Origin of the sequence: Pseudomonas sp. YH-1 (genome assembly GCF_051990045.1) — a bacterium.
Classification (GTDB): Bacteria; Pseudomonadota; Gammaproteobacteria; order Pseudomonadales; family Pseudomonadaceae; genus Pseudomonas; species Pseudomonas nicosulfuronedens.
Genome location: NZ_CP178184.1, coordinates 1148451 through 1203440 on the forward strand (window position 1 = coordinate 1148451; position 54990 = coordinate 1203440).

Sequence of the window (54990 nt, forward strand, 5' to 3'; positions counted from 1 at the left end):
GTGGGGCTCCTGGTCGAAAGGGTCGGCAGCGGGCGGAACAGGCGCTGTGCTATGTTCCGCGCATGCCCTTCCGCCTTCTTATCCCGACACTCGACCGCCGCCTGTGCCGCTGGGTTCCCTGCCTGGCCATCTGGGCGCTGAGCGGTTGTTCCACAGTGAGCTACTACAGCCAGTTGGCGGACGGCCAGTTGCGCCTGCTCGCCGCCCGCGAACCGGTGGCCGAAGTGGTCGCCGACCCGACCCGCGACCCCGCGTTGCGCCAGCGCCTGGAGCTGTCCCAGGAGGCGCGCGCCTTCGCCAGCGCCGAGCTGGGCCTGCCGGACAACCAGAGCTACCGTCTCTACGCCGACATCCATCGGCCCAACGTGGTGTGGAACGTCTTCGCCACGCCCGAGCTGTCGCTGCAGCCGCTGACCCATTGCTTCCCCATTGCCGGCTGCGTGGCCTACCGCGGCTATTACGGCGACAAGGGTGCGCAGGCCGAGGCGAGGCGTTTGAAGGAGCAGGGTCTGGATGTCTATGTCGGCGGCGTGGAGGCCTATTCGACCCTCGGCTGGTTCGACGACCCGATCCTCAGCAGCATGCTGCGCTGGGGCGACCAGCGCCTGGCCGAGACGATCTTCCATGAGCTGGCGCACCAGAAGTTCTACCTGCCGGGCGACACGGCGTTCAATGAATCCTACGCCTCCTTCGTCGAGGCCGAGGGCGGCCGCCGCTGGCGCGAGGCACGCCATCTGCCGGATGAATCGCCGCTGCTGGCCGAGCAACGCAAGCGCTTCACCCAGCTGGTACTCGATACCCGCGAGCGCCTGCAGGCGCTCTACGCCAGCCCGCGCAGCGAGACGGAAAAGCGCGCAGGCAAAGCCGCCGAATTCGAACGCCTGCGCCATGACTATGCTCAGATGCGTGATCAGGACTGGGGCGGCAAGGCGCCTTTCGACGCCTGGGTCAACGGCCCCCTGAACAACGCCAAGCTGCTGCCCTTCGGCCTCTATGACCAGTGGGTGCCGTCGTTCGCCGCGCTGTTTGCCCAGGTCGGCGGCAACTGGCCGGCGTTCTATGCGCGGGTGGAAAAGCTTGGAGCACTGCCGCCTGCTGAGCGCAAGGTCGCGCTGGAGAAGCTGAAGGCTGGGGAGTTCGTCAGCTTCCGCTGAAGTCTGCACCGCTGCAGGTTGAGCCTCACTCCGGCCTGTCCGGGCTGTGCAGTGGCAAATCCAGCTGCACACGGCGTCGCAGCCAGGGGCTGGGCCGGTAGCGCGCCTCGCCGTAGCAGACCTGCAGGCCCTGGAGGATGGTGAGGATGCGCGCAGCCCCGTAGTGCTCGCCGAAGGCCAGCGGGCCCAGGGGATAACCCAGTGCCAGTTGCACCGCGCGGTCCAGCGTTACCGGGCTGGCAATGCCACGCTGGGCGATCTCGCCGCCGAGGTTGACGATGCCCGCGACCACTCGCTGGCTGATGAAGCCAGGCGAATCGTTGATCACCTCCACCGGCACGCCGTCGCTGCCCAGCGCCTGGCGCGCCTGGGCTTCGAGCTTGGGGTCGAGCGCCGGCTGGCGCATCAGCACCCGTCGACGGTCCAGTTCGGTGAAGGTCTCCAGCGCCAGGCTGCGCTCCGGCGGCAGACCGAGGGCGTCGATGCGCGTGCTGGCGTCCACCCCCAGCGGCGTAACCAGGCAGATGGCGCGGGACGAGGGCGCTTCGCCGGTCTCCAGCACTACGCCGCCGAGAGTGAGGATCGCCGCCACACGGTGACGCAGTTCCGGATCCTGGCTGTCGAGCCAGTACGGGCGATTGAGCAGTACGGTTTCGTGCTGTTCCTCGGGCTCACGCATGGGCTGGCCGTCGCGATAGCGGTAGAAGCCCTCGCCGCTCTTGCGCCCCAGCAGGCCGCCGGCGACGCGTTGCGCGGCCAGCGGCGACGGGGTGTAGCGCGGGTCCTGGTAGAACTGCTGGTAGAGCGACTCCATCACCGCGTGGGATACGTCCAGACCCGTCAGGTCGAGCAGTTCGAACGGCCCCATGCGGAAGCCCACGCCGTCGCGCAGGATGCGGTCGATCTGTGCCGGGCTGGCGATGCCTTCGCCGAGGATGCGCAGCGCTTCGGTGCTGAAGGCACGGCCAGCGTGGTTGACGATGAAGCCGGGGCTGTCCGGCGATACCGCTGGGTAATGCCCGGCTTGCTCGGCCAGTCGGCTCAGGCGGCGCACGACCGACTCGCTGGTGCGCTGCCCGCGTACCACCTCGACAATGCGCATCAGCGTCACCGGGTTGAAGAAGTGGAAGCCGGCGACCCGCTCCGGGTGCAGGCAGCGCGCGGCGATGCGGGTCACCGAGAGCGACGAGGTATTGCTCGCCAGCACGGCGTCCGGCGCCACGCGTTTTTCCAGCTCGGCGAGCAGGGCCTGCTTGGCGCCGAGGTCTTCGATGATGGCTTCGATCAGCAGGTCGCAGTCGGCCAGTTCATCCAGGTTGTGGCTCGGCAGCAGGCGCTGCATCGTCGCATCGAGGGCGTCCGGGGCGAGCTTGCCCTTGGCCACCGCGCGCTCCAGCAGCTCGCGGTTGAAGGCCAGCGTCTGCTCCACGGTCTGCGGGTTGCTGTCGTACAACCGCACCGGCAACCCGGCACTGGCGAACAGTTGGGCGATGCCGCGGCCCATGGCCCCGGCGCCGATCACGCCGATACGGTGGAAGGACTCGGTCATGCTGCGGGTCTCGTCGTGCGCACCTGCTTCAACCATAGACGCTGTGCTCACGCGGTGGTCCTTTTGGCCAGTTCCAGGTCGCGCAATTGCCGGCGCAGCAGCTTGCCGACGCTGGTCTTGGGCAGCTCGTCGAGCACCTCGACGAAGCTCGGCACCTTGTAGCCGGTGAGGTGCTCGCGGCAGTGGGCGATGATCTGTGCCGGCGCCAGCGTCTCGTCCCTGAGGCTGACGAACAGCTTCACCGACTCGCCCTTGCGCTCGTCCGGCACGCCGATGGCCACGCACTCGCGCACGCCGGGGTGGCGCATCACCGCGTCTTCCACTTCGTTGGGGAACACGTTGAAGCCGGAGACCAGGATCATGTCCTTCTTGCGGTCGACGATCTTCAGCATGCCGTCGGCGTCCAGCTCGGCGATGTCGCCGGTCTTCAGCCAGCCGTCGGCAGTCAGCACCTGGGCGCTCTCCTCCGGCCGCTGCCAGTACCCCTGCATCACCTGCGGGCCACGCAGCCACAGCTCGCCGGGCTGGTCGGGGCCGGTGTCGTTGCCCTCCTCGTCCACCGTACGCAGCTCGGTGTCCACCAGCGCCTGTCCGACGTAGCCCTCACGGTACGGGCTCAGCAGCGTGCCGGTGGAAACCACGGGCGATGCCTCGGTGAGGCCGAAGCCCTCGCGCACCGGCGCACCGGTTAGTGCTTCCCAGCGGCGGCCCACTTCGCGGTTCAGCGGTGCGCCGCCGGAGGTCACCCACTTCAGGTGGCTGAAGTCGATGGCGGGGAAGTCCGGGTGGTTCATCAGGCCGACGAACAGGGTGTTGATCCCGCTCATCAGGGTGAAGGGATAGCGGCGCATGGCGCCGAGGATCTCGTCGAGGTTGCGGCCGTCGCGGATGAACACCGTGTGCAGGCCCATGCCCACCGAACTCAGCAGGTTCGTCGAGAACGCCATGATGTGGTACAGCGGCAGCGGCGCGATGCGCACGTCGGTGGCCGGCTCCAGCAAGCCGGGGCGCAGGAACAGCTCCAGGGTCTGCACGACGTTGGCGATCAGGCTGCGGTGACTGAGCATCGCGCCCTTGGACACCCCCGTGGTGCCGCCGGTGTACTGCAGCAGCGCGAGGCGATCCAGGCCCGGCTCGGCTTCCACCGGCGGTGCTTCGGCGCCCAGGCGCAGGGCCTGCTGGAAGCGCGTGCAGTCGGCCTCGACGCTGTCGAACTGCGGACGCTCGATGTCGTCGATCGAGGTCAGCAGCACCTGCCGGACTTCGCTGTGCGTCTGTACGCCGCGCAGCAATGGCAGCAGGCGGTCGAGCAGCAGCACGGCGCTGGCGCCGGAGTCGGCCAGTTGGTGGCGCAGCTCGCTGGCGGTGTACTGCGGGTTGGTATTCACCAGCACCACGCCGGCCTTCAACGCGCCGAAGGTGGCGATGGGGTACTGCAGGGAATTGGGCAGCATCAGCGCCAGGCGCTCGCCCGGTTGCAGGCCGGCGTGGTGGCGCAGGTAACGGGCGAAGGCGTCGGCCTGGCGCTCCAGCTCGGCGAAGCTCAGGTGGCTGTCGCCACAGGAGAACGCGAGGCGTTCGGGGAATGCGCGACAGGCATCGCGCAACAGGTCGTGGAGGTTCTGGTAGTCGTGACGGGTGATCTCGCGGGCCACGTGACCGGAGGGTTGAGCAGACATCGACTTCTCCGTTTCTTTTTCGAGCCTGACTTGGCTCTGGATTCGAATTGTTGTTCTGCACAGCGAAACATCGTGTCGAAATCGATGGTATGCGATAGGCTAGCCTGGCGCAACGAGCACACGCGGACCGCTGCGTGGCGACTGGGCTATCTGCTATCGTTCGCCCGCGCCGCGCGTGGCGCCGCAACAGCAATCCCCCGCCGAGGCCCCATGAGCGACGACGTCGAAGACAGCAGCAACCCCAAGGACCGCAAGTACGTCGAGGCGCTCGCCCGCGGACTGGACGTGCTGCGCGCCTTCACCCACGGCTCGGTGGTGCTCGGCAACCAGGAAATCTCGCGGATCACCGGCCTGCCCAAGGCGACGGTGTCGCGCATGACCTACACCCTCACCCAGCTCGGTTACCTCTGCTACTCGCAGCAGCATGAGAAGTACCAGCTGGATTCCGGCGTGCTGGCGCTGGGTTACGCCTACGTTTCCAACCTGCGCGTCCGCCAGCTGGCCAAGCCGTACATGGATGCCTTTGCCCGTCGCACCAACACCACGGTGGGCCTGACCTGCCGTGACTGGCTGTCGATGATCTACGTGGAAAACTGCCGTCCGCCGGAAGCCACTTCGCTGCGCATGGACGCCGGTGTGCGCCTGCCGCTGGCGACCACCGCTGCCGGCCGTGCCTACCTCGCCGCGACCCCGCAGCAGGAGCGCGAGCACCTGCTGTCGGCGCTGCAGGAGCGGCATGAGGGTGATTGGGCGGTGATGCGTGCTTCGCTGGATGCGTCCTTCGAGGAGTACTACGAGCACGGTTTCTGCCTGTCGCTGGGCGACTGGGACCGCAACGTGCGCGCTGCCGGTGTGCCGCTGCGCCTGGCCGACGGTGGGCTGATGGCGCTGACTTGCGGGGCGCCGTCGTTCCAGTTGAGCGAGGAGACGCTGCGTGGGTCGCTGGCCCATGAGCTGGAGATTCTGGCGCGGGATATCGAGAGCCTCGGGGCCTGATTTTCTCTGGGCTTTCGTAGGGGCTGGGCTTTTTATCTAGTTGTTTCTGCGCCGCATCTGTGTGCGCTGAGACTTCTTGTTTCGCCTCTCGGCGAGTCCCTTTTGTCAAACGCCACAAAAAGAACCAAAAGGTCTTGCCCCTCCATCCGGTTTTTCGCCTAGGCGAAAAATTCCCTCGTTGAAGCGAAGTTTCAGGGGCACGCCACGACGGGCCATCCCTGGCCCATCGTGGCTCTCGCGACATCCATGTCGCTCAACCCCTGAAACTCCGCTTCAACGAGGCCTCCTGAAAGGGGCCGTCCGGAGTGCGCGGCGGGATGTTGTAGGAGCGAGCTTGCTCGCGAACCGCCCAGCGCCCAAGTCGCAGGCAAATCTCTTCGCGAGCAAGCTCGCTCCTACAAGAGATGGCCTCCGTGTTATGCGACCTCCATCAGGCTCGCATAGGCCTTCAGGTGATGATCGTCGTCACCCAGCTGGTGGCTGAGCATCACCAGGCGCTTGGCGTGGTGTGCCAGCACGTATTCCCAGGTCATGCCGATGCCGCCGTGCAGCTGGATCGCCTGTTCCGCCACATAGCGCGCGGCGCGGGTGACGATGAACTTGGCGGCGGCCAGGGTTCGGCTGCGCTCGGCGCTGTCGGGCTGGTCGGCGACGCAGGCGGCGAGGATCGCCATGCTGGTGGCCTGTTCCAGCTCGCTGCGCATGTCCACCATGCGGTGTTGCAGCACCTGAAACTTGCCGATCGGGATGCCGAACTGCTTGCGCGTCTTCAGGTAGTCCAGGGTCAGCGCGCAGGCTTCCTGCAGGCTGCCGAGGGCTTCGGCGCACTGCGCGGCGATGGCGCGGCCTTGTTGGTAACGCAGGGCCGGAAGGGCTTCGCCCGGCACGCCAAGGGCTTCGCCAGGAGCTCCATCGAGGAACAGCTCGCAGGCGCGCTGGCCGTCCACCGTCGGGTACTCGCGGCGGCTGACGCCCGCTTGCTGCGGATCGATGAGGAACAGGCCGATGCCCTCCTCGTCCCGCGCATTGCCGCTTACGCGAGCCGAAACCAGGATCGCTGTGGCGCTCTGTCCGCCGATCACCACCGCCTTGCGTCCGCTCAGCTTCCAGCCGTCGCCGGCCTGTTCCGCGCGGGTCTGCACGTCGTGCAACTGGTAGTGGCTCTGCGGTTCTTCCAGTGCGACCGCCAGCTGCGCTTCGCCGCTGGCAATGCGTGGCAGCCAGTGGTCCTTCTGTGCATTGCTGCCCAGCTGGGCGATCAGCCCGCCGCCGTGCACCACCGATTGCAGGTACGGCTCCAGGCACAGGCCACGGCCCAGTTCGGTGAGTACCAGCATACTCTCGACACCGCCGCCGAAGCCGCCGTACGCCTCGGGCAGCGACACCGAAGTCAGCCCCAGTTCGCCGAGCTGGCGCCAGAAGTCAGCGCTGTAGCCCAGTTCGGAGCGGCTGAAGCCTTCGCGCTTGTCGAACGGGTAGGCGTCGCGCACCAGGCGTGCCGCGGTGTCCTGCAGCATTTGCTGCTCTTCGCTCAGTTTGAAGTCCATGGTCAGGCCCTCACAGCTCGAGAATCATCTTGGAGACGATGTTCTTCTGGATTTCGTTGGAGCCGCCGAAGATCGACAGCTTGCGCAGGTTGAAGTACTGGCTGGCAGGAGCCGCCGAGTAGTCCGCGTGCAGCGGCTCGGTGCCCAGCTCGAATTCGTCTTCGATGAAGGGCAGCGCGTAGGGGCCGAGGACCTTGCGCAACAGGTGGCTGATCGCCTGGCGGATTTCCGTGCCCTTCACCTTCAGGATCGAGCTTTCCGCGCCCGGCACGCCGCCTTCGCGGGCGGCGGCGAGGATGCGCAGGGTGCTCATCTCGATGGCCATCAGCTGCATTTCCACTTCCGCTACCTGGGCGCGGAACAGCGGGTCTTCGAGCATCGGCTTGCCGTCGCAAAGCTCACGACTGGCCACGCGCTTGAGGTGCGCGAGCACCGCCTTGGACGCGCCGATGCCGGCCAGGCCGGTGCGCTCGTAAGTGAGCAGGTACTTGGCGCAGGTCCAACCTTCGTTCTCGCGGCCCACCAGGTTCTCCACCGGTACGCGGACGTTGTCGAAGAACACCTCGTTGACTTCGTGCTCTCCGTCCAGGGTGATGATCGGGCGCACGGTGATGCCCGGCGTCTGCATATCGATCAGCAGGAAGCTGATGCCGCGCTGCTGCTGCGCCTCGGGGTCGGTGCGGACCAGGCAGAAGATCCAGTCGGCGTGCTGGCCGAGGGTGGTCCAGGTCTTCTGACCGTTCACCACGTAGTGATCGCCATCGCGCACGGCGCGGGTCTTCAGCGAAGCGAGGTCGGAACCGGCGCCCGGCTCGGAATAGCCCTGGCACCACCAGTCGGTGCCGTCGAGGATGCGCGGCAGGTAGTGTGCCTGCTGCTCGGGGGTGCCGAACTGGATGATCACCGGGGCGACCATGTTGACGCCGAACGGTACGGTGCGCGGCGCGCCGAAAGCGGCGCATTCCTCTTCGAAAATGTGCTTCTGCACGGCGTTCCAGCCGGTGCCGCCGAAGGCCTCGGGCCAATGCGTGGCGTACCAGCCCTGTTCGGTGAGCACGCGCTGCCAGCGCTGGTGGTCGCCCTTGTTCAGGTGTTTGCCCAGGCGCACCTTGGTGGCGATGTCCTTGGGCAGTCTGGTTTCCAGGAAATGGCGGACTTCGTCGCGGAACGCCAGCTCGTCGGGGGTGAAATGGATGTCCATGGCAGGTCCTCTACAGATCGGTGAAGCGGCGGCCTTCGGCCACCAGGCGTTCAAGCAGTGGTGCGGGTTGCCACCACGCGCCAAGGCGCTGGTGGAACTCGCGGATGCGTTCGAGCACGCGGGCAAGCCCCACGCTGTCGGCATAGAACAGCGGGCCACCACGCCAGGCGGGGAAGCCATAGCCGTTGAGGAAGATCACGTCGACATCGCTGGCGCGCTGGGCGATGCCTTCGTCGAGGATATTGGCGGCCTCGTTGATCAGCGCGTAGATGCAGCGCTCGACGATCTCTTCATCCTCTACCGGCGCGCGGGTGATGCCGCGCTCGGCGGCAGCCCGCTCCAGCATGGCCGGCAGCGCCGGGTTGTCCTGTGCGGTGCGGCCTTCGCCGTAGTGGTAGAAGCCAGTGCCGCTCTTCTGCCCGAGCATGCCGGCGGCGATCAGGTGGTCGAGCACGGTAGGCAGCGTCTGGCCGGGTTTCAGGTTTGGCCGCTGGCGCGAACGGATCGCGTGGCTGATGTCCAGGCCGGACATATCGCGCACCGCCAGCGGTCCCATGGCCATGCCGAAGGCGCGCAGCGCGCGGTCCACCTGCGCGGGTGTAGCGCCCTCCTCCAGCAGGAACTCGGCCTGACGGCCGTACTGGAAGATCATGCGGTTGCCGACGAAACCATCGCACACGCCGACCACCACCGAGACCTTCTTCAGGCGCTTGCCCAGCTGCATGGCGCTAGCGAGCACGGCGTCCGAGGTGGCCTTGCCGCGCACCACTTCGAGCAGGCGCATGACGTTGGCCGGGCTGAAGAAATGCAGGCCGACCACGTCCTGTGGGCGTTGGGTAAAGGCGGCGATTTCATCGAGGTCCAGTGAGGACGTATTGCTGGCGAGGATCGCGCCGGGTTTGCACACGGCGTCCAGCCGCTCGAAGACCTGGCGCTTCACGTCCAGGCTTTCGAACACCGCTTCGACCACCACGTCGGCATCGCCCAGCGCGGCGTAGTCGAGCACGCCGCTGATCAGGCCCATGCGCCGCTCCATCTCCTCGGCGCTCAGGCTGCCGCGCGCCATGCTGGCGGCGTAGGTGCTGCGGGCGCGGTCGAGGCCGCGTTGCAGGGCTTCGTCGCTCACCTCCAGCAGCTTGACCGGAATGCCGGCGTTGGCGAAGCACAGGACGATGCCGACACCCATGGTGCCGCCACCGATCACCGCGGCGCTACGTACCTCGCGCGGCTGCACGTCGGCCGCCAGGCCTTCGACCTTGGCTGCTTCGCGCTCGGCGAAGAAGGCATGGATTTGCGCGGCGCGTTGCGGCGACTCCATGCACTGCATGAACAACTCGCGCTCGCGCACCAGGCCGTCGCGCAGCGGCAGCTGGGTGGCGGCTTCCACGGCGTCGATGCAGCGTTGTGGGGAGAACTGGCCGGGCAGGCGCTTCTGCACCTCGCCGCGCTTGTGGGCGATCAGCTCGGCGAGGCCGGCTTGCTGTACGCGCTCGTTGCGCTCGCCCGTGCGGCGCGGACCCTTGGCGTCCGCCAGCAGGCGTTGGGCGAAGGCGAGGCCGGCTTCGACCAGGTCGCCGTCGATGAACTCGTCGACGACATTGAATTCGAGGGCTTCCGGCGCGCGGATCGGCGTGCCGGAGACGATCATGTCCAGGGCCTTTTCCACACCGGCCAGACGCGGCAGGCGCTGGGTGCCACCGGCGCCGGGCAGCAGGCCGAGCTTCACTTCCGGAAGGCCGACCTGGGCGTCGCGTCGGGCGATGCGGTAATGGCAGGACAGCGCCACCTCCAGCCCACCGCCCAGGGCGGTGCCGTGGATCACGGCGACGCTGGGCTTGGTCGCGTTTTCGATGACTTCCACCACTTCGGGCAGCGACGGCGCCTGCGGCGGTTTGCCGAATTCGCGGATATCGGCGCCAGCCATGAAGGTGCGCCCGGCGCAGACCAGCACCACCGCTCGTACTTGCGGATCGGCCTCGGCCTGCTGGAAGGCGGCGAGCAGGCCTGCGCGGATGGATTGTCCGAGGGCGTTCACCGGTGGGTTGTCGACCGTCACCAGGGCAATCTCGCCCCGGCGTTCGAGCAGTACCGCATCTGACATGCTGAACTCCGTTTTAGCGTTGTTTTAACGGAATGATGTTTCGCTGTGCAGAATACGATGCTGTTTTTTGTGGATTGATTGCAAGTCCTTTCGGCGGCCGGCCGGGAATCCTCCGGCGCGCCAGCACGGAAACATCAGGGTCTCTGCGTGCTTCCGGCAACCAGCAGGTCGCCGTGCAACTCGCAGTAGCATTCGTCGTTCCAGCCATAGTGAGGATCGCGGCAGATCGAATGCCGAACGGAGCCGGCATCGCCGGGTTTGCGAGTTTTCAGGCTGTCGCGCAAGGCCGCGTAGATCGAGCCGGGCTGCGGCCAGTCGGTACGTACCGGGCCTTCGCCGAGCTGGTTGCCGGCGCGCAGTTCGGCCCTCAGGATGGCGTCGAGTTCCGGGCAGAGCTGGGTGCTGGGCTGGCGTCTCATGGGTGTCTTTCCTGGCGAGGATCGAGGGTGGCGCCGGGCATTATCCGCAGCTTTGCCGCATTGCTTCGCCGAGCGGCCCGCATTGCCGAGCGGATAGATCCCTTTATTCGCCTGGTGAATGGGGTTCGGCCGGCGCGCCGGGCTTGGCATAGTGAAGCTCACCATCTGCAGGAGCGTGCGCCATGAACGAGTTCGAACACCAGTTGCTGGCGGTCAACGGCATCCAGCTCAGCCTTTACAGCTGCGGGCCGGCGGACGGCAAGCCGGTGTGGATGCTGCACGGTTTTCCCGAGTGCTGGCACTCCTGGCAGCACCAGATGCGCGCCCTCGCCGCTTCCGGCTACCGCGTGTTTGTCCCGGAAATGCGGGGCTATGGCCAGAGTAGCGCGCCGCAGGAAGTCGACGCCTATGACGTGCTGACGCTCTGTGCGGACATTCAGGGCGCCATGGACGCGCTGGGACATGAGCGCGTGGCGATGGTCGGGCATGACTGGGGCGCACCGGTGGCGTGGCACCTGGCGCTGCTGGAGCCACAGCGCGTGGAGGTGCTGGTGACGCTGTCGGTGCCCTTTGCCGGCCGCGCAAAACGCCCGCCGGTGGAGATCATGCGCGAAGTGTTCGCCGGCAAATTCTTCTACATCCTTTACTTCCAGCAGCCCGGCCGCGCCGAGGCCGAGCTGGATGCCGACATCACCTTGAGCCTGCGCCACTTCCTCGGCGACAACGTGCGTCTGGCGCCGGATCAGTCCCCCGACGGTCGCCTGTTCGACGGCCTGTCGCAACCGCCGGCGCACCCGGACTGGTGCAGCGCCGAGGACTTCCAGTGGTATGTGCGGACCTTCGAGGGGCGTGGTTTCCACGGCGCGCTGAACTGGTACCGCAACTTCGAGCGCAGTTGGCAGCGCACCGAGCCGCTGGCCGGGCGCAAGGTCGAGCAACCGACGCTGTTCCTGATCGGCGACCGTGACCCGGTCGGCCGTTTCGAGGCCTACACCGTGCAGCGCATGCCCGAGCACGTTCCCAACCTTGAACAGCATGTGCTGGAGAACTGCGGCCACTGGATCCAGAGCCAGCAACCGGAGCGGGTCAACGCGCTGCTGGGGGATTTCCTCGGCCGGCATTACCCGGCCTGAGTCAGGCCTCGCGGCGCATCCCGATGTGCGGGATGTCGTCTTCCAGATAGACCTCGGTCACCGGCGAGAAGCCATATCGACCGTAATAGCCCTGCAGGTGCGCCTGGGCTGAGAGGTACACCGGCAGTCCCGGCCAGCGCTGGGCGATGGCCCGCAGCGCCTGTTCCATGAGCTGGTGCCCGAGGCCGGTGCCGCGGCCCTGCGGGGCGATCACCACGCGGCCGATCACCACGTCGCCGTCGTGGCGCTGCGGGTCCAGCAGGCGCAGGTAGCCGATCAGCTGGCCGTCTTCTTCCACCATCAGGTGGCAGGTGTCGCCGACCAGGTCCAGGCCATCGACTTCCTGGTAGGGGCATTTCTGTTCCACCACGAAGACTTCGGTGCGCAGCTGCAGGATGGCGTAGAGCTCCTCCTTGCTCAGCTCGCGGTGGTGCTTGCAGGTCCAGTTCAGGGCCATGTCGTGTTCACTCCGATCATCAGGATGGCCATGGTAGCGCGCCTCAGACCGGTGCGTGGAAGCGCAGCGTAGTGGAGCCGCCCAGGTGCCGGCGCAGTGCCTCGATGGCGACCTTCACCTTGGCCGGCTGGGCGTCGCGGCGCGGGGTGACGGCATAGATGCCGAACGGCGGCAGCGCCCATTCCGGCAGCAGGCGCACCAGCCTGCCCTCCTCCAGCGCTTCGCGCACTTCCGGCTCCGGCTGGCAGGACACGCCCAGGCCGTCGAGGGTGAACTGGCGCAGAGCGATCATGCTGTTGGCCGCCACCCGTGCTTCCAGCCGCAGCTTGCAGCCCTCCCCACCCGGCCCGCTGAAATTCAGGTAGGCCTGGTGCGCCACGGTGTTCAGTGCCAGCCAGTCGACGTTCTGCAGCTGTTGCGGATGGTCGATCGGCGGGATGCGTCGCAGGTAGGCCGGTGCCGCGCAGACCACGTTGTTCCACTCGGCCAGATGGCGCGCCACCAGGCTGGAGTCGGACAGGCTGCCGACGCGAATGGCGAGGTCGATGCGCTGCTCGATCAGGTCGATCTGTTCATCGTGGAAGAACAGTTGCAGGCGCAACTGGCGGTGGTTCTCCAGCAACGGGCGCAGCGCCTCGGTGATCAGCTTGCCGGAAAAGCCCACCGGCGCGGCCAGGCGCAACTCTCCCACGGGTGCCTCGCGCCATTCCCCCAGGCGTTGCTCGGCCTCCTCGGCGATCGCCAGCATCTGTGCGCAACTACGGTAGAAGGCTTCGCCGGCCTCGGTCAGCGTCAGCTTGCGGGTGGTCCGATGCAGCAGCGTGACCTGGGCATGCGCTTCGAGCTTGCGGATCTGCTGGCTGACCGCCGAGGGCGTCATGCCCAGCGCTTCGGCCGCAGCGGCCATGGAGCCGCGGGCGACCACGGTGGCGAACACCGCCATGCCGCGAAGATTATCCATTGTGAAGCTCCGCTAAAGAGTGAAAGGCAAAATAGCGGGTTTTTCCCTTGATTGCCGGCGCCTAGGATGTCATCTCCCAAAATGGAGAAGAGAAACGATGCCTTCGAGCCGAGCCACCGTCCCTACCCCCGATGCCGCGCGCTACCTCAAGCGCCTGTGCAACCACTTCGCCCACAAGCTGCCGGTCGAACTGACCGACGACCGTGGCGTACTGCCCTTCGATTTTGGCACCTGCCGTCTGCAGGCGATGCCCGACGCGCTGCTGATGGATGCCGAGTCCGCCGACGCGGAAGGCCTGGAGCGCCTGCAGAACGTGGTGGTCAGCCACCTCGACCGTTTCGCCTGGAAAGAAGGCCAACTGCCGGTGAACTGGCAAGCCGCCTGATAACGCTGGCGTAAAAGCGCAAAAAACGGAAAAACCCGGCCAAGGCCGGGTTTTTTGTTGCCTGGAAAAAGCCAGGCGTCGTTGAGATTTTGTGACCATGCTTGCTATTAGCGGTCACCAATAAATCGTCTATTCAAGATCAGTCGATAAACAGACCGATAATCACAATGTCGCGCATTTGGATGCTTTTTAATCAAACGACAAAGTCAATACTTTGAAACATCTTGTAACCGTGTGGCTACTTTTACCCCGAGTTATCCACACGGTCGATGCGCAAAACTTGTACAGAACGCCCCTTCACCCGGAAAGCAGCCTGGTACGGCCAGCGCTCGACCGGTAGTTCGCGCACGCCGGGCACCTCGCTCGGCACGCCGCTACTGCTCTGCTCCAGGTTTGCCAGCGGGCTGACCTGCTCGACGATGTCCTGGATGGCCCGCAGCGCCTTTTCCGGGCCGATCAGCACGACGTAGTGGTCGTAGATGGCATCCAGATCAGCCGCGGCCTTGTGCGTCCACTGCAGGCTCATGCCAGGCCCCACTTGGCTTCAATGGCGGCGTGCTCCAGCAGGTGGCCGGCATCGGCGTCCGCCACCCCTTCATCGATGGCCGCCACGTGCCAGCTCTGGCGCTCCAGGTACTGCGCCAGCGCCTGGCGCAGGTGATACGGCCGGTCCCGATGGGTGGCGCGGGCCAGCTGGTCCAGTGCCGCCACGAGGGCATCATCGGCACGGAACGAAACAACAGTGGTCACTTTTTGAACAGATCCGTTTACGCTGTATACACAGTATACAACGATAACATGCGTATACGAATCAAGCACTTGGAGAGGTGGAAGTTTTTCCATCAAGGCGCCTGGGAGTTCGGCTGAAACCCGGCTGGCGTGGACTGGGAGGACACTTTCGTGGTGGCGAAAGTTGGCTTCCGGCTTCGGGGATTTGTTGGCGGGGCGAGGCGCATCAGGCTGGCGGAGCGAAGGCCTGATTCCCACACAACAACAACAGGAGCCCCCCGCGATGCTGCTTGATTACCTGATCATGCTGGTCTACGCCCTGGGCATGCTTGCCCTGGGCTGGTACGGAATGCGCAAGGCGCGCAACCAGAACGACTTTCTCGTGGCCGGGCGCCGCCTCGGCCCGGGGCTCTACCTGGGTACCATGGCTGCCGTGGTGCTCGGTGGCGCCTCCACCATCGGCACGGTGAAGCTCGGCTACCTCTACGGGCTGTCCGGGCTGTGGCTGGTGTTCATGCTGGGCCTGGGGATCATCGTCCTCAGCCTGGTGTTCTCGCGGCAGATCGCGCGGCTGAAGGTCTACACCGTCACGCAGATCCTCGAGCAGCGCTACCAGGCGTCCTCGCGATTGATCGGCGGCATCGTGATGGTCGCCTACGACCTGATGGTGGCGGTCACCGCGACCATCGCCATCGGCTCGGTGACCGAGGTGGTCTTCGAGATACCGCGCATCCCGGCGATCCTCTGCGGAGGCGGCATCGTCATCGTCTATTCGGTGATCGGCGGCATGTGGTCGCTGACCCTCACCGACATCATCCAGTTCGTGATCAAGACTCTGGGCATCTTCGCCGTGCTGTTGCCGCTGTCGATCCACCAGGCAGGCGGCCTGTCGCGCATGCAGGAGGTGCTGCCGGCGGGCTTCTTCGACCTTGGCCACATCGGCCTGGACACCATCCTCACCTACTTCCTGCTGTACTTCTTCGGTGCACTGATAGGCCAGGACATCTGGCAGCGCGTATTCACTGCGCGCAGCGAGAAGGTGGTGCGCTATGCCGGTCTTGGCGCTGGTGTCTACTGCATGCTCTATGGCCTGGCCTGTGCGCTGATCGGCGCCGCCGCCCACGTGCTGCTGCCCAACCTGGCGGTGCCGGAAAACGCCTATGCGGAGGTCACCCGCCAGGTGCTCCAGCCGGGCCTGCGCGGCCTGGTCGTGGCGGCGGCGCTGTCGGCCATCATGTCCACCGCCTCGGGCTGCCTGCTGGCGGCCGCCACGGTGTTCCAGGAGGACATCTATGCACGCTTCCTGCGCCCCGGCGCGCCCAACGGCCTGCGCGAAAGCCGCCTGTTCACGCTGCTGATGGGGGTGGTGATGCTGGCCCTGGCGTGCCTGGTGAACGACGTCATCGGCGCCCTGAGCATCGCCTACAACCTGCTGGTCGGCGGGCTGCTGGTGCCGATCCTCGGCGCCCTGCTGTGGCGCCGCGCCTCCGCTCGCGGAGCCATGACCAGCATCGTGGTCGGCTGCCTGGTGGTGGTCACCTTCATGGCCATCGACGGCGTGCTCGCCAATACCCCTATCGCCTACGGCCTGCTCGCCAGCCTGATTACCTTCGTGGTGGTCAGCCTCACCGACGCGCCGGCTGCCAGCCTGCAGGCGCAGGCCGACTGAACCCCAACTCGACAGGAGACGCCCCATGCCCCACGACTTCCCGCAGCCTCTGGACGCCGCGCAGGTACCGCGCTTCGCCGGTATCCCCAGCTTCATGCGCCTGCCCATCTTCGAGGACCCGGCGCAGGTGGATATCGCCCTGCTTGGCGTGCCCTGGGACGGCGGCACCACCAACCGCGCCGGCGCCCGTCACGGCCCGCGCGAGGTGCGCAACCAGTCGAGCCTGATGCGCAAGGTGCACCACGTCAGCCACATCGCGCCCTATGACCTGCTGCGCATCGGCGACATCGGCGACGCCCCGGTGAACCCCATCGACCTGCTCGATTCGCTCAAGCAGATCGAAGGCTTCTACCGGCGCATTCACGCCGCCGGCACCATCCCGTTGTCGGTGGGCGGCGATCACCTGGTGACCCTGCCGATCTTCCGCGCACTAGCCGCCGAGCGGCCCGTCGGCATGGTGCATTTCGATGCCCATTCCGACACCAATGACCGCTACTTCGGCGACAACCCTTACACCCATGGCACGCCGTTCCGCCGCGCTATCGAGGAAGGCTTGCTGGATCCCAGGCGCACGGTGCAGATCGGCATTCGTGGCTCGATATATGACGCCGACGACGAGGCCTTTGCCAACGAGCAGGGCATCCGCGTGATCCACATGGAAGAGTTCGCCGACCTCGGCGTCGCGGCGACGCTCGCCGAGGTACGCCGGGTGGTGGGACAGGAGCCAACCTACGTCACCTTCGACGTCGACGTACTCGACCCGGCCTTCGCCCCGGGCACCGGCACGCCGGAGATCGGCGGCATGACGACGCTGGAGGCGCAGCACATGATCCGCGGGCTGCAGGGGCTGAACCTGATCGGCGCCGACGTGGTGGAAGTCTCGCCGCCATTCGACCAGGGCGGGGCAACCGCGCTGGTGGGCGCTACCATGATGTTCGAGCTCCTCTGCGTCCTCGCCGACTCGGTCGCCGCGCGCCGTTGACCGTTCTGGGGGTTCACGGGGCGGCGCGCTCGGCGCTATAACGAAAGGCCTGCGCCCGCCGCCACGAGAACTCCCATGCTGGGCAATCTTTCCGATATCGACCTGCGCCTGCTGCGCACCTTCTGCACCATCGTCGAGGCGGGCGGCTTCACTGCTGCCCAGGTGCGCCTGAATACCAGCCTGTCGAGGCTGAGCGTGCTGGTCCGCGACCTCGAGTTGCGCCTGGGCTATTCGCTCTGCCGCCGCGGCAGCAGCGGTTTCCAGCTCACCGAGGAAGGGCAGCAGCTTTACGAAGCGGCGCTCGGGTTGTTCGTCGACATCGAGCGCTTCCGCGAGCAGGTGACGGGCCTGGGCGGCCGCGACCGCGAGGTGCTGCACCTGGGCTGCGTCGACGGCGTGCTCGGCCAGCACTGCTGGCCGATGCCGCTGGCCATCCGGCTATTCCGCGAAGGCCATCCCCGGGTGCGCCTGAACCTGCATACCCAGCGTCCGGACGAGTTGGAGAACGCCGTGCTGGAGGAGCGCCTGCAACTGGCCATCGGCGCCTTCCACCATCGCTTGTCGGGTCTGCGCTACCAGCTGCTGTTCCGCGAGGAGCAGAACCTCTATTGCGCTCCGGGGCATCCGTTCTTCGGCGCTATCGATAACGAGCCTTCGCTGGAGCAGATCTGCGCGGCCGAGTATGTCGGTCGCGGCTACATGACCGAGAGCCGTCGCCCCCACGGGCTGGTCTTCAGCCGCGCGACCAATGCCTACACCATGGAGGCCATCGCCAACCTGGTGTTCAGTGGCGTCTTCATCGGCTACCTGCCGACGCACTATGCGGCGCAATGGGTTGCGCAGGATCGCTTGCGGGCGATCCGCCCGGCGCAGCTCGCCTACGTCTCGGAGTTTCATTGCGTCACCCGGCAGGGTGCCGAGCCGGGTGAAGTGCTGGGGGCCTTCCTGGGTGCCCTGGAGCGCGCCCAGGCCGAGCTGGGTAGTGGGGAGCCGGCGTGAGGGAAGGCCTGCGGGCCCTTCGCGAGGACGGTTTCGTCCTGCTGCGCGGCCTGCTGGACAGCGAACAGGTTGCCGAATTGCACTCGCTGATCGATGGCCTGCGACCGCTCCACTGGGACTACCAGGGGTTGGTGGATCATTACAAGTGCGTGTTCAACCGCTCCCCGCGCTGGTTGCCCTACCTGGATCCGCCGGGATTGATCGAGCTGGCGGAAGCTGCGCTGGGCGCGGACTGCCATGTGATCGGCCAGACGGCCTGGCGCTGCCATCCCGGCTTCATCGGCGCCGACATGCACCAGGACTACCTGCCGGTCGCGCTGCCGGGAACAGGCTTCGATCTTCCGATGTTCATCTGTACCGCGCAGGTCTATCTGGATGACATCGACGAGGCGCTGTGCCCCACCTGGGTGATCCCCGGCAGCCATCGCGCAGGCCGCGCGCCTACACCGGACGAGCGCGAATGGGCGGGCAGGGTGGCCGAACCGGTGCTGTGCAGCGCGGGCGATTGCCTGCTGTTTCGCAGCGACCTGTGGCATTCCGGCAGCCGCAACCTCAGCGAGCGCACGCGCTACCTGCTCCAGGTGCACTACGGGCGCAGAATGGTGGCGCAGAAGTTCTCGCCCTACCTGAACTGGAACTTCAACCCCGAGGTGCTCGCCGCCTGCACACCTCGCCAGCGGCGTCTGCTGGGTGACCATGAGGCGGCCGAGTACGACTGAAAGGGAGGATCAACGATGAGTGCCGTACATACCGGCGGCTGCCATTGCGGCCAACTGCGTTACGAATGCGATGCCGAACTGACGGACGTCGCCCATTGCCATTGCTCGATCTGCCGGCGTACCACCGGCGGCATCGTCACGACCTGGACGACAGTGCCGCTGAAGAGTTTTCGCTGGACTCACGGCAAGCCTGCCGAGTACCGCTCTTCGCCGCCCTGTGTGCGTTACTTCTGCCGCAACTGCGGTGCCCAGTTGGCCCTGTTCACGGACCAGGCTCCGGAGACGCTGGATATCACCACCGCGACGCTGGAGGAGGTCGCCACGGTGCTGCCGAACCGGCATATCTGGGTGAACAGCCGGCTGCCGTGGATTCACCTGGACGAGCAGCTGGAAGAGGAGTGGGAGGAGAGGCTCTAGTTCTGGTGGCCTGACCAGGAAGGTTCGCGAGCAAGCTCGCTCCTACGAAGGGCGGCACGGTTTTCAGCCTGTAGGAGCGAGCTTGCTCGCAAACCGTCCAGCCAGTGGGCCTCAGGGCAGCTCCAGCCCGCCCGAAGCCTTGTGCAGCTCGCGCAGGTGCGCGCCGATCTGCTTGGTGTTGGCTTCCAGCGCAGCCAGCTCGTCACGACGCTCCGGAGTGAGCAGGGCGCGCACTTCGCGGTCGAGGTTGTCGCTGAGCTGGCGCAGGCGCTGCTGGCGCTGCTGCGTCTGCTTCTCCAGAGTTGCGGTCTCCGGCGCCTGGGGCAGGCCATAGCCGCCGTCGAGCAGCTCGGCCGGGCGGCTGAGGAAGCCGCTGTCGTCGAGGATCTGCTGCAACGTCTTGCCGGCTGCCGCGAGGTCCGGCTTGCTCTTCATGGCGTCCGGGTTGCTCAGGTAGAGGCGCTTGAGTTCGTCCTGGGCCAGCAGCAACTGGCGGCGCAGCGAGGCCTGTTCGAGTAGCAGCAGGGCAGCGCTCGAGCGCAGGTCGGCCTTGTCGAACCACGGGCGGCGGTCGACGGCGGGGAGGGCGAGCCAGTCCTCGACCTTGTCCTGCGGGACATTCATGCGCTGCTTCAGCACGTCGAACATGGCCTGGTAACGGTCGCGGAAGGAGTCGAAGCGATAGCCCAGGCGCAGGGCTTCCTTGGGGTTGTCCAGCACACCGGCATCAGCGATGCCCTTGTTCTCCAGCAAGCCGAGCACGCCGTAGGGCGTGATGCTGTCCATGGTCTGCAGGCTCTGGCGCTGGATGCCGCTGCGCAGCAGCTTGAGCGTTTCCACCGCGCAGTTGTTGGACAGGAAGTAGTAATTGCCGTCGTAGCTCCAGTGGCTCTGCGCCGAGCGCTCCACCAGGCTGGCGACTTCGTCGCGGCTGAGCTTGAGCGGGATCGACGCAAGGCTGCGCAGCTCGACCTTGGTGTATTCCTCGATCACCTGGGACAGTGGCAGCACGAACAGGCGCGACGGATAGGCGCCGGTCAGGCCGTCCCAGCTGGAGAGCTGCAGGTCGCCGACGAAGGCTCGGTAGGACAGCACCAGATGCTGATCCAGGTCCAGGCGGCAGGCCGGGCCGCGAGGGCGTCCCGGTGCGCAGACCACCAGGCGCAGCATGGTGTGGCCCCAGCGGCTGGCGATCTCGTTGTTGGCCTCGGCGATCAGGTAGTCGACCTCGTAGACACGCTCAGGGTCCAGGTAACCCAGTGGCTGGCGACCGAAGTCGCGGCCGGCGTTGAGGTAGGCGTATTGCGTCGAGCATGGGTCATGCGGGCGCTCGCCGAAGCGCTCCGCGTAGTAGCGGTACAGCGCCGGGCGACGGCAGGCGAAGCTGCGGTCGAGGAGGAAGTACTCCATGTTCACCGCGACGTACTCGCGCGGGTTGGTCAGTTCGTACTTGTCCGGGCTGCGCAGCAGGAAACGGTTGTGCTGCTCGCGCTCGCCGTGCTTGCCGGCGTACTGCGGCCAGCCAGCAAGGTCGAGCAGGCGTGGATCGTCCGAGAGGCTGAAGCGGCGGCCGGTCTGGCCACGGCAATCGTCCGGTGCGCCGACGCGACCGAGGCTCTTGTCGCGCATCGTGCAGCGGCGGATCACCCGGCCTTCCTCGGTATCCCAGAGGCGTGCGCGGTCGTAGAGGTGGGTCAGCTCATGGAGCAGCGTGGCCAGCAGCTCACGGCGCAGGGTGCCGTGGGTGCGGCCGGTCTGCTCGGTGGCGGCGCTGCCGTCGGTGAGCGGGCCGAGATAGCGGGTATTCAGGGCAATGGCGCCGGGACGCAGGGTGCGGCCCATGCCATTGCTGGGCAGGTCGTCGCGCCATTGCACCTGGACGCTGCGGTCCAGGCGCTGCACGAAGCGGTCCGGCAGGGTGTGCAGGGCTTCGTCCAGCAGTTGCTGGCTAGCCTGGCGCTGGGCGGCGCTCAGGCCGTCGGTGTCCAGCTCCAGGCGGAGCGCGGCGTGGCTGCTGGCGGCGACGATCAGTGCCAGGGCCGCCAGCCAGCGGCCAGCCCGGAGTCTCACAGAGCGAGGATGGCTTCGGCCAGGTCCTGGTCGGAGGCTTCGCGCGCCTGCGGCACCTGCTCGCGCAGTACCTTGAACGCGGCTTCCAGCTGCGCACCACGGATCGCGCCGTCGCTGCCGACATAGCTGGCGGCATCGTCACGGGCTTCGCGGACGACCTTCATATCACGCACGGAGGTGGTGGTGTCCGAGGTGAAGTCGATGCTGCGGGCGAAGGCGTTGGTGGTGATGTTGAACACGCGGACCACCGATTGGGCCTGGGCGGTGGACGCGCAGGCGGCGAGCAGCAGGCCGAGGATCAGGGGGCTCTTGGAAAGCGAGCTGAGGCGCATGGATGTCTCCGAAAGGGCAGCGGGAGCTGCTCACGACTTATTTGGCAAGAATTGCTTCGGCCAGTTCCCGATCATTCGCCGCCAGCTCCGGATGTCGCTGGCGCAGCCAGTGCAGTGCAGCCTCCAGGCGGGCACCGCGCAGGGCTCCATCGGTGGCAACGAACTGCGCCGCGTCGTCGCGGGCGCCGCGCAGCAGTTTGTTGTCGAAGGGCGCGCTGGTGACCTGGCTGGTGGCATAGCTGGTCGCTACCGGGAACTGGGTGGTCTGGTCGAATGCCCAGGCGGGCAGCGAACAGGTCAGCAACGGCAGCAGGAACAGCAAGGTACGCATGGGCTCGGACGATCGGAAAAGCACGGCCCACAAGGCTAACGGAATGCGCGGTGGAGAGCCAGCGCAGAGCGCCGGGCGGGAGCGCCCGGCGCGGCGGGATTCAGTGATGAATCACTTAGATGGTCAGGATGGCCTGGGCCAGTTGCTGGTCATTGGCGGCCAGGGTCGGCAGCTTGCTGCGGATGTGGGCGAGGGCGGCTTCCAGGTGCGCGCCGCGGATCTGGCCCTGGCTGGCGACGAAGGTCGCTGCGTCGTCACGGGCTTCCAGCACGATCTTGTCATCCTTGAAGGAGTTGCTCAGGTCCGAGGTGCCGTCGGAGGTGGCGCCGGTGGCGCGTACCGACAGGTCGGTGGTGTAGACGAAGCTGGTGGCGTAGGCGCCGGTGGCGCAACCGATCAAAGCGGCGGCGGCGATCAGGCGAAGACTTTTGTTCATGGAGTGGCTCCGGAGTAAGACCAGGCAAAGGTGGCCGGGTCGGCCACTCTAACTGTGCTCAGACTAGCCAAGACTGACCGGGGTCACCAGCATTCAGCGCCAGAATGGTTTCGAGATTTCTCTCACGCGTTCGCTGGGGCTGATGCCCAAGTCGGCCAGCTGCAAGCTGGTCAGCTCGGCGAGCTGGCGGCGGGTTCGTGCGTTGCGAAGCCATTCCCTGAATACAGCGGGCAGACGACGCAGCAGCGGGGCAGGGCGCAGCGTGGGCAGATCGGATGACAGTGCGCGTTCCATGGCGGGCCTCCTTGTGACCGTGGTGGACGGTCAATACAGGCTCGCACTGGTCGAGAGGGTGCGTCAGAGGCAGCGAAGGGTTATTGCGGGGGTACAGCGAGGTGAAATTCAGAACTGTACTGCCACGGTTGCAGCTGGCTGTTCTGTGATCAGCGAGGGGAGAGGGTGCGGAAAAGTGGACTTCCAGAATGCCAAGGGCCGCTCCAGATGAGCGGCCTCAGGCGAACTACCAGTACAGTCAGAGTGAGCCTGGAGAGTGTGGCTCAGTTGTACTGTTGAATCAGCGCCAGAACGGCTTGTTCAGTTCGGCGTAACGCTGGGCTTCGCTGATGCCGGCGTCGGCCAGCAGACGGGAGTCCAGGCGGGCCAGCTGACGGCGGCTTTCCATGCGGCGCTGCCACAGGCGAACGGTGCCGACGAGGCCACGGTGGGCGCTGGAGGTGCTACGGGTGGTGCTCAGAGCTGCGGAACCGAGGGTACGTTCCATGGTGGTCATCCTTCTCGCTTGTGGCGAGTAGTCAGTTGCTGAATGGATTGAGCATATGATCTGACTTTTTGGTCAGGGATGACAGGTACAGTTGCACGGTATTGCGCCTGGTCAGGCGATTGTAATTTTGAACTGTAATGGTCTTTTTCGGGGCGAACTGTACCGTTGCGCTCCATTCTGGTGCACAAAGGGCGGGCGTCTGAGGTTTTTCGAGGATGCCGGCCAAGCTGGCGGCAGGGGAAGTTGAACAGTTGGAGCGGGATAAAAATCTGTTCAGGAGTGTTTTTACGTGGTTTTTTTCCGGCTGTAAACCCTTGCGGGCCATTCATTGCTGAATGACCCGCAAAGCGTCTGGAATCAGCTCGCCGCCAGCATGTGGCCGCGTTCCTCCAGATTGATATGCCACTCCAGGGCCTCGCGCAGGATGTGCGGGGTATGGCCGCCGCGCTCGCAGGCGGCGTCAAAGTAACTGTTCAGGGCGTCGCGGTAGGACGGATGGACACAGTTGTCAATGATCACCCGGGCGCGCTCACGCGGCGCCAGGCCACGCAGGTCGGCCAGGCCGACTTCGGTGACGAGGATGTCCACGTCATGCTCGGTGTGGTCGACGTGGCTGACCATCGGCACCACGCTGGAGATGTTGCCGCCCTTGGCGATGGACTTGGTGACAAAGATGGCCAGGTGAGCGTTGCGTGCGAAGTCGCCCGAGCCGCCGATGCCGTTCATCATCTTGGTGCCGCCCACGTGGGTGGAGTTCACGTTGCCGTAGATGTCGAACTCCAGCGCGGTGTTGATGCCGATGATGCCCAGGCGACGGACCACTTCGGGGTGGTTGGAGATCTCCTGCGGGCGCAGCACCAGCTTGTCCTTGTAGCGCTCCAGGTTGCCGAACACGTCGGCATTGCGGCGGCTCGACAGGGTGATGGAGCTGCCCGAGGCGAAGCGCAGCTTGCCGGCGTCGATCAGGTCGAAGGTCGAGTCCTGCAGTACTTCGGAGTACATGGTCAGGTTCTCGAAGGGCGACTCGATCAGGCCGCACATCACCGCGTTGGCGATGCTGCCGATACCGGCCTGCAGCGGGCCGAGGCTGTTGCTCATGCGGCCGGCGTCCACTTCACGCTTGAAGAAGTCGATCAGGTGGTTGGCGATGCCCTGGGTCTCGTCGTCCGGCGGCAGCACGGTGGACGGGGAGTCCGGCTGGTCGTTGACGACGATGGCGACGATCTTTTCCGGCGGGATCGGGATGGCGGTGCTGCCGATGCGGTCGTCGACCTTGGTCAGCGGGATCGGCGTACGAGTAGGACGGTAGGTCGGGATGTAGATGTCGTGCAGGCCTTCCAGGTTGGTGTTGTGCGCGACGTTGATCTCGACGATCACCTGCTTGGCGAAGATCGCGAAGCTGGCCGAGTTGCCCACCGAGGTGGTCGGCACGATGTGGCCTTCCTCGGTGATGGCGACGGCTTCGATGACGGCGATGTCCGGCAGCTTGAGCTGGTGGTTGCGCAGCTGCTCGACGGTTTCGGAGAGGTGCTGGTCGATGAACATCACCTCGCCGGCGTTGATCGCCTTGCGCAGAGTGCTGTCGACCTGGAAGGGCATGCGACGGGCCAGCACGCCGGCTTCGGTGAGCTGCTTGTCGAGGTCGTTGCCCAGGCTGGCGCCGGTCATCAGGCTGATGCGCAGCGGCTCCTGCTTGGCGCGCTCGGCGAGGGCCTTGGGTACGGCTTTGGCTTCGCCGGCGCGGGTGAAACCGCTCATGCCGACGGTCATGCCGTCCTTGATAAGGGCCGCGGCCTGGTCGGCAGTCATCACCTTGTCCAACAGGGAGGACATACGCACGCGATCACGGAACATGGGAAAACCTCGGGCAGTAGGAAGTGCGAGGCCGCCAGTCTAGGGACTCGGCGATTTTTGGCTCTTATACCAAGGTCGAAAAATCGCCCGGCCGGGGTCTTCTTACTACCAATGTCCAGCGATTTTCGTGTTGCCCGAAAGCAAGACACCGGCGCGAGGCCGGTGTCTTGTGGATCGACGGTCGTCTTATTCGACGGCCTTGACCATGTCTTCGATGACTTTCTTGGCGTCGCCGAAGACCATCATGGTCTTGTCCAGGTAGAACAGTTCGTTGTCCAGGCCGGCGTAGCCGCTTGCCATCGAGCGCTTGTTGACGATCACGGTCTTGGCTTTGTAGGCCTCGAGGATCGGCATGCCGGCGATCGGCGACTTCGGATCGTTCTTCGCAGCCGGGTTCACCACGTCGTTGGCGCCCAGTACCAGCACCACGTCGGTCTGGCCGAACTCGGAGTTGATGTCTTCCATCTCGAACACCTGCTCGTAAGGCACTTCGGCCTCGGCCAGCAGGACGTTCATGTGGCCCGGCATACGGCCGGCAACCGGGTGGATGGCGAACTTCACATTGACGCCGCGATGGGTCAGCTTCTCCGCCAGCTCCATCAGCGCGTGCTGGGCACGGGCCACCGCCAGGCCGTAGCCGGGAACGATGATCACGCTGTCGGCGTTGGTGAGCAGGAAGGAGGCGTCGTCGGCCGAACCGGATTTCACCGGGCGGGCTTCTTTCGCACCCGCCGGGCCGCCAGCGTCCGCTTCGGCGCCGAAACCACCAAGGATGACGTTGAAGAACGAGCGGTTCATCGCCTTGCACATGATGTAGGAGAGGATCGCGCCCGAGGAGCCCACCAGGGAGCCGGCGATGATCAGCATCGAGTTGTTCAGCGAGAAGCCGATACCTGCCGCGGCCCAGCCGGAGTAGGAGTTCAGCATCGACACGACCACGGGCATGTCGGCACCGCCGATCGGGATGATGATCAGCACGCCGAGGACGAACGCCAGGGCCAGCATCACCACGAAGGCGGTCAGGTTGCCGGTGAACATGAACAGCAGGCCCAGGCCCAGGGTGGTCAGGCCCAGCACCAGGTTGAGCATGTGCTGGCCGGCGAACTGCACCGGAGCGCCCTGGAACAGGCGGAACTTGTACTTGCCCGACAGCTTGCCGAAGGCGATCACCGAACCGGAGAAGGTGATGGCGCCGATGGCCGCGCCGAGGAACAGCTCCAGGCGGTTACCGGTCGGGATGGTGTCGCCCAGGTTCTGCACGATGCCCAGCGACTGCGGCTCGACCACGGCAGCGATGGCGATGAACACGGCAGCCAGGCCGATCATGCTGTGCATGAAGGCGACCAGTTCCGGCATCTTGGTCATCTCGACGCGCTTGGCCATGATCGAGCCGGCGGTGCCGCCGACCAGCAGGCCGATGATCACGTAGACGATGCCGGTGGTGGCGATCTCGCTGCTGATCTTGAACACCAGGGCGACGGTGGTCAGCGCGGCGATGGCCATGCCGATCATGCCGAACAGGTTGCCGCGGCGCGAGGTGGTCGGGTGCGACAGGCCTTTCAGCGCCTGGATGAAGCACACCGAGGCGATGAGGTAGAGGAGGGTGACGAGGTTCATGCTCATGTCAGTGCTTCTCCGCCTTCGGCGCTTTCTTCTTGAACATTTCCAGCATGCGGCGGGTGACCAGGAAGCCACCGAACACATTCACTGCAGCCAGGGCCACGGCCAGGGTGCCCATGGCCTTGCCCAGCGGAGTGACGGTCAGGGCGGCGGCCAGCATGGCGCCGACGATCACGATCGCCGAGATGGCGTTGGTCACCGCCATCAGCGGGGTGTGCAGGGCAGGGGTGACGTTCCAGACCACGTGGTAGCCGACGTAGATCGCCAGCACGAAGATGATCAGGTTGTAGATGCCGTGGGAGATCAGCATGTCTTCCATAGTTTCTCACCGGTCTTCAGGGCCGGACGCGGGGTCCGGCGCGTTCTTATATAAGAAGGGCTCAGCCGTTCTTGCGCACGATCTGGCCGTCACGGCACATCAGGCACGCGGCGACGATGTCGTCCTCCAGGTTCACCGTGAAGCCTTCGGCGTTCAGGGTGAGTTTGAGGAAGTCGAGCAGGTTGCGTGCGTAGAGTGCGGAGGCGTCCGCCGGCACCAGCGCGGCCAGGTTGCTCAGGCCGACGATGGTGACGCCGTGCTTGACCACGACCTGGTCTGCTTCGGTCAGCGGGCAGTTGCCGCCTTGCGAGGCGGCGAGGTCGATGACCACCGAGCCCGGCTTCATTTCGGCGACAGTCGCTTCATGCAGCAGGGTCGGCGCCTTGCGGCCCGGAATCAGTGCGGTGGTGATGACGATGTCCGACTGCTTGGCGCGCTCGTGCACGGCCTTGGCCTGGCGCTCCATCCACGAGGCCGGCATCGGGCGGGCGTAACCGCCAACACCTTCGGCGCACTCGCGCTCTTCATCAGTCTCGTAGGGTACGTCGACGAACTTGGCACCCAGGGATTCGATCTGCTCCTTCACCGCCGGGCGGACGTCCGAAGCCTCGATCACCGCACCCAGGCGCTTGGCCGTGGCGATGGCCTGCAGGCCGGCAACGCCAGCGCCGAGGATCAGCACGCGGGCGGCCTTAACGGTGCCGGCGGCGGTCATCAGCATGGGCATGAAGCGCGGGTAGTGGTGGGCAGCGAGCAACACGGCCTTGTAGCCGGCGATGTTGGCCTGGGAAGAGAGCACGTCCAGGCTCTGCGCGCGGGAAGTACGCGGCGCGGCCTCGAGGGCGAAGGCGGTGATGCCGCGTTCGGCCATGCGGGCGATGTTCTCGTTGTTGAACGGGTTGAGCATGCCAATCAGCACGGTGCCCGGCTTCATCTGCGCCAGCTCGCTTTCGCTGGGCGCGACAACCTTCAGCACAAGCTCCGAACCGTAGGCATCGGCGGCAGTGCCGATCTTCGCGCCAACGGCCTCAAAAGCGGCATCCGGCAGGCTGGCGCTGACGCCCGCACCGCTCTGGATGACGACCTGATGGCCCTGCCCGATCAGTTTCTTGACCGTCTCCGGCGTTGCTGCGACCCGCGTCTCACCGGCTTGGGTCTCGAGGGGTACACCGATCTGCACTCGCAAATCTCCTGCGTGATCCTGGGATTGTCCGGGCTACTACGTTGGCGACCCGGGTTATCGAACTGGCAACGGTCTAGTTCTTATTGTGGACCGGGCTGTGACCCGGTGGCCGCGGCATTGTGCAATCGAACCTGGAGGGCATCAAGAAGTTCTGGAGTGGTACGAAGCGATAACTACAAGTCACGTTTGGACCCATGGTTTTCCGGTCGCCACCGAGGCCGCGTGGACCCTGGCGTTTAGCCTAATTGCCTATTGTGACCGGACGGAAATGTCATCCTCGCCGTGAATGACCACCCATCAGAGGCTCCCCATGCCCACCGAAAGGCCCGGTAATCCTGCAACAGGCTCAGGCATAGGTGTTAATTAATGTTTCTAATATGGAGTATGAGTCATTCCTGATGCCTGGCATCCTGTAGCAGATTTTTTACATTGACTACGGGGTCAGGAATTTCACAGGAAAGCTTCAAGGCCGCGTGTTACACCGCGCCAGAGCCCTGAGAGGAGGTTTAGCAGAAACTTCGGATTTGTCCGGGTAAAGCGCGAATGACACGGAAAAAACAACGGCCACCGTTATCGGGTGGCCGTTGGGGGTGAGACACGGTGTCGCGGTTCAGTGGTTCGCGCTGACCACGCCGGGTAGCTGGGCGACCAGCTTGTCGTTATGCAGCGGGGCGCGGATGAAGCCGTGCTGGGTATTGTCCGGGCCGATGATGACCAGGTTGCCGCTGTGGTCGACGGTGTAGTTGGGCTTGCTGGTGTCCGCCGGGATGTAGGGGATGCTCATGGCGTTGGCCAGCTTCTGTACGTTTTCTTCCGAACCGGTGATGCCCTTGAAGCCGGCATTGAAGAAGCCGAGGTATTCCTTGATGCGCGGCGCGGTATCGCGGTGCGGGTCGACGCTGACGAACACCACCTGCAGGTTCTTCGCCACTTCCGGCGGCAGCTTGGTCTGCAGCTCGCGCAGTTGCGCCAGGGTGGTGGGGCAGACGTCCGGGCAGAAGGTGTAGCCGAAGAACAGCAGGGACCACTTGTCCTTCAGGCTGGCGGTCTGGAACGGCTGGCCGTCCTGGTCGGTGAAGGCGAGGTCGGGGACGCTGCGGGTCTGCGGCAGGATCACGATGCCGGCGTCGAGCAGTACGGTCGGATCGAGCTGGTGGCGCTGGTTGAGTACCTTCTGGACGGTGAGGCCGAGGATCAGGGCGACGATGGCGACGAGGATGAAGACGGTCTTGTTGACTCGGGACATGGGGTTCTCGTGGGTCGGGACGTCTGGGCTTTGTGTTGCTGTTCGTGCCGTTGGCAGTGGGCGGTGATGTTCGCGAGCAAGCTCGCTCCTACAAACGGAGTTCCCCTGTAGGAGCGAGCTTGCTCGCGAACCCTCAATAGTTCAGGTGCAGCGGCAGGTAGTGGTCCACCAGCAGCGCGATGAACAGCAGGAACAGGTAGGCGATAGAGTACTTGAAGGTCTTGATCGCCGCATGGGGTCGGCTGCCGCAGTACAGCGCCCAGGCCCAGTCGAGGAAGCGCGCGCCCAGGGCCAGCGCGGCGAGCAGGTAGACCAGCCCGGCCATGTGGATGGCGAAGGGCATCAGCGTCACGGCGAACAGCACCAGGGTGTAGAGCAGGATGTGCAGCTTGGTGTAGTGCTCGCCATGGGTCACCGGCAGCATCGGGATGTCGGCCTTGGCGTATTCGTCCTTGCGGTGCAGGCACAGGGCCCAGAAGTGCGGCGGGGTCCAGGCGAAGATGATCAGCACCAGCAGCAGCGGTTCGGCGGAAACCTGCCCGGTCACTGCGACCCAGCCCAGCAGCGGCGGGGCGGCGCCGGCGAGGCCGCCAATGACGATGTTCTGCGGCGTGGCACGCTTGAGGAAACCGGTGTAAAGCGCCGCATAGCCCAGCAGTGAAGCCAGCGTCAGCCAGGCCGTCAGCTCATTGGTGAACACCAGCAGCACCGCCATTCCAGCGACCGACAGCAGCATGGCGAAGCCCAGTGCGAGGGGCGGCGAGACGCGTCCTTCGGCCAGCGGGCGCTTGTGGGTGCGCGCCATGATCGAGTCGATGCGCCGGTCCACCACATGGTTCACCGCTGCCGCGCCGCCGGCGCACAGGCCGATGCCGAGGTTGCCGAAGACCAGTACCTGCCAGGGCACGCCGGCCTTGGTGGCGAGCAGCATGCCGATCAGCGAGGTGATCAGCATGAGCAGCACGACCTTGGGTTTGGTCAGTTCGAGCAGGTCGCGCCAGCTGGCTTGGCTGGAAGTGCTGATGACGCTGGCCATGGTCATTTCTCCATCGGGTGAATGGGGCCGGCGCGCCCTGGCGCCGGCTGTCCGTCTTGCTCAACGGTGCAAAGTCATCCCTGCGAGGGGTAGGCCACCGGGCGCTCCATCGCGTCCAGGCCGATCGGGCTACTGGCGGGCAGCTCGACGCGCTTAGCCGCAGGCGCGCGCACCCGGTAGTTCACCAGCACCAGCATCAGCAGCAGGAAGGCGCCGCCGCCGTTATGCGCCACTGCCACCGGTAGCGGCAGGTGCAGCAGCACGTTGCTGATGCCCAGGCCGATCTGCAGGGAAAGCCCTAGCAGCATCAGCGCAGTAATGCCGATCAGGCCATGGCGCTGGAGGTTCCAGGCCAGCAGCAGGATCACGGCGGTCACGCACAGCGCGCCCATGCGGTGGGTCATGTGGATGGCCGTACGGGCGTCGCTGTCGAGTTGGCCACCGAGGTAGTTCGGGCCGATGTGCTGGGTAAGGTGGAAGCCGTTGGCGAAGTCCATGTTCGGCCACCACTCGCCGTGGCACATCGGCAGGTCGATGCAGGCTACCGCCGCGTAGTTGCTGCTGACCCAGCCGCCCAGGGCGATCTGCCCGGTCACCATCAGCAAGGCCAGCGCCGCGAGTGCCCGCAGCTTCGACGGCAGTTGCAGTGGGGCGAAGGCGCCGGACAGGCGCAGGCTGAGCAGGAACAGCAGCGACAGCGTGGTGAAGCCACCAAGCAGATGCGCGGTGACCACCTGCGGCCATAGCTTGAGGGTGACGGTCCACATGCCGAACGCCGCCTGGGCGATCACCACCGCGAGTAGAACCAGCGGCAGGCGCATGGGCTGGCCGTCGCGGCCGCGACGCACCAGTGCGTGCACCGCCAGCCCGAGGATCAGCAGGCCGAGGCTGCCAGCGAAGTAGCGGTGGATCATCTCGTTCCAGCCCTTCTGCGCCTCCACCGGCGAGTCGGGGAAGTGCATCTCGGCGTGGGCCAGTTGTGCTTCGTTCAGCGGCACGTGGACGAAGCCGTAGCAGCCGGGCCAGTCCGGACAGCCGAGACCGGCGTGGGTCAGGCGGGTGTAGGCACCCAGCAGGATGACCACGAAGGCCAGCGCCGTGGCCAGCACGGCGAGGTAGAAGGCGGGTTTGCGTCTTGCCTGGATCATGCGTCGCTCCCGATCTTGTTGTTGTCGTGGGGCTGGCGATGTCTCAACCGGCTTAACCGATGTTCGAAAGCTTCAGCAGCAGCTGCAGGTCCTTGAGGATCGACTTGCCGTTGGCCTTGGCGTCGTAGCGCAGCACCAGGTTGCCGTGGGGGTCGACGATCCACAGTTGCGGCTGGGCGCCGGTGTGCTGGTTGGGTGTCAGGCCCAGGCGCTGCAGGCGCGGATAGTCCTTGTCGAGCAGGCCGGTGAACTGGGCCGGCAGCGGTTTGGCGAAGGCGAGGGCGTGTTCGGCACGGCTGGCCTCGCGGCCCAGGCCGATGTTGATCTGGCGCGCCAGGTAGACCAGTTGCTGGCAGTCGCTGGTGCAGGTTTCCGGCGCGGTCACCAGCAGTTGCCACTGGTCGCTGGCCTTGTCGTCCTGCACGCCGAGGTCGGCCGGAGTCTGTCCGGTGGCGATCAGGTCGCCGTGGTAGCTGCGGCCATCCGGCACCCAGAACTGCAGCTTGTACATGGCGGTGGCAAGCAGCATCGGTCCCAGCACCATGCCGAGGATCAGCAGCAGTTGCACGCGCCCGCGGCGGCGGGCAGAGGAGTCAGGCAGAGTCATGGCGGTCATGGTCGAAGGTCTCCCGTGCGCGACGGATGCCGAGGTAGAGGTAGAGGGCGGAGAGTGCGATGGCCAGGGCGAACCACTGCACGGCGTAGCCGACGTGACGCTCCGGCGGCATGGCGACGATCGGCCAGTCGGTGTCGAAGGCGGCGTCGCCCGGCTCCAGGCGGATTTCCAGCGGGCTGCCTTCGCGGCCCAGCTGATCCCACAGGAACGGGGCGTCCACCTGGGTGATCAGGCGCGGCCAACCGGCGAGCGGAGCGCTCGGGCCGGCGGACAGCGGGACGTAGGTCCAGGCGTCCAGCAACAGGTCGTGACTGGGCGTATCGATCTTTGGCGGCACGCGCCGGTCGGGCCAGGGCACCCAGCCGCGGTTGACCAGCAGCCACTGGTGGCCGACGCGGTCGAAGAAGGGTTGCAGCACCTCGACGCCGGCCTGGCCGTTGCGGGTGCGGTTGTCGAGCAGGGCGGTATGCTCGGCATCAAGCTGGCCTTGCAGGCGTACACGAACGTAGCTGCGCGGCGGTTGGCGTTCGAGCTCGGCAATGCTGATCGGGTCCTGCTGGCGTTGCACTTCGGCGGCGGCGAGGAGGGTGCGTTTTTCGGCGGCGCGGGACAGTTGCCAGAAGCCCAGGCCGATCAGCACCGGCAGCAGTGCGAGGACCACCAGGGTCGGCGCGATGCCGGGCCGGAAGGCGCGCGTGGCGCGGCCTTGACGGTGCTCAGATGCGTGCTGGCTATACTGCAAGACATCCCCCTCAACCCCAGTCCCCTGCGGACAGGAGGCCGGTAGTGCTCAAAGCTGCGATCGTTCTGTTGTTGCTGGCGACCGTCGTCAGTCTGTTCAGTGGCCTGTTCTTTCTGGTCAAGGACGAGGGTCACGGTTCGCGGGTGGTCAACGCGCTGACCGTGCGTGTCACCCTGACTGCCCTGACCGTCGCTCTCATCGCCTGGGGGTTCTTCAGCGGCCAACTCGGCAGTTCCGCCCCCTGGCATTTCTGATCTGAAAAAGGCGCGGGCCGCAGCCCGCGCCACCGCGCCTCACAGCACGTAAACGAAGATGAACAGCCCGATCCACACCACGTCGACGAAGTGCCAGTACCAGCTGGCCGCCTCGAAGCCGAAATGTTTGTCGGCGTCGAAGTGCCCCCGGATGATGCGGATCAGCATGATGCTCAGCATGATCGCGCCGATGGTCACGTGGGCGCCGTGGAAGCCGGTGAGCATGAAGAAGGTCGCGCCATAGATGCCCGAGCCCAGGGTCAGGCCCAGCTCGGTGTAGGCCTCGTGGTACTCGTAGGCCTGCAGCACGATGAAGCACGCGCCCAACGCCACCGTCGCGGCCAGCCACATCTTCAGCGGGCCGCGGTGGTTCTTCTTCAGCGCGTGGTGGGCGAAGGTCACGGTGAAGCTGGAGGTGACCAGCAGCAGGGTGTTGATCAGCGGCAGCTTCCACGGATCGATCACTTCCTTGGGCGGCGGGAAGAGCTTGTTGTCCGGGTTGCTGAGCTGCGGCCAGCCGGTTTCGAACTGCGGCCAGAGCATGTGCGAGATGCCGTGGTGACCTTCGCCACCCAGCCACGGGTTGACGAAGTGGCGCACGTAGAACAGCGCGCCGAAGAAGGCGGCGAAGAACATCACCTCGGAGAAGATGAACCAGCTCATGCCCCAGCGGAACGAGCGGTCCATCTGCGGGCTGTAGAGACCGCCGCGGCTTTCCTTGATGACGTTGCCGAACCAGCCGAACAGCATGTACGCCAGGATCAGCCCGCCGGCGAAGAAGATCCACGGGCCGTGGGAGTGTTCCTTGCCGGCGCTCATGTCGTTCATCCAGGTGCCGACGCCAAACATCGTCACCAGCATGCCGAGGGTGGCGATGATCGGCCACTTGCTCTGCGCGGGGACGTAATAGGGATCGTGGGTTGCCATCTCTCTTGTTCTCCTTTGCCCTTCAGCGCTCGTTACTGGCCACGGGTGGCTTGCGGGCAGTGATGTCGAACAGCGTGTAAGCAAGCGTCAGGTGACGCACATCCTTGGGCAGGTCGCGGTCGACGATGAAGCGCACCGGCATTTCGATGCGCTCGCCCGGCTGCAGCACCTGCTGGGTGAAGCAGAAGCATTCGGTCTTGTGGAAGTAGGTGGCCGCCACCGACGGCGCGATGCTCGGGATCGCCTGGGCGGTCATCGGCTTGTCGGTGGGGTTGTAGGCGACGAACAGCATCTGGTTCACCGCGCCCGGATGCACCACCAGTTGCTCGGCCTCGGGGTGGAACTCCCAGACCATGTCGATGTTGTTGTTGGCGACGAACTGGATCTTCACCTCGCGCGACTGATCGACCACCTGGCCGTCGCCCTGGTAGGCGCTGCCGGAGGTCTTGCCGTTGATGCCCAGTGCCTTGCACATCACGTCGTACAGCGGCACCAGGGCGAAGCCGAAGGCGAACATGGCGACCACGGCAATGACCAGCCGGGTCACCAGCTTGCGCGTTTCGATGTTGCCGTCGCTCATGGGTTAATCCTCTGTCTGTAGGAGCGTGGGGGGCGCCTAGCCCTTGCTCGCGAACCGCTTGATGCCTTGTCCTTTCGGGGACATTCGCGAGCAAGCTCGCTCCTACAAGAGCCAGAACGTCACTTCACTTCCGGGGGCGTGCTGAAGGTGTGGTAAGGCGCCGGCGACGGGATCGTCCACTCCAGGCCTTCCGCGCCATCCCACGGCTTGGCCGGTGCCGGCTTGCCGCCCTTGATGCACTTGATGACGATGAACAGGAACAGCAGCTGCGTGGTGCCGAACATGAAGGCGCCGATGGACGAGACCATGTTGAAGTCGGCGAACTGCAGGTTGTAGTCCGGAATCCGTCGCGGCATGCCGGCCAGGCCGACGAAGTGCATCGGGAAGAACGCCAGGTTCATGCCGATGAAGCTCATCCAGAAGTGCAGCTTGCCCAGGGTCTCGTCGTACATGTGGCCGGTCCACTTCGGCAGCCAGTAGTAGGCCGAGGCGAAGATGCCGAAGATCGCGCCGGGCACCAGTACGTAGTGGAAGTGCGCCACCACGAAGTAGGTGTCCTGGTACTGGAAGTCCGCCGGGGCGATGGCCAGCATCAGCCCGGAGAAGCCGCCGATGGTGAACAGGATGACGAAGGCCACGGCGAACAGCATTGGCGTCTCGAAGGTCAGCGAACCCTGCCACATGGTCGACGCCCAGTTGAACACCTTCACCCCGGTGGGCACGGCGATCAGCATGGTCGCGTACATGAAGAACAGCTCGCCCACCAGCGGAATGCCCACCACGAACATGTGGTGCGCCCACACGACGAAGGACAGGAAGGCGATCGACGCGGTGGCGTAGACCATCGAGGTGTAGCCGAACAGCGGCTTGCGGCTGAAGGCCGGGATGATCGAGCTGACGGCGCCGAACGCCGGCAGGATCATGATGTACACCTCGGGGTGGCCGAAGAACCAGAACACGTGCTGGAACAGCACCGGGTCGCCGCCGCCGGCAGCGCTGAAGAAGCTGGTGCCGAAGTGGATGTCCATCAGCATCATCGTCACGCAACCGGCCAGCACCGGCATCACCGCGATCAGCAGGAAGGCGGTGATCAGCCAGGTCCAGACGAACAGCGGCATCTTCATCAGCGTCATGCCCGGGGCGCGCAGGTTGAGGATGGTGGCGATCACGTTGATCGCGCCCATGATCGAACTCATGCCCATCAGGTGGATGGCGAAGATGAAGAAGGTCACGCTGTGCGGCGCGAAGGTCGTCGACAGCGGTGCGTAGAAGGTCCAGCCGAAGTTCGGTCCGCCGCCGGGCATGAACAGGGTGCTCACCAGCAGGCCGAAGGCCGCCGGCAGCAGCCAGAAGCTGAAGTTGTTCATGCGTGGCAGGGCCATGTCCGGCGCGCCGATCATCAGCGGCACCATCCAGTTGGCCAGGCCGACGAAGGCCGGCATCACCGCACCGAAGACCATCACCAGGCCGTGCATGGTGGTCATCTGGTTGAAGAACGCCGGCTCGACGATCTGCAGGCCTGGCTGGAACAGCTCGGCGCGGATCACCATGGCGAAGGAGCCGCCGAGCAGGAAGGCGCAGAAGCTGAACCACAGGTACAGCGTGCCGATGTCCTTGTGGTTGGTGGTGAGAACCCAGCGCATCAGGCCCTTGGCGGGGCCGTGGTGGTGGTCGCCGGCGTGAGAATGGTCGGGGTGATCGATCACGGTACTCATCGCGGCCTCCTTATTGTTGTTTCTGCTTGTAGGCGACCACTTCCTGCGGGGTCACCATGTCGCCGTCGTTGTTGCCCCAGGCGTTGCGCTCGTAAGTGATCACCGAAGCGATATCCACTTCCGAGAGCTGCTTGCCGAAGGCCGCCATCGCGGTGCCGCTGACGCCGTTGAAGACGGTCTCCAGGTGGTGCTCCTTGGGTCCGGTGACGATCTTCGAGCCTTTGAGCGCCGGGAACATCGGCGGCATGCCCTGGCCTTCGGGCTGGTGACAGGCGGCGCAGACGGTGTGGTAGATCTTGTCGCCACGGGCGACCAGCTCTTCCTTCGTCCACTCCTTGCTGGTCAGCTCCTTCATCTTGGCGGCCTCTTCCTTGCGTTCGGCCAGCCACTTGTCGAAGTCGGGCTTGGATTTGACGTCGACCACGATGGGCATGAAGCCGTGGTCCTTGCCGCACAGCTCGGCGCACTGGCCGCGGTAGACGCCGGGCTGGTCGACCTTGGTCCAGGCCTCGTTGACGAAGCCGGGAATGGCGTCGCGCTTGACCGCGAACGCCGGCACCCACCAGGAGTGGATCACATCGCTGGAGGTGACCAGGAAACGGACCTTGACCCCGGCCGGCAGCACCAGCGGGTTGTCCACCTCGAGCAGGTAGTGCTCGTCCTTGTCGGCCTTGTTGTGGATCTGGTCCTGGGGCGTAGCGAGGTTGGAGAAGAACTCCACGTCCTGGCCCAGGTACTTGTACTGCCACTTCCACTGGTAGCCGGTGACCTGCACGTCCAGCTCGGGCTCCGAGGTGTCGTACATGTGGATCAGCGTCTTGGTGGCCGGAACGGCCATCACTACGAGGATCAGGAAGGGAATGACGGTCCAGAGGATTTCCACCGTGGTGCTCTCGTGGAAATGCGCGGGCTGCTGCCCGGTGGACCGACGGTGGACGATCATCGACCAGAACATCGCGCCGAAGACGACGATGCCAATGACCACGCAGATCCAGAAGATCGTCATGTGAAGATCGAAAACGTTACGGCTGACTTCTGTCGCACCGGGGGTCATGTTGACCGTCCAGGCGGCGTTTGCCTGACTGAAAGCCAAGAGCAAAAGGAAGCCCATCCAGACTCGTGGATGTCGCAGCATTCGGGTTCCCCTTATCGTTGTTTTTATCCCGCCGGCATAGCGCCCTGGCTGCGATCCCCATTCCAGAGGGATCGAGCCTGAACAAGCCAACGGCCAAGGGAGTGACCGCCAAGACAACTTACTTTGACGTCGTACCTCGGCAGCACGCAGGGCAGGCCGGGTCCATCAGGTTTTCGGTGTGTCGAAGCGGAGTATAGCCACGGGTTGCGACATAACAACGCAGAGTAAAAACTGTATTTGAAAGACCGAAGTGCGATCTCAAAGCCACGGACGACGCGGGTTTGGAGTACCATGCTGGCCGTCTGATATGCCGTGCCGGCATAACCAGTTCATGAATATGACAATCGCGTCTTAGCTACGGCCGGGGTGCGGCTAAGGTCTTTCTTCACTTTCCAAACCCGTTGTCTTGGAGCTGTCATGAACACCGCTGCACTGCGTGAGCTGATCCGGAATGCCCACCTGCTCGAATCCCGCCATGGCCATCTCGCCCGCCTGATCCAGAGCCAACTGCAAAGCCTGCACAAGAGCATCGCCCTGACGGGAGAGGACCCCAACGGCACGCTGACACGTTTCGTCCACGCCTACATCGAGCAGGTGCCGGACTTCCTCGACGCCGCCAACTCGGTAGCCCGCGCGGCCGGCATCGAGGACCGCATCAAGCCGGTGCTCAAGCTCGCCGAACAGTTCTTCCTCACCCCGCCCGCGCTGCTCGATGGCCACGATGGCCTGGATGCGCTGCTGGACGAGGCTTACCTCGCCCACCGCCTGGTGGAAGAGGTGAACGACCGCTACATCGCCCACTTCAACCAGCCGCTGATCCCGCTGGACACCACGGTGGCCAACCTGGTGGCGCACCAGCTGATCGGCGAACCTTTCGCCAACCAGCTGGATGAAGCAGTGCACCACGCGGTCAACGGCATGCTCGACGACAGTACCTTCAGTGCCGAGTCCGCCGTCAGCTACCGTGCCCGCCTCAATGATCCGCAGGTGGTCATGGCGTGGCAGCAGTGGCCATGCCTGTCGCGGCAATTCGGGGTCGAGCTGGAGTTGGGGCGCGACTGAGCCTCAGCCCGCACTCTGCAGCGCACGCACCCGGCCCTCCACGCGGCGACGCAGGCCGTTACCTTCGATGGACAGCCGGCAGCCGCTGGCCGCAGCGCTGCGGCCCCAGTCTTCCAGCAGCTCCATGCACGCATGGTCGATGTAGCTCAGGTGCTGCAGCGGCACACGCAGGTGCGTGCCGGGTGACACTGATTGCAGGGCCTGGGACAGCGCCGGCACCTTGAGGAAGGTGGCCGCGCCGACCAGACGCAGCTCGGCACCGTTGCCCTCCTCGTCATAGCGCAGGTTGATCTTCAACCGCGCGGCCTTGAGCACCAGTTTCAACACAGTCAGCGCGAAGCCCAGCAGCACGCCGGTCAGAAGGTCGGTGGCGACGATGGCCAGCGCAGTCGCCGCGTGCACCAGTACCGGCATGCGCCCATAGCGACCCAGCGAACGCAGGGCCTTGATATCCACCAGCTTGATTCCGGTGTAGACCAGCACACCAGCCAGGCTGGCGATGGGGATCTGCCGCAGCAACCCGCCCAGCAGCACGACGAACGCCAGTAGCCACAACCCGTGGAAGATTGCCGAGGCGCGGCTGCGCGCCCCGGCCTGCACGTTGGCCGAACTGCGCACGATCACCCCGGTCATCGGCAGCGCGCCGACCAGCCCGCAGAGCATGTTGCCCACACCCTGGGCGCTCAGCTCGCGGTCCATGTCCGAGCGCGGGCCGCTGTGCATACGATCCACAGCGGCGGCCGAGAGCAGCGTCTCGGCGCTGGCGATGAAGGCCACCACCACGGCGGCCAGCAAGAGCGTCGGGTCGAGTAGCGCGGCGAGGTCGGTCGGACGGACCCAGTCGATGGCGTCGCCGAGGTGCTCCGGCACGCTCACTCGCAGCACATCGAGCTGCAGTGCGATGCATGCCAATGTCGCCAGGCTCACGCCAATCAGCGCGCCGGGAAGCATGCGCAGCCGGCCCGGCTTGAAGCGGTCCCATAGCGCCATGCAGGCCATGGTGCCCAGCCCGAGCAGCGCCGCATCGAACCCGCTGGCTTCGGACAGCAGCGCCGAGGGGAACGCCAGCAGGTTATCCAGCCCGGATGCCTGCGGCTTGAGGTCCAGCATGACGTGTACCTGCGACAGCACGATGAGGATGCCGATGCCCGCGAGCATGCCGTAGACCACCGCCGGCGAAGTCACGCGGAACCAGCAGCCCAGGCGCAGCCTTCCCGCCAGCAATTGCAGCGCACCGGCCAGCAGCAGGATCGGCCCGAGCATGGCGATGCCATGGGTGCGCACCAGTTCGAAGACCAGCACCGCAAGGCCCGCCGCCGGGCCGCTGACTTGCAGGGGCGAGCCGGCGAGGCCGCCGACCACCAGGCCGCCGATGATGCCGGTCACCAGGCCCTTGGCCGGCGGCATGCCCGAGGCGATGGCGATGCCCATGCACAGCGGCAGAGCAACGAGGAACACCACCACCGATGCGAGCAGGTCGCGTGGCAGCACTTGGCGCAGCTGGGAAAATCCGCATGGAGCAGAGTGGGAGGCCGACATGGCACTGTTCTCCTTCAAGCATTTTTCGGGCGCGCGAAAGCCCACGACGCCGGTCTCGACCGCATCGACACGCGCAATTCAGAGGGATGACGAACACGGTGGGGGCGTACGCCTCAGGCAGGGATCAAGTCAGAAGCGGGGCGCGGTGTTTGTTCTGCTGGGCCGCCGCGCCCCGGGAGCGTGCTGGTATCAGCCGCTTACTGGGGGGAGTAGCGCGGACGCGGGGTCGCACTCGGCGTCGGACCTTCGCCGTCGAGGGCTCGGAATCGGCCTTCCTGGGCGTCGTAAGCCTTGATGGCGCTGGTCTCGATGTCGTAGACCCAGCCGTGGATGAACAGCTGACCGGAAGCCAGGCGAGCGGCTACCGACGGGTGAGTCTTCAGGTGGTCCAGTTGGGCGACCACGTTCTCCTCGGTGAGGATGCCCAGGTGCTCCTGGGTGGCGCAGCCACAAGTCTGCGCGACCACGGTGCGGGCCACTTCGGCGTGGCGCAGCCAGGCTTTTACGGTCGGCATGCCTTCCAGTGTCTGGGGAGCCAGCACCGCCTTCATCGCGCCGCAGTCGGAGTGGCCGCAGACGATGATGTGCTGCACACCCAGTGCCATCACCGCGAACTCGATGGCGGTGGAAACGCCGCCGTTCATCTGGCCGTACGGCGGGACCACGTTGCCCACGTTACGGGTGACGAACAGGTCGCCCGGCGAGCTCTGGGTAATCAGCTCGGGGACGATGCGCGAGTCGGCACAGGTGATGAACATGGCGCGCGGGTTTTGTGCATGGGCCAGCTTCTTGAACAGTTCTTCCTGCTGCGGGAAGACCTCATGGCGGAACTGGCGGAAGCCCTCGACGATATGGCGAAGCGCCTCGTCAGCAGATTCGTGGGCGTGATCCTCACCGTGCGTTTTGTCGTTCATGTATCAGCCTCGAATTAAAGACGAAGAATTTTCCCACGTCAGCCGACGCTCTCCCTGGGGAGAAAAGGCACAGCCGCGGGAAAAAATCTGTTGTGACCGATAAGTCACTTTATGCGCAAACCCTAGACAACGAAGATTAAACCAAAATTAAAAAACCGCTCTGGAATGAGCTTTTTCATGATGTTTCGCCGACATTTCACGATGATATCGGCAAGCTATCATGGCGATGAAATGTCACGGTGCTACTGTGACGACGCCACACTTTTCGCTACAGGCAATGTGACATTATTCGTGGCGATTGCTGTAAGACCCGGACCACCGGGCCTAGCGCTTGGTCAGGATGACGAGCGTGGCGCACGACGCCGGACCCTCCCCCCAGTAAACAAGGATGTGACCATGCAAGACATCTACAGGATGGCCGGCAATGCGGCTGCGAGCGCGGTACAAACGGTCAGCGGCGGCGAGCTGCTGATGCCGATGTTCCACTGCCTGGAGCCGGATGGCCGGCTCAAGATGGTGGTGCTGATGGCAGATACCGGTGAAGAAGCCATGCAGGCAGGCCAACGGATGTACCAGGAGAACACCCAGCAGGCGATTGGCGCAGTGTGGATTGTCGACGGCTTCGTGACCCACAAGGAGGTCGGCAAGGTCGATGCGCTGATTCTGAACGTAGTTTCCTACGCCGAGCCGCGTCGAGAGATGCAACTGGCGGTTCCCTATCGGCATGCCCACAGCCATGAAGGCTTCGCCGTCTTCAAGCCCAAGCTGCTGGGCGTCACCGGCATTGCCCAGGACGAGCTGCAACCGCTGATCGACGCCTTCTACCAGGGCCGCGACGAGCATGCCGAGGGCCGTGCGATCTGGAAAGAGCACCAGCAGGACCAGATCACCGGCATGACCGGCTTCGCCGGTTTCTCCAGCGAAGACTGGAAGCACCTGCGCGAGGCGCCCGTGGCGATCTTCTGCATGGTTGCCAGCGCCGACGGCGAGATAGACGCCAAGGAGGCCGAAGCCTTCGGCAAGCTGTTCAAGGAGTCCGGCAAGTACCCCAGCGTGCTGATGCAACGCGTCATGACCGAGCTCAGCCTCGACACGCCCAACGGCCGTGCGGTGCTGATGGACTTCCTGCAGCGCTTCATCAGCCCCGACTTCAACCGCTTGCAGTACTTCGTCGACGTCAACCGTCTGCTGGAACAGCAGGCCAGCGATGATGACGCGGCGGCCTTCAAGAAGGACCTGCTGGCACTGGGCAAGGCCGTGGCCGAGTCCTCCGGTGGTTTCTTCGGCTTTGGCAGCAAGGTCAGCAAGGAAGAGAAGAACGTGCTGGTCGTCCTCGACAAGCTGCTCAACTCGCCGCTGCAACTCGCCCAGATGATGGCGGACCTGGTGGCCCCCGACCGCTGATTCAGAACAGACTCATCTGGCTGCGCGGCGGGGCGAACGCCGTGCAGTCCAGATTGAAGCTGCCGCGCCGACCCAGCCCGAGGCGGCGCATGGCGACCTCGAAACGCTTGGCCAGAAGGTCGGCGAACGGGCCTTCGCCGCGAAAGCGGTGGCCGAAGCGGCTGTCGTAGATTTCTCCGCCGCGCAGCTGGCGGATCAGGCTCATCACATGGTTGGCGCGCTGCGGGTAGTGCGCCGCCAGCCACTCCTCGAACAGCGGGCCGACTTCGCGCGGCAGGCGCAGCATCATGTAGCTGGCGCTCTGGGCACCGGCGTCGTGGGCGGCCTCGAGCAGCGCCTCCAGCTCGCGGTCGTTGATCATCGGGATCATCGGTGAACACAGCACGCCCACCGGAATGCCGTGCTCGCGCAGCACGCGGATCGCCCGCAAGCGTGCGGAGGGTGCGGCGGCGCGCGGTTCTAGGATGCGCTTGAGTTCGTCGTCCAGGCTGGTCAGGCTGATCATCACGCCCACCAGCCGGTGCTGCGCCAGTTCGGCCAGCAGGTCGAGGTCGCGCAGGATCAGCGAACCCTTGGTGACGATGGTCACCGGATGGCGGTAACGCAGCAGCACCTCAAGGATCTGCCGGGTCAGGCGCTGCTGGCGCTCGATGGGCTGGTAAGGATCAGTATTGGCGCCCAGGTTGATCGGTGCGCAGACATAGCCCTTGCGGCTCAGTTCCTCTTCCAGCACCTCGGCGGCGTTGGTCTTGGCGATCAGCTTCGTCTCGAAATCCAGCCCTGGCGACAGGTCCCAGTAAGCGTGGCTCGGCCGCGCGTAGCAATAGATGCAACCGTGCTCGCAGCCGCGATAGGGGTTGATCGAGCGGTCGAAGGGCAGGTCCGGCGACTGGTTGCGCGAGATCACCGACTTCGCCCGCTCGGTACGGATTTCGGTCACCTGGGGCTTGGGCACTTCGTCGTACCAGTCGTTATCCACAGGCACCGAGGTGGTCGGCGCGAAGCGGTTGTGTGGATTGCTAGCGGTACCCCGGCCGCGGGGCGGAAGGGAAGTGGTCATGTGGGAAGGCTCTGAAGGATTACTGTATATGAATACAGTAATCCACTGAGTTTTCCACAGCCAGCATTACTTGCTCGGTGGTCGACCGCGTCGCTTTTCGTAGGAGCGAGGGCCTACAGCAGCCGGGTAAACAGCCAGTACAACCCCGCCGCCAGGCCGATGGCCGCCGGCAGCGTCAGTACCCAGGCCAGCAGCATGTTGCGGATGGTCGGCCACTGCAGCCCGCTGCCGTTGGCGGCCATGGTGCCGGCCACGCCGGAGGAGAGCACCTGAGTCGTCGATACCGGCAGGCCGAATCCGTCCGCCGCACCGATGGTGAGCATGGCCACCAGTTGCGCCGAGGCGCCCTGTGCATAAGTCAGCGGTGTCTTGCCGATGCCCTCGCCGACCGTGGTGACGATGCGCCGCCAACCCACCAGCGTGCCCAGGCCCAGTGCCAGGGCCACTGCGACCTTCACCCACACCGGGATGAAGCGGATCGCCTGCTCGCCGCCCTGGCGCAGCGCCTGCAGGCTGCTCCAGGTTTCCAGTTCGAAGTGCTGGTCGCTGCGGTCCAGCAGGCGGACAGTCTCCAGGATCAGGTAGAGGTCGTTGCGCAGTTCCTGCACCTCTTCGGCCGGCACCTTGTCCAACTGCCCATAGCGCTCCAGGCGCGCGCTGGTGTCGCCAATCACGCTGCCCAGCGAGGGCAGCAGTTCCGGCTTCACTACGGCATCTTCCTGGTAACTCAGCAGCACGTGGCGCGGGTCCGCTGCGGGGCTGCCGCCGGCGCGGTGCAACTGTTCCTGGCTGGCCTGGGTGAGGGCGAGCAACTGCCGGGTCTGCTCCGGCGAGTGCGCGCGATCCACGGCAAACGCCAAGGGAACAGTAGCGATCAGGATCAGCATGATCAGGCCGATGCCCTTTTGCCCGTCATTGGAGCCGTGGGCGAAGGACACGCCGGTGCAGGTCAGGATGAGGGTTGCGCGAATCCAGCGGGGTGGGGGTGTGCGTCCCTCCGGCGCGTGGAACAGGGCGCGATTGCGGATGGTCGCGCTCATCACCCGCAGCAGCACGAAGGCGACGAAGAAGCCTACTACGGGCGAGAGGAACAGTGCATAGCCCACCGTCAGCAGCTGCGACCACGCATTGCCGGACAGGCCGATATGCCCGGCCATGGCGCCGTGGGCCAGGCCGATGCCAACGATGGAGCCGATCAGCGTGTGCGATGAAGACACTGGCAGCCCCAGCCACCAGGTGCCGAGGTTCCACAGGATCGAGGCGATCAGCAGGGCGAAGATCATCGCCAGGCCAGCACTGCTGTCCACTTTCAGCAGCAGGTCCAGCGGCAGCAGCGAGACAATGGCGAAGGCCACCGCGCCGCTGGAGAAGAGCACACCGAGGAAATTCCACAGCCCGGACCAGGCCACGGCGAAACGGGGTGGCAGAGCGTTGGTGTAGATCACCGTGGCCACCGCATTGGCGGTGTCGTGGAAGCCGTTGATGAATTCGAAGCCCAGGGCGATCAGCAGCGCGACCACCAGCACCAGCGCGGACCAGCCAGGCTCCAGATGCGTGCCGCTGGCATGGATGTCATGTCCGAGCGCGGCGAAGGTGAACACCAGCGCACCGGCCAACAGCAGGAAGAAGGTCAGGCGACCCTTGAACCCGTGGGTTTCGCGCAGCACCGGGCTGATCGGGAACTGCGTCAGGCGCGAGGCGCGCATCACCTCGAGCATGCCAAAGCGGTCAAGCACGGGGGCGCTTCCTTCGGGTCGGTGGTGGCATCTGGCGGATTCCTTGCGGCGATGCCCTACAGACTAGCCGGCCATGGCGATCCTGGGGTGGCCGGGCGAGCGGGGCGCAAGGCCATGCTAGGGCAAGGCCGCATCGACATTCCTTGATGTTGGTGGTGGTGCGCGGTCTTTCGGCGGCGCAAAAAAATGCCCCGGCAAGCCGGGGCATTTTCAGCACAACGTCAGAACGCTATTCCTGCGGCTTCTTCAGCTTCGGATTGGGGAAGAACTGCACCCCCTGCACTTTCGGGTCCTTGGGCTTTTCCAGCGCGCTGGTGTTGACGCGGGTGGAGAGCTCTTTCGGTACCGACTGGCCCTGGGCGTTGAGCGTGTCGGCATAGCCGCAGGCGACGCATTCGCGGTGCGGCACGCCATCGACGTCCCACATGACGATCTTGTCCTGCTCGCTGCACGCCGGGCAGACGGCCCCGGCGATGAAGCGTTTCTTCACCTCGCTCATCACGCCGCCTCCTCGGAGAGGCCCGAGTGGCGCAGCAGGGCGTCGATGGACGGCTCGCGGCCACGGAAGGCCACGAACAGCGCCATCGGCTCCTGGGAGCCGCCCTTGGCCAGGATCGCGTCGCGGAAGGCCGCGCCGGTCGCCGGGTTGAGCACGCCTTCTTCCTCGAAGCGCGAGAACGCATCGGCGGACAGCACCTCGGCCCACTTGTAGCTGTAGTAACCGGCCGCGTAACCGCCGGCGAAGATGTGCGCGAAGCTGTTGGCGAAGCGGTTGTATGCCGGCGGGCGCATCACCGCGACTTCGTCGCGGATCGCTTCGATCACGTCGAGCACGCTGCGGCCGTCGCCGTGGGTGGCGTGCAGTTCGAAGTCGAACAGCGAGAACTCCAGCTGGCGGACCATCATCAGGCCGGACTGGAAGTTCTTCGCCGCGAGCATCTTCTCCAGCAGGTCCTGGGGCAGCGGCGCGCCGGTTTCGTAGTGGCCGGAGATCAGCGCCAGGCCCTCGGGCTCCCAGCACCAGTTCTCCATGAACTGGCTCGGCAGCTCCACCGCGTCCCAGGCCACACCATTGATGCCCGAGGCACCGGCGTGTTCGACGCGGGTCAGCAGGTGGTGCAGGCCGTGGCCGAATTCGTGGAACAGGGTGGTGACTTCATCGTGGGTCAGCAGCGCCGGCTTGCCGCCGACCGCCGGGGTGAAGTTGCACACCAGGTAGGCCACCGGCGCCTGCAGGTCGCCGCCGGCGGTGCGGCGACGGTCGCGGGCGCCGTCCATCCAGGCGCCGCCACGCTTGTTGGCGCGGGCGTAGAGGTCGAAGTAGAAGCGGCCCACATGCTGGCCGTTTTCCTCGATCTCGAACAGGCGCACGTCCGGGTGCCAGCGCTCGAAGTCGGAGAGCTCGCGGATCTGGATGCCATAGAGCTTCTGCACGATGGCGAACAGGCCGGAGAGCACCTTGTCGATCGGGAAGTATTCGCGCAGGGCTTCCTGGGACACGCTGTAGCGCGCCTCGCGCAGCTTCTCGCCGAAGTAGCTGGCATCCCAGCTCGACAGGTTCGCGCAGCCCTGTTCGGCGGCGTACGCCTTGAGCTGCTCCAGGTCCTGGGCAGCAAAGGGCTTGCTGCGCACGGCCAGGTCGCGGAGGAAGTTCAGTACCTGTTCGGGCGTCTCGGCCATCTTGGTGGCCAGGGACAGCTCGGCGAAGTTCGCAAAGCCCAGCAGGCGCGACAGCTCCTGGCGCAGGTCGAGGATTTCCTGCATCACCGGGCCGTTGTCGTTCTGCCCGGCGTTCGGGCCTTGATCCGAGGCGCGGGTGCAGTAGGCGGCGTAGACCTCTTCGCGCAGCGCGCGGTCCTCGGCATAGGTCATCACGGCGTAGTAGCTGGGGAATTCCAGGCTGATCAGCCAGCCGTCCAGCTCCTTGGCCTGCGCGGCGGCCTGCATCTGTGCCTTGGCCGATTCGGTCAGGCCGGCCAGCGCGGCTTCGTCGGTGACGTGCTTGGTCCAGGCCTGGGTGGCATCCAGCAGCTGGTTGGAGAAGCGGCTGCCCAGCTCGGACAGGCGCGTCTGGATCTCGGCGTAGCGCTGCTGCTGTTCGGCCGGCAGGTCGATACCCGACAGACGGAAGTCGCGCAGGGCGTGTTCGAGGATGGTCTTCTGGGCGACGTCGTAGCCTTTCGACTCGGGGCTGCTGGCGAGCGCCTCGTAGGCCTTGAACAGCTCGCGATTCTGGCCCAGCTCGGTCCAGTAGGCGGACAGCAGTGGCAGGCAGCCTTCGTAGGCATCGCGCAGCTCGGCGCTGTTGCACACCGCGTTGAGGTGGCTGACCGGACTCCAGGCCTTGCCCAGGCGGTCATGCAGTTCGTCCATGCTCAGTACCAGGCCGGCCCAGGTCGGGGTGCCGTTCTGCTGGGCGAGGATGCGCGCGATGGCGGCGCGGTTGTCGGCGAGGATCTGCTCGATGGCCGGCTTCACGTGCTCGGGGCGAATGGAGGAGAAGGGCGGCAGGTCGTAGCTCTGCAGAAGAGGATTCGCGCTCACGGTGGCACCTTGGCTGAAGAAACACCCGGCCATCTTAAATACAATCGGCCGTAACCGCAGCCAGAGTAAGACTATCGTGACGATTCGAACCTATCAGGGCAAAACGCCATCCCTCGGCGAGCGCGTGTTCGTCGATGCCAGCGCCGTGGTCATCGGTGACGTGGAGATCGGAACGGACAGCTCGGTCTGGCCGCTCGTCGTGATCCGCGGCGACATGCACCGCATCCGCATTGGCGCGCGCACCAGCGTGCAGGATGGCAGCGTGTTGCATATCACCCACGCCGGACCCTTCAACCCGGACGGCTTCCCGCTGACCATCGGCGACGAAGTGACCATCGGCCACAAGGTCCTGCTGCACGGCTGCACCCTCGGCAGCCGCATCCTGGTGGGCATGGGTTCCATCGTCATGGACGGTGCGGTGATCGAGGACGAGGTGATCCTCGGCGCCGGCAGCCTGGTGCCGCCGGGCAAGGTGCTGGAGAGCGGCTTCCTGTATGTCGGCAGCCCGGTAAAGAAGGCCCGGCCGCTGAGCGACAAGGAGCGTGCGTTCTTCAGCTATACAGCCGGGAACTACGTGAAGCTCAAGGACCAGCATATCGCCGAGGGGTTTGCGGGCGAGTAATCGTCCCGACGGGTGGATAAAGCGCAACGCTTTATCCACCGATTTCCGAACGGCGGATAACGCCTGTGGTGCTATCCGCCCTACGTTCCGATCGATTCATCTGGTTGGGCGGTTCGCGAGCAAGCTCGTTCCTACAGGGGACTCCGCGCTCGTCGTAGGAGCGAGCTTGCTCGCGAACCTGGTCGAACCGCCGGACGGCCCGCCGCGCCAGGCCTTGCGCCCTATACTGAGCTCAGGTGACCGGACGCCAGCGCGTGCCCGGCCGGGTTCAGCAGCGGGCGGCCAGCCATCACGGCACCGCCGAGCCGGCGAGCGGCCATGAACAGTCTGTGCTCCCCCAGTGCCACCGTTTCGCCCTGGCGGCGCGGCGGTGTCATCGCGCTGCTTCTGCTGGCGCTGGGTGGCTGCGCCCAACATCCCGCTCAACCGGCTGCCCCCATCACAGAAGCCACCTGGCACCAGGTCGACGCCGACATCGGCGCCGCGTCGCTCGCCGCGACGTCCCAGGCTCGTGCTTATGCTGAAGAAGCCATGCAGCAGTGGATGGACCTGGTCTATCAACGCACCGACGAAAAATTCATTCCCTGGTTCTCCAGCTACTGGACCCAGCAATGGCTGGGCATGAAGGTCGCCTGGTACAAGATGGGGTCCCATGGCGACCTCGATCCCACCGTCGACAAGCTCGCCGCCTACCTGCAGGAGCAGTACCGCAAGCAAGTGCTCGTCCCCGTGGCGAAGCAGATCGACCCCGATTCGGTGATGGAAAAGGCCACGCGGCATTACATCGAGCTGCTCACCGTGGCGGTGAAGGCGATTCCCCAGCATCGCGGCATACCGCAGAAGGCCTTCGACGAGCACCTGATGGGTATCCCGGCGATCTCTCTGGGCCCGCCCTCCAGCCGCGATGCTTCGCTGTATGACGTGGTGTACGCCAAGGACATCGGCAAGCTGCCCGCCTTCACCGCGCTGATGCAGGAGATTCGCACCGCCTCCGGCAAGGCCGGCGCCGGCACCAGGGTCAGTGGCGTCTCGCCGGTGGCGCAGCGCACCAGCGCGAAGCTGGTCAATGAACTGAAGAATCGCAGCATCGCCGGCGTGGTGGCGGGCGCAGCGGGCAAGGTCGCCGGTTCGGTCATCTCGGTGGCCTTCACCCTGTTCAGCATGGCCGGCAACGACAAGGAACGGCCCGAGGTGGAGACCCAGTTGCGCAAGGAGATCAACGCCGCCTTCGACGAACAGTGGCTGGCGCTGATGCGTGATCCGGACGGCGGGGTAATGTCCGGCGTGGATCACCTGGGCGCTCGCGTCCAGGCAAGCCTGGCCGGCCGCCTGGCACAGCCGGAGGACGAGCCAGACGATGACTCAAACGTGCAGACCTACGGCGCCGGGGAGGCCGAGCCGGTGAGTGTCAGCGGCGGCTTCCGGGTGCTCAGGCAAGGGCAGGGCTCTGCGCCCTGACGTGTCGTTCGGCGATCCGCGCTTCGCGCGGGCGGCCTTGCACAGTATCCTTCCCGCCCGACTTTCGCGGCCGGACGCTGACCTCATGCATTACCAGAACATCCTCTTCGACCTCGACGGCACCCTCACCGATCCGCGCGAGGGCATTACCCGCTCGATCCAGTACGCGCTCGCCCAGCTGGGCATCGACGAGCCCGACCTGCGCCAGCTCGAACACTTCATCGGCCCGCCGTTGCTGCAGTGCTTCATGAGCACCTACGACTTCGACGAGGCGCGCGCCTGGGAGGCGGTGAACCACTACCGCGTGCGCTTCAAGGACACCGGGCTGTACGAGAACAAGGTGTTCGACGGTGTTGCCGAGCTGCTGCAATTGCTCGGCGGCCAGGGCCGCACACTGTACATCTGCACCAGCAAGCCGACCGTGTTCGCTGCCGAGATTGCCCGCCACTTCGACTTTGCCCGGCACTTCAAGGTGATCTACGGCAGCGAGCTGGACGGCACGCGCACCAACAAGGTCGAGTTGATCGAACATCTGCTGGGCATCGAGCAGCTGGATCTCGAGCAGACGCTGATGATCGGCGACCGCAAGCACGACCTGATCGGCGCGCACCGCAATGGCCTTTCCGCGGCGGGCGTCGGCTATGGCTTTGGCAGCCGCGAGGAGCTGATGGCGGAGAGCCCGGCGCATTACTTCGCGAGCCTGGACGAGTTGCGCGCGGCGTTTGCCTGATCGACACGTGCCGGGGCTGTTCGCGAGCAAGCTCGCTCCTACAGGTCCGCGCTAACGGCTCTTCGTAGGAGCGAGCTTGCTCGCGAACCCGGCTGGGCAGCCCGTGTCACGTCCTGCCCTCACCCCAGCCCTCTCCCGGAGGGAGAGGGGGCCGATCGTGCCGGCTGGCGCTGCAGTTTCACCCTGCTCCAAACGGTTCCCTCTCCCTCTGGGAGAGGGGCAGGGTGAGGGGCTTTTGATCTCGCAGGAGCGTGCAGCCTAACCGCGCAACCACTCCGCCAACCGCCCCATCATGTCATCGCATCTGGCCAACTGCTCCAGGCTGACGAACTCGTCCGGCTTGTGGCCCTGGTCCATGCTGCCCGGGCCGCAGACCACGGTGGGGATGCCGGCCTGGTGGAACAGCCCGCCTTCGGTGCCGTAGGCGACGGTGGTGAAATCCCGCGAACCGCTGAGCAGCGCAATCAACTCGGCGGCCTGCGCCTGTTGGTCGGTGACCAGCGCCGGATAGGCGGAAATTTCGCTGAAGCGGATATCCGTCTCGGCCTTTACCGCGCGCATCTTCGGCAGCAGCTCGGCCTCGGCGAAGGCGCGCAGGTCATCGGCGACCTGTTGCGGGTCATCGCTGGGCAGCGCACGGACCTCGAAATCGAACTGGCACTCGGCGGGCACGATGTTCAGCGCGCGGCCGCCGCTGATCACGCCGGTCTGCACGGTGGAATAGGGCGGGTCGAAGCGCGGGTCGTGGCGCGCAGGCTCCGCCAGGCGGGTGCCGATCTCGCCGAGGCGGCCGATCAGCTTCGCCGCGTATTCGATGGCGTTCACGCCCTGCGGTGCATAGGCCGAGTGACACGGCGCGCCGTGCACCTGGCAGCGCATGGCGAGCTTGCCCTTGTGGCCGAGCACCGGCTTGAGTTCGGTGGGCTCGCCGATAATGCAGAGCATCGGCTTGTGCTCGCGGTGCTCCAGCGCGGCGAGCAGCGAGCGCACGCCGAGGCAGCCGACTTCCTCGTCGTAGGAGAAGGCCAGGTGCACCGGCAGGCGCAGCGGTTGGGCAAGGAACGCCGGCACCGCCGCCAGCACACAGGCGATATAGCCCTTCATGTCCGCCGTGCCGCGCCCGTAGAGACGACCGTCGCGCTCGGTCAGTTCGAACGGCGGCACCGTCCACGGCTGGCCATCGGTCGGCACCACGTCGGTGTGGCCGGACAGGCACACGCCGCCGCGGTCCTGCGGGCCCAGGGTGGCGTAGAGATTGGCCTTGCCGCCTTCGGCATCGTGGAACAGCTCGCAGGCGATGCCGAAGCCTGCGAGGTAGTCGCGGATGTAGTGGATCAGCGCCAGGTTGGAGTTTCGGCTGACGGTGTCGAAGGCGATCAGGTCGGCGAGGATTTCACGGCTGGAAGGCATGGTCGGGTCCTGCATTGGGGCTTTCTTTGTCAATGCGCGGTTTCGGTGTTTGGGTGAATACCCTCTCCCCAGCCCTCTCCCTGAAGGGAGAGGGGGCTGACCGTGCCGGCTGACAGCATGGTCTCATCTTGCGACGAATGGTTCCCTCTCCCTTCGGAGCGGGGCGCGCAGCCAGGGTTAGGGAGAGGGGGCTCTCGCAGGTCAGGCATTGCGTCACTCGTCGCCCGGCACACCGTAGCTCGGTGCCTTGGTCGGGTCGAGGGCGCGCACGAGATAGTCCTCCAGCTGCGGCTTGTAGGCCACCCAGAGTTTCTCCAGCTCATCGATGGGCGCTTCGTCCGCCCAGTCCACGCGCAGGTCGACGATCGGCCAGACCAGGTCGCCGACCACCTTCAGCGCGGCCGAATGCACCGGGCCGGCTTCGCCACCGGCGGCCATCGCCGCCTGCATCGCGGCGAGCAGACGCTCGGCCAGGCAGCCGTTGGCGCTTTCGAAGGCCTGGGTCATGGCTTCGATCACGGCGGGGGAGGACAGCAGGTTGCCAGCCGCCACACAGTTTTCCCCGGCCACGGCGTTGTATACGCCCAGGGCTTCGCTGCCGGTGAACAGCGCGACCTTGCCGTGCTGGTCGATCACCGTCACCTGGCGGTACTGGCTGTAGCCGTTGCTGGAGAGTGCCTTGTCCAGCGCTGCGCCCGGCTCCAGGCCGGCTTCGAGCTGGTCGAGGATCTGCGGACCGAGGGCCGGCAGGGTGATGTTCTGCGTGGCCACCGCACCGACGCCGGCGCGTACCCAGGGGCAGCGGGCGCCCACGGCAATGCTCGACGAGCTGATGGCGATACCCAGTTGTCCGGTTTCGGCGCAGCGGCCGACGATGGAGAAGGTCATGGTGGCTCCTTTGCTTGTTCTAGTCGCGCAAACCTGCACAAACGACGAAGCGGCGAGGCAGGAAATCCCGCGTCGCCGCATCGTCTTTCAGGTCATCGATCAGTCCGGAATGACCGCGATGACGTCGATCTCCATCAGCCACTGCGGCTGGCCGAGGGCCGACACCACCAGGCCGGTGGAGATCGGGAACACACCCTTCAGCCACTTGCCGACTTCCTGGTACACCGGCTCGCGGTAGCGCGGGTCGATCAGGTAGGTGGTGGTCTTGACGATGTGCGACAGGTCGCTGCCGGCTTCTTCCAGCAGTTGCTTGACGTTCTTCATCGCCTGCTCGGCCTGGGCACGCGGGTCACCCAGCCCTACCAGGTTGCCCTCGAAGTCGGTACCGACCTGGCCGCGCACGTACACGGTGTTGCCGGCGCGTACGGCCTGGCAGAGGTCGTTGTCCAGGGTCTGGTTCGGGTAGGTGTCCTTGGTGTTGAACATGCGAATGCGAGTATGGGTAGGCATCTCTTACTCCCAGGATGCGGCTTTGGGTACGGAGCCTTCGCGCTGCGAGGCGTCCTGATATTCGACGTAACGGCGCTGGGTGGCGATGTGGCCGGCCACGTGCTTGGCGTCGTGCCAGACGCCCCAGATGAAGGTGGAACCGCGACGGGACAGCCACGGCAGGCCGACGAAGTACACGCCCGGCTCGCGGGACACGCCGCGCTGGTGCTTGGGCTTGCCCTTGTCGTCGAAGGCGTCGACCTGCAGCCAGTTGAAGTCCACGGCGTACCCGGTGGCCCAGATGATCGCGGTGATGCCGGCGTCGGCGAGGTTCAGTTCCTGGATCGGATGGCGAATGCACTCGGCATCGGCGAAGACCTTGCGGGCCTCCGGCTCCAGCGGCAGGTCCAGGCCGTTGCGCTCGATATAGGCGTCGGCGGCGTCGAGCAGGCCGAGGTAGTTGTCGTCGCCGGCTTTCAGGTTCGCCACCAGGTCGTCCTGGAAGGTCACTTTGCCGCCTTCAAAGGACTTGGTCAGGCCGGTCAGGGTGATGCCCTCGTTGGCCAGGCGACGGAAATCGATGGTCTCGCCACCACGGGCACCGCTCACGGCGATGGTCACGTGCTCGCGGCCCGGCTGCACTTCCTCGGCATCCCACAGGCCGAGCACGCCCAGCCACCAGACGAAGTCGCGGTTGCGGTAGGCGCGCGGCGGGCGATCATGGGCGCCCACGGACAGGTAGGTCTTCTTGCCGGCGCGGTTCAGCTCGTCGGCGATCTGCACGCCGGAAGAGCCGGCACCGATCACCAGCACGGCGCCTTCGGGCAGCTGCTGCGGGTTGTAGTACTTGGCCGAGTGGATCTGGTACAGGCCTTCGTCCTTCGGCGCGATGGCCGGGATCACCGGGCGCTGGAACGGGCCGGTGGCGGAGACGATGCGCAGGGCCTGGATCGTGCCCTCGGAGGTTTCCACGGTGAAGCCGGGGCGGCCTTCGTTGCGGGTGACCTTCTTCACTTCCACGCCGGTGCGGATCGGCGCGTTGAACTGCTTGGCGTAGGCGACGAAGTAATCCGCCACCTGCTCTTTATGCGGGAAATCGTCCGGGCCGACCGGGAATTCCATGTTCGGGAAGCGGTCATGCCAGGCCGGGCCGTTGGCGACCAGGGAGTCCCAGCGGCCAGTGCGCCAGGCTTCGGCGATGCGGCTCTTTTCCAGCACGATGTGCGGCACGCCCTGTTGGGTCAGGTGCTCGCTCATGGCCACGCCGGCTTGTCCGGCGCCAACGACCAGCGTGTCGATTTCCAGGTTATCAAGCGACTTCTTGCCGAAGGCGCCTGGATTCAGGTCGGTCATGGCTTGCTTCCTCAGACTCTGATCACGTTTGTTCTTGTTGCGGCTAGCGATGAGGTGTTGGCCGCATTCTGTTCAGAGGCTGGGATTAGCGAAATTATGTTTTTTGTAGTCGCAGGCTAGGGAAAAGCTGCACCCACGCAAACCCCGCGGCCCGCGGGCTGCAGGGGCGGGGCTATAGGATTTTTGGTGGCTGGGGCGACAAATTGGATAGGCAGAATATGGCTTGTGCGGCTTTTCGTAGGGACATCCCAGCTCTATAGGATGGGTGGAGCGCAGCGATACCCATGCTGCTGGTGCGCCGGATTGATGGGTATCGCTGCGCTCCACCTCATCCTACGAAGATGTTCATCCTGAAAGTC

General features: G+C 65.4%; 55 protein-coding genes. 15 read left to right on the plus strand and 40 right to left on the minus strand.

The genetic code is table 11. The annotated features are described in order from the left end of the window. Positions 1 to 62 precede the first annotated feature (62 nt). Positions 63 to 1154, plus strand: coding sequence for an aminopeptidase (locus ACKI1H_RS05195; RefSeq protein ID WP_440467824.1), 1092 nt, complete (start codon positions 63 to 65; stop codon positions 1152 to 1154). 25 nt (positions 1155 to 1179) lie between these two features. Here ACKI1H_RS05195 and ACKI1H_RS05200 read toward each other — a convergent pair whose 3' ends face one another. Together ACKI1H_RS05200 and ACKI1H_RS05205 are read right to left on the minus strand one after the other, a co-directional pair. Then, on the minus strand, positions 1180 to 2703 hold the full coding sequence (locus ACKI1H_RS05200) for a 3-hydroxyacyl-CoA dehydrogenase (RefSeq protein ID WP_440468824.1): 1524 nt from the start codon (positions 2701 to 2703) through the stop codon (positions 1180 to 1182). A 47-nt stretch (positions 2704 to 2750) separates the two neighbouring features. Further along, positions 2751 to 4382: an AMP-binding protein gene (locus ACKI1H_RS05205; RefSeq protein ID WP_440467825.1), complete on the minus strand. Its 1632-nt coding sequence runs from the start codon at positions 4380 to 4382 to the stop codon at positions 2751 to 2753. Between the two features lie 210 nt (positions 4383 to 4592). On the opposite strand from ACKI1H_RS05205, the gene ACKI1H_RS05210 reads away from it, so the two are divergent. Next, complete coding sequence (locus tag ACKI1H_RS05210; protein ID WP_088420576.1) at positions 4593 to 5378, plus strand: IclR family transcriptional regulator; 786 nt, start codon at positions 4593 to 4595, stop codon at positions 5376 to 5378. Between the two features lie 416 nt (positions 5379 to 5794). Here ACKI1H_RS05210 and ACKI1H_RS05215 read toward each other — a convergent pair whose 3' ends face one another. The 4 genes from ACKI1H_RS05215 to ACKI1H_RS05230 form a co-directional block, all read right to left on the minus strand. Continuing rightward, positions 5795 to 6925, minus strand: coding sequence for an acyl-CoA dehydrogenase family protein (locus tag ACKI1H_RS05215; protein WP_440467826.1), 1131 nt, complete (start codon positions 6923 to 6925; stop codon positions 5795 to 5797). A gap of 10 nt (positions 6926 to 6935) precedes the next feature. Continuing rightward, positions 6936 to 8126, minus strand: a complete 1191-nt coding sequence (locus tag ACKI1H_RS05220) for an acyl-CoA dehydrogenase family protein (protein WP_440467827.1) — start codon at positions 8124 to 8126, stop codon at positions 6936 to 6938. A gap of 10 nt (positions 8127 to 8136) precedes the next feature. After that, positions 8137 to 10227, minus strand: a complete 2091-nt coding sequence (locus tag ACKI1H_RS05225; protein WP_440467828.1) for a 3-hydroxyacyl-CoA dehydrogenase NAD-binding domain-containing protein — start codon at positions 10225 to 10227, stop codon at positions 8137 to 8139. A 134-nt stretch (positions 10228 to 10361) separates the two neighbouring features. Then, positions 10362 to 10646, minus strand: a complete 285-nt coding sequence (locus tag ACKI1H_RS05230) for a hypothetical protein (protein WP_138519972.1) — start codon at positions 10644 to 10646, stop codon at positions 10362 to 10364. Positions 10647 to 10828: 182 nt separating this feature from the next. Between ACKI1H_RS05230 and ACKI1H_RS05235 the strand changes: the two genes are divergently transcribed. Further along, on the plus strand, positions 10829 to 11779 hold the full coding sequence (locus ACKI1H_RS05235) for an alpha/beta fold hydrolase (protein ID WP_440467829.1): 951 nt from the start codon (positions 10829 to 10831) through the stop codon (positions 11777 to 11779). A 1-nt stretch (position 11780) separates the two neighbouring features. On the opposite strand, the gene ACKI1H_RS05240 is transcribed toward ACKI1H_RS05235, so the two are convergent. Both ACKI1H_RS05240 and ACKI1H_RS05245 read right to left on the minus strand, forming a co-directional pair. Then, positions 11781 to 12236, minus strand: coding sequence for a GNAT family N-acetyltransferase (locus tag ACKI1H_RS05240; protein ID WP_440467830.1), 456 nt, complete (start codon positions 12234 to 12236; stop codon positions 11781 to 11783). Positions 12237 to 12279: 43 nt separating this feature from the next. Then, the gene (locus tag ACKI1H_RS05245) at positions 12280 to 13197 is read right to left on the minus strand and encodes a LysR family transcriptional regulator (protein ID WP_440467831.1); all 918 of its coding nucleotides are present in this window, start codon (positions 13195 to 13197) and stop codon (positions 12280 to 12282) included. A gap of 97 nt (positions 13198 to 13294) precedes the next feature. On the opposite strand from ACKI1H_RS05245, the gene ACKI1H_RS05250 reads away from it, so the two are divergent. Then, positions 13295 to 13582: a DUF2218 domain-containing protein gene (locus ACKI1H_RS05250; RefSeq protein WP_138519968.1), complete on the plus strand. Its 288-nt coding sequence runs from the start codon at positions 13295 to 13297 to the stop codon at positions 13580 to 13582. A gap of 244 nt (positions 13583 to 13826) precedes the next feature. Here the strand turns inward: ACKI1H_RS05250 and ACKI1H_RS05255 are convergent, their stop codons facing one another. Both ACKI1H_RS05255 and ACKI1H_RS05260 read right to left on the minus strand, forming a co-directional pair. Beyond that, positions 13827 to 14108 (minus strand): type II toxin-antitoxin system RelE/ParE family toxin, encoded by a 282-nt coding sequence (locus ACKI1H_RS05255; protein ID WP_138519967.1) that lies wholly within the window; start codon positions 14106 to 14108, stop codon positions 13827 to 13829. Beyond that, entirely contained in the window at positions 14105 to 14332 is a 228-nt protein-coding gene (locus ACKI1H_RS05260) for a CopG family ribbon-helix-helix protein (RefSeq protein ID WP_045213580.1), read from the minus strand. Before ACKI1H_RS05260 ends, ACKI1H_RS05255 begins: the two co-directional genes overlap by 4 nt. 262 nt (positions 14333 to 14594) lie before the next feature. Here ACKI1H_RS05260 and ACKI1H_RS05265 point away from each other — a divergent pair, with 262 nt between their 5' ends. From ACKI1H_RS05265 to ACKI1H_RS05285, 5 genes are all read left to right on the plus strand, one after another. Next, positions 14595 to 15980 carry a sodium:solute symporter gene (locus ACKI1H_RS05265; RefSeq protein WP_440467832.1) on the plus strand — a complete coding sequence of 462 codons (1386 nt, stop codon included), beginning with the start codon at positions 14595 to 14597 and terminating at the stop codon, positions 15978 to 15980. A gap of 25 nt (positions 15981 to 16005) precedes the next feature. Beyond that, positions 16006 to 16962: an agmatinase gene (gene speB, locus ACKI1H_RS05270; protein ID WP_138519965.1), complete on the plus strand. Its 957-nt coding sequence runs from the start codon at positions 16006 to 16008 to the stop codon at positions 16960 to 16962. 75 nt (positions 16963 to 17037) lie between these two features. After that, on the plus strand, positions 17038 to 17961 hold the full coding sequence (locus tag ACKI1H_RS05275) for a LysR family transcriptional regulator (RefSeq protein WP_440467833.1): 924 nt from the start codon (positions 17038 to 17040) through the stop codon (positions 17959 to 17961). Next, complete coding sequence (locus ACKI1H_RS05280; RefSeq protein WP_138519963.1) at positions 17958 to 18680, plus strand: phytanoyl-CoA dioxygenase family protein; 723 nt, start codon at positions 17958 to 17960, stop codon at positions 18678 to 18680. The genes ACKI1H_RS05275 and ACKI1H_RS05280 overlap by 4 nt, the downstream gene beginning before the upstream one ends. Before the next feature lie 15 nt (positions 18681 to 18695). Then, positions 18696 to 19097, plus strand: coding sequence for a GFA family protein (locus tag ACKI1H_RS05285; RefSeq protein ID WP_138519962.1), 402 nt, complete (start codon positions 18696 to 18698; stop codon positions 19095 to 19097). A gap of 111 nt (positions 19098 to 19208) precedes the next feature. Here ACKI1H_RS05285 and ACKI1H_RS05290 read toward each other — a convergent pair whose 3' ends face one another. The 16 genes from ACKI1H_RS05290 to ACKI1H_RS05365 all read right to left on the minus strand — a co-directional run bounded on the left by ACKI1H_RS05290 (position 19209) and on the right by ACKI1H_RS05365 (position 32811). After that, complete coding sequence (locus tag ACKI1H_RS05290) at positions 19209 to 21167, minus strand: DUF7844 domain-containing protein (RefSeq protein WP_440467834.1); 1959 nt, start codon at positions 21165 to 21167, stop codon at positions 19209 to 19211. Beyond that, positions 21164 to 21499 (minus strand): DUF2388 domain-containing protein, encoded by a 336-nt coding sequence (locus ACKI1H_RS05295; RefSeq protein WP_017517696.1) that lies wholly within the window; start codon positions 21497 to 21499, stop codon positions 21164 to 21166. Before ACKI1H_RS05295 ends, ACKI1H_RS05290 begins: the two co-directional genes overlap by 4 nt. Before the next feature lie 37 nt (positions 21500 to 21536). Then, positions 21537 to 21830, minus strand: coding sequence for a DUF2388 domain-containing protein (locus tag ACKI1H_RS05300; RefSeq protein ID WP_081518915.1), 294 nt, complete (start codon positions 21828 to 21830; stop codon positions 21537 to 21539). Between the two features lie 115 nt (positions 21831 to 21945). After that, positions 21946 to 22266, minus strand: coding sequence for a DUF2388 domain-containing protein (locus ACKI1H_RS05305; protein ID WP_138519960.1), 321 nt, complete (start codon positions 22264 to 22266; stop codon positions 21946 to 21948). 93 nt (positions 22267 to 22359) lie between these two features. After that, on the minus strand, positions 22360 to 22560 hold the full coding sequence (locus tag ACKI1H_RS05310; protein ID WP_138519959.1) for a DUF1127 domain-containing protein: 201 nt from the start codon (positions 22558 to 22560) through the stop codon (positions 22360 to 22362). A gap of 280 nt (positions 22561 to 22840) precedes the next feature. Beyond that, complete coding sequence (locus ACKI1H_RS05315; RefSeq protein ID WP_015474893.1) at positions 22841 to 23047, minus strand: DUF1127 domain-containing protein; 207 nt, start codon at positions 23045 to 23047, stop codon at positions 22841 to 22843. A gap of 31 nt (positions 23048 to 23078) precedes the next feature. Beyond that, on the minus strand, positions 23079 to 23372 hold the full coding sequence (locus ACKI1H_RS05320; RefSeq protein WP_440467835.1) for a hypothetical protein: 294 nt from the start codon (positions 23370 to 23372) through the stop codon (positions 23079 to 23081). A 32-nt stretch (positions 23373 to 23404) separates the two neighbouring features. Next, positions 23405 to 24901, minus strand: coding sequence for an acetyl-CoA hydrolase/transferase family protein (locus tag ACKI1H_RS05325; RefSeq protein ID WP_138519958.1), 1497 nt, complete (start codon positions 24899 to 24901; stop codon positions 23405 to 23407). Between the two features lie 186 nt (positions 24902 to 25087). Beyond that, on the minus strand, positions 25088 to 26524 hold the full coding sequence (locus tag ACKI1H_RS05330) for an NAD(P)(+) transhydrogenase (Re/Si-specific) subunit beta (RefSeq protein ID WP_088420512.1): 1437 nt from the start codon (positions 26522 to 26524) through the stop codon (positions 25088 to 25090). Position 26525: 1 nt separating this feature from the next. Continuing rightward, complete coding sequence (locus tag ACKI1H_RS05335) at positions 26526 to 26840, minus strand: NAD(P) transhydrogenase subunit alpha (protein ID WP_015474896.1); 315 nt, start codon at positions 26838 to 26840, stop codon at positions 26526 to 26528. Positions 26841 to 26901: 61 nt separating this feature from the next. Beyond that, entirely contained in the window at positions 26902 to 28020 is a 1119-nt protein-coding gene (locus ACKI1H_RS05340; protein ID WP_138519957.1) for a Re/Si-specific NAD(P)(+) transhydrogenase subunit alpha, read from the minus strand. A 613-nt stretch (positions 28021 to 28633) separates the two neighbouring features. Further along, a complete protein-coding gene (locus ACKI1H_RS05345) occupies positions 28634 to 29269 on the minus strand; it encodes an SCO family protein (RefSeq protein ID WP_138519956.1) in 636 nt (211 codons plus the stop codon). A 133-nt stretch (positions 29270 to 29402) separates the two neighbouring features. Beyond that, entirely contained in the window at positions 29403 to 30305 is a 903-nt protein-coding gene (gene cyoE / locus ACKI1H_RS05350) for a heme o synthase (protein ID WP_440467836.1), read from the minus strand. A 74-nt stretch (positions 30306 to 30379) separates the two neighbouring features. Beyond that, entirely contained in the window at positions 30380 to 31453 is a 1074-nt protein-coding gene (locus tag ACKI1H_RS05355; protein WP_440467837.1) for a COX15/CtaA family protein, read from the minus strand. A gap of 52 nt (positions 31454 to 31505) precedes the next feature. After that, positions 31506 to 32069, minus strand: coding sequence for a hypothetical protein (locus ACKI1H_RS05360; protein ID WP_138519953.1), 564 nt, complete (start codon positions 32067 to 32069; stop codon positions 31506 to 31508). Beyond that, on the minus strand, positions 32047 to 32811 hold the full coding sequence (locus ACKI1H_RS05365) for an SURF1 family protein (protein ID WP_138519952.1): 765 nt from the start codon (positions 32809 to 32811) through the stop codon (positions 32047 to 32049). Before ACKI1H_RS05365 ends, ACKI1H_RS05360 begins: the two co-directional genes overlap by 23 nt. Positions 32812 to 32855: 44 nt before the next feature. Between ACKI1H_RS05365 and ACKI1H_RS05370 the strand changes: the two genes are divergently transcribed. Beyond that, complete coding sequence (locus ACKI1H_RS05370) at positions 32856 to 33065, plus strand: twin transmembrane helix small protein (RefSeq protein WP_015474903.1); 210 nt, start codon at positions 32856 to 32858, stop codon at positions 33063 to 33065. Between the two features lie 39 nt (positions 33066 to 33104). Here the strand turns inward: ACKI1H_RS05370 and ACKI1H_RS05375 are convergent, their stop codons facing one another. From ACKI1H_RS05375 to coxB, 4 genes are all read right to left on the minus strand, one after another. After that, complete coding sequence (locus ACKI1H_RS05375) at positions 33105 to 33992, minus strand: cytochrome c oxidase subunit 3 (protein WP_138519951.1); 888 nt, start codon at positions 33990 to 33992, stop codon at positions 33105 to 33107. 22 nt (positions 33993 to 34014) lie between these two features. Next, positions 34015 to 34572 (minus strand): cytochrome c oxidase assembly protein, encoded by a 558-nt coding sequence (locus ACKI1H_RS05380; protein WP_081518891.1) that lies wholly within the window; start codon positions 34570 to 34572, stop codon positions 34015 to 34017. Positions 34573 to 34691: 119 nt separating this feature from the next. Continuing rightward, entirely contained in the window at positions 34692 to 36287 is a 1596-nt protein-coding gene (gene ctaD / locus ACKI1H_RS05385) for a cytochrome c oxidase subunit I (RefSeq protein WP_081518890.1), read from the minus strand. A gap of 10 nt (positions 36288 to 36297) precedes the next feature. Then, positions 36298 to 37422: a cytochrome c oxidase subunit II gene (coxB, locus tag ACKI1H_RS05390; protein ID WP_138519950.1), complete on the minus strand. Its 1125-nt coding sequence runs from the start codon at positions 37420 to 37422 to the stop codon at positions 36298 to 36300. 417 nt (positions 37423 to 37839) lie between these two features. On the opposite strand from coxB, the gene ACKI1H_RS05395 reads away from it, so the two are divergent. Then, entirely contained in the window at positions 37840 to 38484 is a 645-nt protein-coding gene (locus ACKI1H_RS05395) for a hypothetical protein (RefSeq protein ID WP_138519949.1), read from the plus strand. Positions 38485 to 38487: 3 nt separating this feature from the next. Here the strand turns inward: ACKI1H_RS05395 and ACKI1H_RS05400 are convergent, their stop codons facing one another. Together ACKI1H_RS05400 and ACKI1H_RS05405 are read right to left on the minus strand one after the other, a co-directional pair. Next, positions 38488 to 40023 (minus strand): SulP family inorganic anion transporter, encoded by a 1536-nt coding sequence (locus ACKI1H_RS05400; protein WP_440467838.1) that lies wholly within the window; start codon positions 40021 to 40023, stop codon positions 38488 to 38490. 197 nt (positions 40024 to 40220) lie between these two features. Continuing rightward, complete coding sequence (locus ACKI1H_RS05405; protein ID WP_138519947.1) at positions 40221 to 40937, minus strand: carbonic anhydrase; 717 nt, start codon at positions 40935 to 40937, stop codon at positions 40221 to 40223. 396 nt (positions 40938 to 41333) lie between these two features. Between ACKI1H_RS05405 and ACKI1H_RS05410 the strand changes: the two genes are divergently transcribed. After that, the gene (locus ACKI1H_RS05410; protein WP_440467839.1) at positions 41334 to 42341 is read left to right on the plus strand and encodes a hypothetical protein; all 1008 of its coding nucleotides are present in this window, start codon (positions 41334 to 41336) and stop codon (positions 42339 to 42341) included. A gap of 1 nt (position 42342) precedes the next feature. Here ACKI1H_RS05410 and ACKI1H_RS05415 read toward each other — a convergent pair whose 3' ends face one another. The 4 genes from ACKI1H_RS05415 to prlC all read right to left on the minus strand — a co-directional run bounded on the left by ACKI1H_RS05415 (position 42343) and on the right by prlC (position 47681). Then, the gene (locus tag ACKI1H_RS05415; RefSeq protein ID WP_440467840.1) at positions 42343 to 43401 is read right to left on the minus strand and encodes a PA0069 family radical SAM protein; all 1059 of its coding nucleotides are present in this window, start codon (positions 43399 to 43401) and stop codon (positions 42343 to 42345) included. Positions 43402 to 43514: 113 nt separating this feature from the next. Continuing rightward, complete coding sequence (locus ACKI1H_RS05420) at positions 43515 to 45119, minus strand: inorganic phosphate transporter (protein ID WP_440468825.1); 1605 nt, start codon at positions 45117 to 45119, stop codon at positions 43515 to 43517. Positions 45120 to 45366: 247 nt separating this feature from the next. Beyond that, a complete protein-coding gene (locus tag ACKI1H_RS05425) occupies positions 45367 to 45636 on the minus strand; it encodes a YheV family putative zinc ribbon protein (protein ID WP_024763727.1) in 270 nt (89 codons plus the stop codon). After that, positions 45636 to 47681, minus strand: a complete 2046-nt coding sequence (gene prlC, locus ACKI1H_RS05430; protein ID WP_138519944.1) for an oligopeptidase A — start codon at positions 47679 to 47681, stop codon at positions 45636 to 45638. The genes ACKI1H_RS05425 and prlC overlap by 1 nt, the downstream gene beginning before the upstream one ends. 76 nt (positions 47682 to 47757) lie before the next feature. Between prlC and ACKI1H_RS05435 the strand changes: the two genes are divergently transcribed. From ACKI1H_RS05435 to ACKI1H_RS05445, 3 genes are all read left to right on the plus strand, one after another. Beyond that, positions 47758 to 48303 (plus strand): gamma carbonic anhydrase family protein, encoded by a 546-nt coding sequence (locus ACKI1H_RS05435; RefSeq protein ID WP_138519943.1) that lies wholly within the window; start codon positions 47758 to 47760, stop codon positions 48301 to 48303. Between the two features lie 318 nt (positions 48304 to 48621). Next, positions 48622 to 49761 carry a hypothetical protein gene (locus tag ACKI1H_RS05440; protein WP_440467841.1) on the plus strand — a complete coding sequence of 380 codons (1140 nt, stop codon included), beginning with the start codon at positions 48622 to 48624 and terminating at the stop codon, positions 49759 to 49761. An 85-nt stretch (positions 49762 to 49846) separates the two neighbouring features. Continuing rightward, positions 49847 to 50491 (plus strand): HAD family hydrolase, encoded by a 645-nt coding sequence (locus ACKI1H_RS05445; RefSeq protein WP_440467842.1) that lies wholly within the window; start codon positions 49847 to 49849, stop codon positions 50489 to 50491. 258 nt (positions 50492 to 50749) lie between these two features. Here ACKI1H_RS05445 and argE read toward each other — a convergent pair whose 3' ends face one another. The 4 genes from argE to ACKI1H_RS05465 form a co-directional block, all read right to left on the minus strand. Continuing rightward, entirely contained in the window at positions 50750 to 51901 is a 1152-nt protein-coding gene (gene argE / locus ACKI1H_RS05450) for an acetylornithine deacetylase (RefSeq protein WP_440467843.1), read from the minus strand. Positions 51902 to 52114: 213 nt separating this feature from the next. Further along, complete coding sequence (locus ACKI1H_RS05455; protein ID WP_138519939.1) at positions 52115 to 52789, minus strand: DUF1028 domain-containing protein; 675 nt, start codon at positions 52787 to 52789, stop codon at positions 52115 to 52117. Between the two features lie 99 nt (positions 52790 to 52888). Next, complete coding sequence (locus ACKI1H_RS05460) at positions 52889 to 53299, minus strand: RidA family protein (protein ID WP_015474916.1); 411 nt, start codon at positions 53297 to 53299, stop codon at positions 52889 to 52891. A gap of 3 nt (positions 53300 to 53302) precedes the next feature. Further along, positions 53303 to 54631, minus strand: coding sequence for a flavin-containing monooxygenase (locus ACKI1H_RS05465; protein ID WP_138519938.1), 1329 nt, complete (start codon positions 54629 to 54631; stop codon positions 53303 to 53305). Positions 54632 to 54990: the final 359 nt, after the last annotated feature.

Coding starts and splice junctions, on each gene's coding strand:
- ACKI1H_RS05195 (WP_440467824.1), top strand. CDS start 63: ATGCCCTTCCGCCTTCTTATCCCGACACTCGACCGCCGCCTGTGCCGC.
- ACKI1H_RS05200 (WP_440468824.1), bottom strand. CDS start 2,703: ATGACCGAGTCCTTCCACCGTATCGGCGTGATCGGCGCCGGGGCCATG.
- ACKI1H_RS05205 (WP_440467825.1), bottom strand. CDS start 4,382: ATGTCTGCTCAACCCTCCGGTCACGTGGCCCGCGAGATCACCCGTCAC.
- ACKI1H_RS05210 (WP_088420576.1), top strand. CDS start 4,593: ATGAGCGACGACGTCGAAGACAGCAGCAACCCCAAGGACCGCAAGTAC.
- ACKI1H_RS05215 (WP_440467826.1), bottom strand. CDS start 6,925: ATGGACTTCAAACTGAGCGAAGAGCAGCAAATGCTGCAGGACACCGCG.
- ACKI1H_RS05220 (WP_440467827.1), bottom strand. CDS start 8,126: ATGGACATCCATTTCACCCCCGACGAGCTGGCGTTCCGCGACGAAGTC.
- ACKI1H_RS05225 (WP_440467828.1), bottom strand. CDS start 10,227: ATGTCAGATGCGGTACTGCTCGAACGCCGGGGCGAGATTGCCCTGGTG.
- ACKI1H_RS05230 (WP_138519972.1), bottom strand. CDS start 10,646: ATGAGACGCCAGCCCAGCACCCAGCTCTGCCCGGAACTCGACGCCATC.
- ACKI1H_RS05235 (WP_440467829.1), top strand. CDS start 10,829: ATGAACGAGTTCGAACACCAGTTGCTGGCGGTCAACGGCATCCAGCTC.
- ACKI1H_RS05240 (WP_440467830.1), bottom strand. CDS start 12,236: ATGGCCCTGAACTGGACCTGCAAGCACCACCGCGAGCTGAGCAAGGAG.
- ACKI1H_RS05245 (WP_440467831.1), bottom strand. CDS start 13,197: ATGGATAATCTTCGCGGCATGGCGGTGTTCGCCACCGTGGTCGCCCGC.
- ACKI1H_RS05250 (WP_138519968.1), top strand. CDS start 13,295: ATGCCTTCGAGCCGAGCCACCGTCCCTACCCCCGATGCCGCGCGCTAC.
- ACKI1H_RS05255 (WP_138519967.1), bottom strand. CDS start 14,108: ATGAGCCTGCAGTGGACGCACAAGGCCGCGGCTGATCTGGATGCCATC.
- ACKI1H_RS05265 (WP_440467832.1), top strand. CDS start 14,595: ATGCTGCTTGATTACCTGATCATGCTGGTCTACGCCCTGGGCATGCTT.
- speB (WP_138519965.1), top strand. CDS start 16,006: ATGCCCCACGACTTCCCGCAGCCTCTGGACGCCGCGCAGGTACCGCGC.
- ACKI1H_RS05275 (WP_440467833.1), top strand. CDS start 17,038: ATGCTGGGCAATCTTTCCGATATCGACCTGCGCCTGCTGCGCACCTTC.
- ACKI1H_RS05285 (WP_138519962.1), top strand. CDS start 18,696: ATGAGTGCCGTACATACCGGCGGCTGCCATTGCGGCCAACTGCGTTAC.
- ACKI1H_RS05295 (WP_017517696.1), bottom strand. CDS start 21,499: ATGCGCCTCAGCTCGCTTTCCAAGAGCCCCCTGATCCTCGGCCTGCTG.
- ACKI1H_RS05300 (WP_081518915.1), bottom strand. CDS start 21,830: ATGCGTACCTTGCTGTTCCTGCTGCCGTTGCTGACCTGTTCGCTGCCC.
- ACKI1H_RS05305 (WP_138519960.1), bottom strand. CDS start 22,266: ATGAACAAAAGTCTTCGCCTGATCGCCGCCGCCGCTTTGATCGGTTGC.
- ACKI1H_RS05310 (WP_138519959.1), bottom strand. CDS start 22,560: ATGGAACGCGCACTGTCATCCGATCTGCCCACGCTGCGCCCTGCCCCG.
- ACKI1H_RS05315 (WP_015474893.1), bottom strand. CDS start 23,047: ATGGAACGTACCCTCGGTTCCGCAGCTCTGAGCACCACCCGTAGCACC.
- ACKI1H_RS05320 (WP_440467835.1), bottom strand. CDS start 23,372: ATGGCCCGCAAGGGTTTACAGCCGGAAAAAAACCACGTAAAAACACTC.
- ACKI1H_RS05325 (WP_138519958.1), bottom strand. CDS start 24,901: ATGTTCCGTGATCGCGTGCGTATGTCCTCCCTGTTGGACAAGGTGATG.
- ACKI1H_RS05330 (WP_088420512.1), bottom strand. CDS start 26,524: ATGAGCATGAACCTCGTCACCCTCCTCTACCTCATCGCCTCGGTGTGC.
- ACKI1H_RS05335 (WP_015474896.1), bottom strand. CDS start 26,840: ATGGAAGACATGCTGATCTCCCACGGCATCTACAACCTGATCATCTTC.
- ACKI1H_RS05345 (WP_138519956.1), bottom strand. CDS start 29,269: ATGTCCCGAGTCAACAAGACCGTCTTCATCCTCGTCGCCATCGTCGCC.
- cyoE (WP_440467836.1), bottom strand. CDS start 30,305: ATGGCCAGCGTCATCAGCACTTCCAGCCAAGCCAGCTGGCGCGACCTG.
- ACKI1H_RS05355 (WP_440467837.1), bottom strand. CDS start 31,453: ATGATCCAGGCAAGACGCAAACCCGCCTTCTACCTCGCCGTGCTGGCC.
- ACKI1H_RS05360 (WP_138519953.1), bottom strand. CDS start 32,069: ATGACCGCCATGACTCTGCCTGACTCCTCTGCCCGCCGCCGCGGGCGC.
- ACKI1H_RS05375 (WP_138519951.1), bottom strand. CDS start 33,992: ATGGCAACCCACGATCCCTATTACGTCCCCGCGCAGAGCAAGTGGCCG.
- ACKI1H_RS05380 (WP_081518891.1), bottom strand. CDS start 34,572: ATGAGCGACGGCAACATCGAAACGCGCAAGCTGGTGACCCGGCTGGTC.
- ctaD (WP_081518890.1), bottom strand. CDS start 36,287: ATGAGTACCGTGATCGATCACCCCGACCATTCTCACGCCGGCGACCAC.
- coxB (WP_138519950.1), bottom strand. CDS start 37,422: ATGCTGCGACATCCACGAGTCTGGATGGGCTTCCTTTTGCTCTTGGCT.
- ACKI1H_RS05395 (WP_138519949.1), top strand. CDS start 37,840: ATGAACACCGCTGCACTGCGTGAGCTGATCCGGAATGCCCACCTGCTC.
- ACKI1H_RS05400 (WP_440467838.1), bottom strand. CDS start 40,023: ATGTCGGCCTCCCACTCTGCTCCATGCGGATTTTCCCAGCTGCGCCAA.
- ACKI1H_RS05405 (WP_138519947.1), bottom strand. CDS start 40,937: ATGAACGACAAAACGCACGGTGAGGATCACGCCCACGAATCTGCTGAC.
- ACKI1H_RS05410 (WP_440467839.1), top strand. CDS start 41,334: ATGCAAGACATCTACAGGATGGCCGGCAATGCGGCTGCGAGCGCGGTA.
- ACKI1H_RS05415 (WP_440467840.1), bottom strand. CDS start 43,401: ATGACCACTTCCCTTCCGCCCCGCGGCCGGGGTACCGCTAGCAATCCA.
- ACKI1H_RS05420 (WP_440468825.1), bottom strand. CDS start 45,119: ATGCTCGAGGTGATGCGCGCCTCGCGCCTGACGCAGTTCCCGATCAGC.
- ACKI1H_RS05425 (WP_024763727.1), bottom strand. CDS start 45,636: ATGAGCGAGGTGAAGAAACGCTTCATCGCCGGGGCCGTCTGCCCGGCG.
- ACKI1H_RS05440 (WP_440467841.1), top strand. CDS start 48,622: ATGAACAGTCTGTGCTCCCCCAGTGCCACCGTTTCGCCCTGGCGGCGC.
- ACKI1H_RS05445 (WP_440467842.1), top strand. CDS start 49,847: ATGCATTACCAGAACATCCTCTTCGACCTCGACGGCACCCTCACCGAT.
- argE (WP_440467843.1), bottom strand. CDS start 51,901: ATGCCTTCCAGCCGTGAAATCCTCGCCGACCTGATCGCCTTCGACACC.
- ACKI1H_RS05455 (WP_138519939.1), bottom strand. CDS start 52,789: ATGACCTTCTCCATCGTCGGCCGCTGCGCCGAAACCGGACAACTGGGT.
- ACKI1H_RS05460 (WP_015474916.1), bottom strand. CDS start 53,299: ATGCCTACCCATACTCGCATTCGCATGTTCAACACCAAGGACACCTAC.
- ACKI1H_RS05465 (WP_138519938.1), bottom strand. CDS start 54,631: ATGACCGACCTGAATCCAGGCGCCTTCGGCAAGAAGTCGCTTGATAAC.